This window comes from Homoserinimonas sp. A447 (assembly GCF_054489325.1).
Map to the genome: position 1 here is coordinate 3,100,986 of NZ_JBTMWW010000001.1, position 53,101 is coordinate 3,154,086.

Consider the following 53,101-nt stretch of genomic DNA (forward strand, 5'->3'; position numbering starts at 1 on the left):
ATCCGTCAGAATCCACGCACCGTGGCAGATCACGCCGACCGGCTTGTGCTGGCCGAAGACAGCCTTCACGAACGAGACGGATGCGTCGTCCATCCGCAGATGGTCCGAATTGATGACGCCGCCAGGCAACACCAAGGCGTCGAAGGCGGATGCGTCGGCATCGCCAGATATCACGTCCACCGACTGGCCATGACCATTCTTGCCCTCGATGGAACCGGACAGCGGCGAAACCAGAACGGCGGAGGCGCCGGCATCCGTCACCGCCTGCCACGGGCTCGTCAACTCGGAATCCTCGAAACCGTTGGTGGCGAGGAACGCGATCGTCTTACCGGTCAGGCTCGGCATGGGAACTCCTTTGCTTGAGATTCCACGGTACGGCGACGAGGTTGCCGGCCGAGCGAATCCCACGAAGCTTGCAGGGAGTAGTCAGGCCGCAAGAAGAATTTTCTTGACCCCGGCTCAAACCTGAGTATTGTCGTTGTCACCCGTTTGGGGGGTGCGGCGTCCATATCGCAAACCCTCAAGGAGTAATCGTGTTCAAGAAATCCCTCATAACGGTCGGCATCGCGGCCGGGCTCGTCTTTGTACCCACGGCCGCCTACGCCCTGGACTGCGTCAACGTCTCACGTCCGCCGGCCGCATGCGGCTCGGACTGTACCGACGGGCCCGTCTTCAAAGGCAACTGGGCCTGGCTGCCCAGCGTCTTCCCGGGAGCCCCGGAAGGATGGGTGTTCGTTCCTCCGGGAACCGTGCCGGATCTGCCGGGCGCGAACGGGAACTACCAGAGTGGGGAAGGCTACGCGTTGCTGGTGAATGCCATTTGCGACTCCCAGGGTTCCGTGCTGGTGAACCGGCAGACCGAGCACGGGATCCAACTCATGGAGGGTTGCGCCTAGAAGCCGCTGGTCTCCAGACATCGCTGACGCCGGGCATCCGCCCCTGTGGGAAAGCGGATGCCCGGCGACGGCGGCACGCAGCTTGTCGATCGCGTCGGGGATCAGGGGTAGGTGTCGAGAGTCGCCTCGGGGCGGTCAAAGTCGCCCTTGTGGTGGAGGCGACGGGCGCGCATACTTTCCCGCACGCAGACCGAGCAAAGGAGCTCCGTCATGGCCAACAGCCGCACCGTCCTTCAGGACGTCGGGTCGAGCGGCAAGACGCTCGCAATCTTCGGGGACGGGTTCGCCGCCGGTGCCGACCAGACCATCTACAACAATTACGTGCGCGACGAGGTCATGCGCGACGTCTTCCTCCGCGACGCCTTCAACGAAGACATCTCCGCGTGGAACATCGTGCGCGTCAACCTCGAATCGAACAATTCCGGCGTCAGCACGCGCAACTGGAACCTGATGGGCACCCCGAGCAATCTCGCTGACGACACCTTCACCGAGAACATCGTCGACACCGCCCTCGATATCATCTCGAGCGGCGAGTGGTGGCACAACTGGTTCGAGGATGGCGAAGACACGGCGTGCAACCTGCTGCTTGCCCGCGCCATCTGGGCGCCCCATGCTGACTTCGTGCTCATCGTCGTGAACTCGACGCGTTCCGGCGGGCTCCGTTCCGGAGACGTGCTCAAAGTCACCACCCAGGAGTCGGCCGCCGTCATCGCCCATGAGTTCGGCCACGGGTTCGCCAACCTGGCCGACGAGTACAGCGCCACCGGCAAGGGGGCGTACACGGGCTCGGAGCCGGGCCGGGTGAACGTGACGATCGAGACCAGGCGGTCCAAGATCAAGTGGCGTCAGTACATCGCGCCGGGCACCCCGGTGCCGACCGGCACGGGCGCAAATTCCGGGTACACGGCGGGCACCAAGCCGGCCGGTTGGGACGACCAGACGGATGCCGGCCTGTTCGAAGGAGCGAACACCTTCGAAACCGGAATCTACCGGCCAGCCGTCAACTGCCGGATGCGCCACAACGCCGACGAGTTCTGCCCGGTCTGCTACACCGAGATGAAGAAGCAGCATCACGATGAGACGGGTCGCACCTTCCGCACCACGGTGACCGGCCGGTTCACCGGCACCGGGCGCAGTGAGTTCTTCGGCATCGACCGTCGCGGGCTCAGCCTCTATCGGGCCGACGGACCTCGGTGGGAGCACGTGCGAAGCACGGCCGGCATCATCCCCGGAGGTTGGGGCATCCGGCCCGGGGATGTCTATATCGCCGGCGACTTCGACGGCGACGGCCGCGACGAACTGGTCGTCTACAACCCCACCTGGTGGACCATCCCGCTGCTCGGCCTGATCAAGGTGGCGGCCGATGGCAGCCTGCGGCTGATCCGCCGCTACGACGCCGATATCCCGGGCTGGGGCGGGTTCGCCCGCAATGACCGCTTCCTGGTCGGCGACTTCGACGGCGACGGCCGCGACGACCTGCTGGTGACGAACTTCACCGACTGGTCCATGCCCTACGTCGCCACCCTGATCTCCACCGGAACCGGGTTCACTCTCACCCGGCGTTACGACGGGGACATCCCCGGCTGGGGCGGCATGCGCCGCCGCGACCAGGTGCAGCTCGGGGACTTCTCCGGCAGCGGACGCAGCGACGTGCTCATCTGGAACGCGGAGGACTGGTCATCCATCTACCTCGGCCTGTGCCGGATGCAACGGGGTGGGCTGCGGTGCATCCGCATGTACACCGACGACCTGCCGGGCTGGGGCGGCTTCGCCAAGCACGACCAGATCTACATCGGCGACTTCAACGCGGACGGCCGCGACGACCTCTACCTGTTCAACGGACGGGACTGGTCCGAGGCCTACCTCGGGATGTTCCGCTCCACCGGCAGCGCCTTCGCGTATCAGCGCCGCTACGACGGCGACGTTCCCGGCTGGGGCGGCATGCGCGAGCACGACCGGTTCCTGCCGGTAGACCTCACCGGCGACGGGCGCATCGGACTGTTCGCCTGGAACATGGTCGACTGGGGCCCGAAATACGCCGGCCGGATGCGGTCCACCGGCACCGCGCTGGTCGCGGACTGGCGGGAAGACTGGGTGGGCGAATGGCACCTCGGCAGCCTCGACCGGTTCACCGCGGTACCGCCGGCGGCCCGGCGCATTGTGGTCACGGATATCGGCGACCGCGCCCCGGTGATCTCCCGCCGCCTCGCCACCGACCACATCCTGGTGCCCCGCGGCCCCGAGCGGGTGATCGCACACAACCGGGACTGGCTCGGCACCATCCGCACGGCCAGCCCGCTCACCCTCGACAGCATCTACTACCGCTGGGTGCACAACTACCGGCACGGCCGCAACTGGTGACCGTTGCGGTGGAGGGATAGACAATGGACGAGACCGAGCGCAGCAAGAAGCGCGTAGAAGAATTCGACGAGAAAGCCGCCACCGAGCATCCGGCCGCATCGAATGGGGTGGCTGCCGACTCGCTCAAGGGCCGGCCGCTCGAGCCGGAACTGAGCGGTCGGGCGAAGCCGTCAGTGGCGGATGCCACGAAGCAGGCCGCGCAGTCCGACCGTGAGGTCGGCAGGGGAGACCTGCCGCTGCCCCCGGAAGCGGATGCCGACCTCGAGTCGGTTGACGGCCGGAGCCTCGGGCTGCGCCTGCAGGTCATCGGCGACAAGATCACGGTGCTCGACTCTCTGGAGGTCGACGTGCTCACTGTGATCCCGGAGCGCGTGCGGGGGACCGACTTCCTCGCGGTGCAGAGCGGGGACGAGATTCTGGCGATGAAGCCGCTGATCGACCCGGGCATCGCCGTGGGCATCCCCGACCGGAACGACACCGAATTCCGCGGGCACCGGGAGATGGTGCTCGACACCTACGAGCTCACGGTGCTGCTGCCGCTCGACGCGATCGAGCGCCTCACCGCTCGCGACCTGCAGGGCTCTCCGGACCGCACCGACCAGCCGGAGAGCGCGGTGGAGATCGTCATGTACCGCTCCGCGGAGACGAGCGAGATGCAGCCGGGGCGGCAGGCCGCGATCCGGGGGCGCGATGACCTGGAGGTCGTCGCATCCTCCGGTCAGCTCACCCTGGACACCCTACGCGGAACCGGCTGGGCCGACGCCAGGCGCCGGCGGGACGACGTGAAGCCGCGGCCGAAGCAGGAGGATGTGGAGGAGTAGCGACTACTCGCTGATCTTCTCCCCGGCCGGGTTGAGCACCCACCAGACGTTGTTCATCGCCTGCCCGTTTACGTCCCCGGCAGCGGTGTCGCCGACGAAGTAGTAGAGCGGCCAGCCATTCAACGTGACCTGGGTGGAGCCGTCCACTCCGGTGATGGTGCCCACCTCGCCGGTGACGCCATCGACTGCGGGAGCATCAGCATCCGTGGTCACGGCCGGCCAGTTGGTCGCGCACTCGCCCTCGCACGTGCTGGTGTCGCCACCCTGGGTGTCGTTGTCGAACATGTAGACGGTCATGCCCTCGGCGTCGACGACGATCTCGCCAAGGTCGGAGTCCGCGGTCATCAGCTCGGCGTCACCGGTCTCCGGTGTGGTCGGCGCCTCCTCAGTGGTGCCGGTGTCAGCGGGCGGGGGAGTGGTGTCGCCTCCGCCGGTACAGCCGGTCAGCAGCACGGCCAGGGTGGCGACGGCCAGACCGGATGCGAAACGTGTCTTCATGGTGAACCTCCAGATATGTCGAAGTCAGGGGTGCAGAGAAAACACGAGATTGGGGCGCGAAAGGTTCAGGGGGCGATGCTGTGCCTTTGAATGACGTTCAATAAAGCTATGATATCTTTGGTTTTATGAAACCGAGGGTTCCGTTGCTGTCTCCGCTGTTGCGTTCAGACACGCAGGGCCGGATGCTGGCGGCTCTCTATTTGCACCCAGAACGTGAGCAAACTGCCACCGCTCTCGCGCGCGAGTCGGGGGTCAGCTTGCCCACGATCCTGCGCGACATCGATCGTCTTACTGTTGCGGGCTTCGTTTTGGAGCGGACCTCCGGCCGCAACCGATATCTGAGAGTGAACCAGTCGCATCCGATCTTCTCGGCCGTCGCTGAGGTGCTGCGATACTCCTATGGGCCGTTGGCAATACTCCCCGAGATTCTCGCGGCGGTACCCGGGGTGGAAGAGGCGTACCTTTTCGGGTCGTGGGCGGCGCGCTATCTCGGTGAGCCTGGCGGTGAACCGAACGACGTCGATGTCGTTGCCATAGGCAACCCTGATCGCATGAAGGTATTTGAAGCTGCTTCCACTGCAACCACCCGCATCGGCCGTGAAGTGAATATTCGTGCGATCAACCGTGCTGACTGGCAAGAAGCGCGAGACGTATTCGTGCGAACGGTGAAGGGCGGCCCCCTCGTAGAGGTGCCGCTCGGAGGTGCCGCTTCGTGATTTCTCGTTGGGAGCAAATGCAGAACAGCTACGACCTGTGGGTCGAGCGTCAGAAACCTCCTCCGCCTGTCTCCCGCCTCGTACCGATTGGGCACGACGCTCCCGACCACACCGCCGGGAAATTCGCCGAGTGGTTGACCCGCAACCCGGCGCCGGCTCGCACTTCCCTGTCTCCAGCCGAAATCGACCGACAGGTCGCGTCCGAGCGTGAAGGCTGGGAGTGATCCACCTCGATTCCTTAGAAGTCAGGCCTGTCGGCGGCATCCGCTAGCCTCCGAATAGCGCAACATCCCGCTCAAAGGAGGCTCGGTGTTCCTCAGCGACACGGGTGGCGGCACCGTCGTCTACACCAGCGCCAGCGACCTCACCGTCGCCTCCAAGTGCGAGTTCGCCTTCCTGCGGGGGCTGGATGCCCGGCTGAAGCGCATCGAGGCGGTCGCGCCGAAGCCCGACCCGATGCTGGAACGCGCCGGACGCCTCGGCGACGAGCACGAAGAACGCAAGCTCGAGCAGTACCGTGCCGAGGCGCAGGTAATGGAGATCGAGCGACCGGATGTTCGTGATTCCGCCGCGCTCGCGGCCGCCGCCGAGCAGACCCGCCGTGCCTTCGAAGGCGGTACCGAGGTCGTCTTCCAGGCCACCTTCCATGACCCGGGTTTGCCAGACACTGCCGGCCGGATCGCGTTCCTCGGGTTCGCCGACTTCATCGTACGCACCCCCGACGGCCGTTACCTGGTGCAAGACACCAAACTCGCCCGCAGCGCCCGCGTCACCGCCCTGCTGCAACTGGCCGCCTACGCCGAACAGCTGGAACGCATCGGCATCCCCACCGCCGACACCGTCGAACTGCTGCTCGGCGACGGCACCGTCAGCGAGCACCGCCTGCGCGACATCGCCCCCGTCTACCGCAACCGCCGCGACCGGCTGCACCGCATCATCCGAGAACGCCTCGACGGCAACCACTTCGTCGAATGGGGCGACCCGCGTTACGCGGTTTGCGGGCACTGCGACGTGTGCGAGGCCGAAATCGAGGCCAGCCGCGACGTACTTCTCGTCGCCGGGATGCGCGTCACCCAGCGCGCCAAACTTAGCTGTGCCGGCATCCGCACCATCGACCAGCTGGCATCATCCGCCGACCCAGTGGACGGCATCGGCGACGCCGCTCTCGCCGGCCTCCGCACCCAGGCGCAGCTGCAGCTCGAAGCCATCCCCGAGTCCCCGCCGCCCTACCTGGTGGCGGATGCCGCCGTGCTTGCCGCCATCCCCGAACCAGACCCGGGCGACCTGTTCTTCGACTTCGAGGGCGACCCGCTCCACACCGAGGGCGACGCCACCCGCTGGGGGATCGACTACCTGTTCGGCATGGTCGACCGCGACGAACAGTTCACCGCCTACTGGGCGCACACCTTCGCCGAGGAGAAGCAGGCCCTCCGCGACTTCCTCGACGACGTCGCCCGCAGGCGCGCGCTGAACCCGGGCCTGCACATCTACCACTACGCCTCCTACGAGCGCACCCACCTGTCCAGCCTCGCCGCGCGTCACGGCATCGGCGAAGACGAGGTCGACCAACTGCTGCGCGAACACGTGCTCGTCGACCTCTACCCGATCGTGCGCAAAGCGGTGCGCGTCGGCTCGCCGTCCTACTCGATCAAGAAACTGGAGCCGCTCTACATGGGCTCCGAAATTCGCGATCCGCTCGGTGTGACCAACGCCGCCGACTCGATCACCGAATATGCGGATGCCATGGCGCTCGGCGCATCCGGAGACCTCGCCGCCCAGCAACACAAGCTCGACGAGATCGCCGACTACAACCGCTACGACTGCGTCTCCACGCTGCGGCTGCGCGACTGGCTGCTCGGGCTCGCCCAGCAGAACGGCGTCGCCCCAACCGGTGCGTACGAGGCGGAGGATGTCGCCGAACTCGAGCCGTCACCGCTGCACGACGCGCTCACAGCGCTCGCCGGCGACCCGCTCGACCCGGAGCGCACGGCCGACCAGACGGCCGCCGCCTTCGCCGCCGCTGCACTCGAATACCACCGGCGCGAACGCAAGACGTTCTGGTGGGGGCACTTCTTCCGGCTAGTGCAGCCGGTGGAGGAGTGGGCGGAGACTCGCGACGTCTTCATCGTCGAGCGTGGCGTTGTCGAGACGGACTGGCACCGGTACACGTCGCGGCAACAGAAAGACCGGCGCTTCGTGCGGCTCTACGGAACCTGGGCGCCCGGCTCCACCGTCAAGGCGAGCCCAGACGCGATGCCGTATGCGCTTTACGACCAACCGGCCCCCTTCAGCGACCCGCGCGCCGACCCCGGCGCCCGCTCGGCGCATCCGGTCGAAGTGAAGGAAGTCACCGAGGACTCGGTGCTGATCGAGGAAACCCTTGCCGGTGACGTCTCCGCGCATCGTGCGTTCCCTATGGCGCTCACGCCCGCCCTGCCACCGCCCGCGGGGCAGCAGGTCCCCGCCATCGAGGAATGGGCGCAGGCAATCGTCGACTCCGCCCCGGTGTGGCCGACCGACCCGACGGTCGACATCCTGCGCCGCACCCCGCCGCGCACCCGGAGCGGCTCCCTCGCTCCCGCAACAGGGGAGGAGCTGCCGCCCGCGGTGGTCGCCAGCCTGCTCGACCTCGACCACTCCTACCTCGCCGTGCAGGGGCCACCCGGGACAGGGAAGACCTACCTCGGTGCCCGCGTCATCGCCGAACTGGTGACGAAGCACCGGTGGAAGATCGGCGTCGTGGCGCAGTCGCACGCGGTCGTCGAGAACCTGCTGTGCGAGATCGTGAAGTCCGGGCTGCCCCGGCACCTGGTCGGCAAAGTGCTCAAGGACGCGAACGCGGATGTCGCGTTCACGCCGCTGCCCAAGAACGGGCAACTCCTGTTCGCCCTCGAGAACGAGACCACCGGGTTCGTGGTCGGGGGCACCGCCTGGGACTTCTCCAACCCGGCCCGGGTTCCCCGCCGCTCACTCGACCTGCTCGTCATCGACGAGGCCGGGCAATTCTCGCTCGCCGCGACGATCGCCTCCGGTGTCGCCGCCCGTAACCTGCTGCTGCTCGGCGACCCACAACAACTGCCGCAGGTGAGTCAGGGGCTGCACCCTGAGCCGGTCGACGGGTCAGCCCTCGGCTGGATCAGCGACGGCCACGACGTGCTGCCGCCCGACCTCGGCTACTTCCTCCCGGCCAGCCGCCGAATGCATCCGGCCGTCACCAAGCCGGTCTCCGAACTCTCGTATGAGGGTGCGCTTCACGCGCATCCGGATGCTTCGGCACGGCATCTCGAGGGTGTCGCACCCGGGCTGCACATCGTCCCGGTGCGGCACGAGAGCAACTCGGTGGAGTCACCGGAAGAGGGCGACCGCGTCGTCGCACAGGTGCGCAGCGTGCTCGGACTCGCCTGGAGCGACCCCAGCGAGAGCCGTGACCGGGAGCCGCTGACCCAAGAGGGCGTGATCGTGGTGTCGCCGTACAACGCGCAGGTGGCACTGGTGCGGCAGGCGCTCGACGCGGCCGGCTACGAGGGGGTGCGGGTCGGAACGGTCGACAAGTTCCAGGGCCAGGAGGCGGTGATCGCGATCGTGACGCTGGCGGCATCCGCCCCCACCGAAGTGCCGCGCGGAATGTCGTTCCTCATCATGCGCAACCGCCTCAACGTGGCCATCTCCCGCGCCAAGTGGGCGGCGTACCTGCTCTACTCGCCCGACCTCGTCGACTACCTGCCGCCCACCCCCGACGGAGTCGCCGAGCTGAGTGCCTTCATCACGCTGGTGGAGCATCCGGCCCCCTGAGCACCCGCTCACCAGCCCGCCCCTTCCGGAGGTCACTCCGCACTGAGGCGCCTCGACACTGAGGCGACTCTGCCCTGAGGCGACTCCGCCTGGACCTTCCCCCTCTGTCGCTAACGACGGCCATTCGGTCCGCCACGCCGCCGCGGGTGCTGCGACACGCGGAGGATCGGTAGCGCATCCGTGGGAAGCGACAGTTGGCCGCCGGAAAGTGGCGAGTGTCGGCAGCCGCGCTAGCCTCTCAGCCATGACACTCAAATGGGAACAAGTTGTTGTCGACTGCCAGAATCCCGCAGTACTCGGTCGCTGGTGGGCTGAAGCTCTCGGCTGGGAGATCATCGACGAAGACGACGACGAGCTGGAGCTGAAGGACCCGAACGGATCCGGTCCGACCCTGCTTTTCATCGAGGTTCCGGAGAGCAAGACCCTCAAGAACCGCCTGCACCTGGACTTCGTACCGGACGATCAGGATGCTGAGGTTGCCCGCCTGGAAAAGTTGGGCGCCCGCCGCATCGACATCGGGCAGGGCGAACCGACCTGGGTGGTTATGGCCGACCCCGAAGACAACGAGTTCTGCGTGCTCTCCGCTCGCCCATAACTGCGGCTGTGGATAACTGAAGGCGGATGTCGGTGGCCGGCGCGACCGTCGAAGTATGACAACTGCGCGCCACACCATCAACGAAATCCTCCAGTCCTTCTTCGCCAGCCAGACCTCCGGCAAGAAGGGCCTCACCCTCCGCCGCATTCACGACGTCGAGGTGCAACTCCGCCGCTGCATTGAGTCGGAAGCGGAACGCATTCTGGTCACCTCCGACTTGGCGGTGCTCGCCGCCGAGCGCCAGTTCGACCCGGAGGGTGCCGTCGCCCGCGTCATGCACGCGGACGACCTGGTCTTCATCCTGTCGATCTTCGTGCAACTGGAGTGGCAGCCATCCGACCTGGTTCAGCGCCGCGTGCAACTGCGGATCACCGAACAGCTCGTCGGCAATCTGGTGCGCCGCCGACTCATCGACCGCTCGAGTTTCGCCTGCCCGATCCTCGACATCGAGCTTGGCGCCCAGCGGGGTCGAGCCGAGGTGCGGCGACAACAGCAGCAGGCCCGGGCGCCGTTCTAAGCGGCAGATTCGCAGCGGGTACCAAGCCGCGGCGGGGAGGATGACTCACATGAAGACGATCCTGAACGTGCTCTGGCTGGTGTTCTCCGGGTTCTGGCTGTTCCTCGGCTACATGCTCGCCGCCGCCATCATGTGCGTGCTGATTGTCACCATTCCGTGGGGGATCGCCGCGGCCCGCATCGGCGTCTACGCGCTGTGGCCGTTCGGCAAGACGGTCATCGACAAGCCCACCGCGGGCCTCGGGTCGCTCCTCGGCAACCTGATCTGGCTTGTCCTTGCCGGCTGGTGGCTTGCCGCCGAACACGTGATCAGCGGCGTTCTGCTCTGCCTCACCATCATCGGCATCCCGTTCGGCATCGCCAACTTCAAGATGGTGCCCGTCGCGCTGCTGCCGCTCGGCAAAGAGATCGTCGACAAGTAGCACGGCAGCATCGCTACGAGACGCGCGGCAGGATGTACGCCGTCACCGCGAAGAACACGCACGCCCCGATGATGGCCGCGAACAGGGCCAGCCACAGCGGCGAGGGGACGCCCGTCCTGCGGAACAGCAGGTAGGCATCCGACGTCTGCAACTGGGTCCGGCGACTGGTGTGCACCGCGATCACCCCGAACAACCCGCGCACCGACCCGACCAGGAGCGCGATGCCGAGTACCAGCAGGGCGTAACTCTGCACCTCCGCTGTCGCGTAGAACCACAGTGCCGCACTAGCAGCAGCTGACAAGAGCACCACCAGCACCCCGAACGCGTTTCGGATCACCAGCAGCGTCAGCAACAGCACCACCCCGCCGGCGAACAGCGCGATCGAGGTGTACCCGGTGAACACGCACCACAATTGCGCGGCACCCACCACCGCCGGGGCGGGGTAGCCCATCACCCCGCTGATGACGGTGCCGAGCACACCGCGCCCACTGCTCAGCGCATCACCCGAATGATTGCGACGGATGCGGATGCCGTGCACCACCCTTCCAGTCACGATCGCCGCGACAGCATGGCCGAGCTCATGCACCAGCGTGGTGAACAGTCCGAACCACTGCCAGGTGGCGCGGGGAACGCTGAGGGCGGCGGCCCCGGCGAGGATGGCGAGCATGACCGGCGCGGAGACATCAATCGGCTCAGCAGGGGCGAGGAGGGAGTTGAGGAAGTCGATGCGTCCAGTCTCGCAGGAGAAACGCCGAAAAAAGTTCTAGCCAAAGGCGGCATGAGGTGAGTAGTATTACTCGAGTTGCGCCGCATTCAGGCCGCGCCGGAAGTCAGAGAGGAGGGGGTACCCGTGATGAACACCATCGCAAACCGTGCCGCGATTGATATCGCGTTCTGCACCTCCCTCCGCCCACTCTTCACTTCCACCCCGCTCACCGCGTAACCGTTCATCGGAGCGCAGAGCGCTCAACCGATGAGGTTAACCGATGACTATTTCCACGTCCGGGCCAATGTGCCCGACCCTCCACTCGTCCGCCCGCACCGCCGGGCCAGCACCGAGGGATCGCCGACCGGCCTTCCGGGCATCCGCCCCCACCGGTCGCCGCACCCCCACCATCACCCACGACTTATCCCATGAAGGAGCAAGACAATGTCGGAGTACCTGACATACACACTGTGGAGGCAGCGCGAAGAGCGGATGCCCCGCGAACTGGAGCACCAACGCGTCGCCCACGAGCGGATGCTCGAGCAGGAGCAGCAGCTCCAGGAGCTCGTCGTCCCGACCGAACTCGAGGTGCGGCCCAGGCCAGACGAGTATGTGCTCGTTGACGAGTAACAACGCGAACCGCGAACCGGCAGTGACGAACCAGTCACTGCCGGTTCGTCTGTTAAGCCCGGGGACTTCAGGGCCGCTGCGACCCCTCCATCACCCGGCGCACCTCGACCGCAGCGCCGATGACCTCGGCGAGGGAGCCCGCAATCTCGTCGGCCCGCTCCGCGCTCGAGACCTTCACCACCCAGAACCTGGACAGCGGGAAGCCGCGGCCGGTGATCGAGCCGTGGTGGAACCGCCGCCGCCGATCGACCACGGTGGCGCCGCCGCCGTCCTCCAGGATCTCGGAGTAGACCAGTTCACCAGTGTGGGCCAGCTCGTTGTCGAGCTTCGCCGCGAACGCGGTGACGTCCTCAGCCCACTCCGGCGGGCGGGAGTGCAGGTCCTTCTCATCACCGAACACCATGATCATGAACTTCATCGTCACTCCTCGCGCGTTGCCGGCGGATGGTACTACCAACTGTCGCACCCGAGCCGCGGGATAGCTACGCCCCCGCCGGTCCCCATCCCAATTGAGGGACCTTTTCGGACATCCGCACGAAAAGGAGGAGGATTCGCAGCCCGGAACGCGATATCTCCTGCTATCGCGTTAGCGTCGCCCGGCGAGCCCGCACTCGTACGCCAGCACGACCGCCTGCACCCGGTCGCGCAGGCCCAGCTTGGAGAGGATGCGCGTGATGTGCGTCTTCACCGTCGCCTCACCGAGGAACAGCTTCGCGCTGATCTCGGCGTTCGACAGGCCACCCGCCAACGCACGGAAGACATCGAGCTCGCGTTCAGTCAGCCCGGCCAGCTCGCCAGGAACGCCGTCGCTGACCGGCGGCCGCTGCACGAAAGCCTCCACCAGTCGGCGGGTGATGGTCGACGCGAACAGCAGCTCGCCGCTGTGGCATTCGCGGATCGCCGATGCCAGCTCGGCCGGCGGTGTCGTCTTCAGCAGGAACCCGCTCGCCCCCGCGCGCAGTGCCCCGAACACGTACTCGTCCAGGTCGAACATGGTGAGCATCAGCACGCGTGCCTGCGGTCGGGATGCAGCGACCAGCCGCACGCCTTCGATGCCGTCACTACCGGGCATCTGCACATCCATCAACACCACATCGGCGGTTTCGGATGCTGCCAGCCGGGCTGCCGAGGCACCGTCGGATGCTTCGCCAACCACCTTCAGATCCGGCTCGGCTTGGAGAATCGCCCGAAGGCCGGCACGAATGAGGTCCTGGTCGTCCGCAATCACCACCCGGATCATGACATCCCCGACGGTACGCGCCGCATGACCGGCAGCCGCGCGAACACTCCGTAGCCACCACTGGGGAGTGGCGCCGCCGTGAAACCGCCGCCGACACCGCGGACTCGCTCGGCAAGACCGGCCAGACCGAAGCCGGTGCCCGTGTCCGCGGCATCCACCAACTCGGTCGGGCCGTCATTGGTGACAGCAACCTCGACCGCCCCGCCGACCACGCCGACCCGAACGCGCACCGTGCTGGCGTGCGCATGCCTGGCCACGTTGGTGAGCGCCTCCTGCACGATGCGATAAACCGTTTCGCCGAGGTCGGGGTCGACGGGGGCCGACTGCAGGGTGACCTGCAACCCGATGGCGCGCATCCGCTCGACCAACTCGTCAAGCGTTTCCGGTGCTGGTCTGGTGAGGCCGGGGCCGCCGATCGCGCCGGCATCGAGAATGTCGAACAGGACGTCCAGTTCGGACAGCGCCTGGGCGCCGGCGACCTCGACCGTGCGCAGCGCGCTGCGGGCAGCGTCAGGGTTTGAGGCCAGCAACGCCTGTGCAGCCGACGCCTGCAAGACCATGACGCCGACCGCGTGGCTGGTCACATCGTGAAGGTCGCGGGCCAGGCGCAGGCGCTCGGCCCGAACCGCGCGGTCGATGTGCGAGTCGAGGGCAGCCCTCAACGCGGACGCGCGAGCTTCGGCCAGGCGGCCCGCGCGGTCACGGGCACCCCACTCGTGGCCGGCGAACGCGGGAAGGGCCAGGAGCATGAAGGTGATGGGGACGTTAGCCGGGTCCAGTGCCCCGAGCCGGGCCAGGGCGGCACCGGTGAGCAGCGCCAGGCCTGCCCACGCCAGGGGGCTCCCGTCGATGGCCGCCGACCAGGCCAACAGCGCCAGGGTCAGCAGGGCTGCGAAGCCCACGCCGACGAGGAGCGGCGACCCGGCCACCAGCATGAGAGCGACGATGGCGGCCGCCGCCAGGCAGGCGATCGCCGGGCGGATGCGACGGATCAGCAGCGTCGTCGGCAGCGCGAGAAGCAGCAGCCAGCCGATCGGAGACAGCGGTTCGACAGCGATCTGGCCGTCGACGACGGAGAGTGCGAGCATGACCAGGGTGATGGCGGCATCCGTGAGCCAACGCCGGCGGCGGTTCGGTGCGGTTGTCGCTGCCGGCTCCGGCTCGGTGCGCAGCAGGCCGAGCAGCCAGCGCAATTCGGCGACGGCTGCCCTGCCCCGTTCGGCAATGCGCCGGACCACGACCGGATCAAGGTCGGCTGCGGCCGCCGAGGCGTCCCGTTTCATTTCCTCCACCGAGTGCCTGATCACGTCGAGGGTTTGGCCACCCAGCCGCGCCCGCTCGTCGGCGACCACCTCGGCCGTCAGGCACGCGGCATCGAGGTTCTCCAGCCTCAGCGCCGCAGCGCGGGCACGGCCGGCACTCGATGAGCGGTGTCGTACCACGCGTCCGAACGCGAACGTTCCCCCCATCACGAATACCGCGAACAGCAGGGTCGGCACGGCGAAATCCCAGGCGACGATCGCCGCCAGGTACAGGATGGCCGTCACGGAGCCGCGGATGACCCTCGCGTGACGGCCCAGCGTGTACAGGGCGACGAAGGCGGGTACCAGTCCGGCGGGGTTCTCCGCGGGAACGCCCAGGGCCACCGTTGCCAGGTGCAGGGTTGCCAGCAGGAGTGCTCCGGTCGCCGGCGCCTGCCGCAACCACAGCATCACCACACCGGCCACCGGTGCGATCGCCAGCGCCCACTCGGTCGCGGGCGCGAGGAAAGCGGCAACCCACAGACCGCCTGAGGCAGCAACAACCCATTCACTGAGCAATGGTCGGCTGAGACGCATGATCAGAGGCTAGCGGCGACGGATGCTGCAGCGCGTCCCCCAAAAGTCTGACGAGCATCCGCCTGCGGGGGACAACTGCACACGACTTCGGGACGACCATGCTGGTGCGCCCTGGCGGATGTCCGGCTCGCCGCTCCCGGCCACGCTGATGTCAGCCCGGCGGAACGACCGCCGCAACAGAAGGACACGTCATGAAACTGCTCCCCATCGCCGGCCTGGTCGGCGCAACAATCGTCTCCACCGTCGCCCTCACCGATGCCCTCTGGCAGGGGTTCGAGGGAACGCCGCCACCTTGGGCGGAAGTGGGCGGCCTGGTCTGGATGGAGCGAGGGGTCGACTTCGCCCACGCGATCCCGTACCTCATCCTCGCCGTGCTGCTGGTGCAGCTCGGCCCGCGCATCGATCGGGGCGGATTCTCGCGATGGGTGCGGCGGCTGCTGGCGTTCTCCTTCCTGCTCTTCGGCGGCGTGACCCTGTGGTCGGGTTTCTCGGGGGTCGGCGTGGAGGCACTCGGCGCGGTCGGCATCGTGTTCACCGTCGCATTCCTGTTCATGCTGGTGCTGCCGATCCTGCTCGGCTTTGCGCTGATCCGCCGTCCTGGGCTCCGGATGCCGGCCGCCTTCCTGATTGCGCCGGCCGTGTTGCTGCCGCTCGTGTTCGTGCTGTCCAACTTCACCGGGTTCGCGCATCCTGGCTTCGCGGAGACTGCCGTCAACTTCGGAGTCGCGCTGCTCGGATTCGCTGCCGCGTCGAGCTCCACGCCGGCGGAGGCTGAGCTGGAGCACACCGCCGCCGGCTAGCCGTTTTCGAGGACCAATCGCGCGATCAGCGTGGATTCGGGGAGAAAACGGCGAGCGGATGCTGCTTTCTCCTCGATTCCTGCGCCGAGCCGGGACCCGCCGCAGGGGTGCTTGAATTGGGGTATGACTGCCTCCGACCACATCCAGGACTTCGCCCGATTCGTCGAAGCGTCACCCTCCTCCTTCCATGCCGTCGCCGAGGCGGCCGGTCGCCTGGAGGAGGCCGGTTTCACCCAGCTGCATGAGGCGGATGATTGGAGCCGCCCCCAGCGCAAGGCGACCAAGGCTGCAGGACGGCACTACGTCATCCGCGACGGGTCGATCGTGGCCTGGATCCGGCCGGCCAACGCCACCGCGACCACGCCGTTCCGCATCCTCGGTGCGCACACCGACTCGCCAGGGTTCAAACTGAAGCCGAAGCCGACCATCGGCTCGGAGGGCTGGCTGCAGGCCGGCGTCGAGGTGTACGGTGGCCCACTGCTCAACTCCTGGCTCGACCGCGAACTGGAACTCGCCGGCCGCATCGCCTTCTCGGACGGCACCACCTCGCTGGTGCGCACCGGACCGTTCCTGCGCTTCCCGCAGCTGGCCATCCACCTCGATCGCGAGGTCAACGACAAGCTCACCCTCAAGCGCCAGGCACACATGAACCCGGTGTTCGGGCTCGGCGACCGGGCGGATGCCGACCTCCTCGGCCACCTGACCGGCCTCGCCGGGCGACGCAAGGCATCCGAGGTCGTGGGCTACGACATCTCCGTCGCCGACACTGCGCCCCCGACCGTGTTCGGTCTCGACGACGCCTTCTTCGCATCCGGCCGCCTCGACAACCTGTCGTCAGTGCACGCCGGCCTGACCGCGTTGCTGGGCCTCGGTGACCGGCACGCGCACATCCCGATGTTCGCCGCCTTCGACCACGAGGAGGTCGGCTCGGCCACCCGCTCAGGGGCGAGCGGGCCGTTCCTCGCCGACATCCTCACCCGAGTGAGCGCCAGCCTCGGAGCATCCGACACCGACCGGATGCGGGCCTTCGCCGACTCCTGGTGCCTCTCCGCCGATGCCGGGCATGCCGTGCACCCTAACTACCCGGAGCGCCACGACCCGGCCAATCGCCCGGTGCTCAACGGCGGACCGCTGCTGAAGATCAACGCCAATCAGCGGTATGCGACGGATGCGATGGGTGCGGCAGAGTGGGCCCGCGCCTGCGCGCAGGCGAAGGTCGGTTACCAGGAGTTCGTGTCGAACAACGATCTGCCGTGCGGGTCGACCATCGGACCGCTCACGGCGACCCGCCTGGGCATCCGCACCATCGATGTCGGGATCCCGCTGTTGTCGATGCACTCGGCGCGCGAACTCTGCGGTGTCAAGGACCCCGCCGCGTTCACCGCCGCGATCGAGGCATTCCTCGCCCCCGCCTAGCCGCTCCCGCACGCGACTCCATCAGCCGATGGCTTGAGCGGCCGCGGTGAATATGGCTTGGTTTCGATACGGCGCTGCGCGCCTACTCAACCCACGGAGAGATCAAGCGCGTCACGGCTGAGCATGGTGGCCCCGGCGACCGCCGCCGGCATGGCGAATACCGCCCCGAACGGCACGAGGAAGAGCAGGTAGGTGGCCACACCGAAACCGACGGTGCCCGCGCGGTTCGCCCCGAGCATCCGCCGCCGCTGGCGCAGCGTCAACCCTCGGGCGTCGAAGGCGAATCCGGAGAGTTCGACCGCGAGCAGCCAGCCGCCGAACAGGGCGCCCAACACGGGCGCCGCGACCTGGCCGACCACCGGGATGAACCCGCAGGCGAACAGGGTCACGCCGATCGCAGCGGTGGCCGCGAACATCCGGATGCCGTTGCCCACCCCGCGGCGGACGGATGCCCACACGGTCTCCGACGGTTCAGGCACCGGGCCGCCGCCGCGTTTCTCGACCTCACGCCAGATGCGCTCGTAGAAGGGGTCGCCGACCGCGAGGGTGAGGGCGGTGAAGGTGAAGAGGCCTGCGTAGACGACGATGACGGATGCCGCCAGCCCGGCCGCGACCCGCGTGGCGATGCGGAACGGTTCGTCCCAGCCCTCGGCAAACGGGGTCAACCAGGCCGCGATCGTGTCGATGTTCATGACGAACAGAACCGCCCCGGCCATGAAGACTGCGCCGACGATGAGGGCGGGGATCGCGCCGAGGAACATGAGCTTGGGGGAGGTGGCCCACATTCCGAGCCCCTTGGCGAGGTAGCGCGGGCCGGTGAAAAACCGCTTCACGGTGCCGGGAACTCGCGGTTGTTTCACGCGAACAGCCTAGGTCAGCGCGAGCCTGCGAGAGTGCTGTCAGCCCCTCCCCGCCGCCAATAGCGAGGGTTAACGTGGACCCGACCAATTGACGTTTCGACTAGGAGGTTGATCAATATGGCCGACATGGAGAACAAGGCAGAAGAAATGAAGGGCAAGGTCAAGGAGGGCGCCGGAAAGGTGACCGACAACGAATCGCTCGAAGCCGAAGGCAAGAGGGACCAGACCAAGGCCAACCTCAAACAGGCGGGCGAGAACGTGAAGGACGCCTTCACCGACTAGTGACCCTCCGCCAGGTGTGGCCCCGCCCGTGCTCACCGGGCGGGGCCCTCTATGTTCAGCTGTCGGCGGCCTGCGCCTCGCTCAGGGATTCTCCTGTCGGGTCGGCGGCCGTCGCATCCGCCAGTTCAGCGCCGCCGATCGGCTGATCGGCCCAGCGGGTGAGGGTCCAGCCCTCATCGAAGGAGCCCTCAACCACGACCACACCGGTGTTGTCGAGGTCGTTCTCCCCGGCAAAACTGGAAGCGACATTGGTCGCATTGCCGGCAACCCAGACGCGGATGGCGGCACCGTGACTGACCACCGCCGCCGAAGACGCGCCAGATTCGGCGATCTCCCGCAGGTCGGCGTTGTAACGCCCGAAGAAGTCGTGGCCGGTCGGGCCGCCCGGCATGGCGATGTCCAGCTCCCCGGAACCCCAGGCGAACACCGTCTCCAGGTAGCGGCGCACCGAATGGTGGTCGCTGCGCATCTCCAGCTCGCCGGCCTCGATCTCGTGCAGGCCCGACTTGACCTCGACGTCGAGGGTCCGGGCATCCGCCAGCGGAGCGGCAGTCAACTGGGTGCGCACCAGGGTCGACGCGAACAGGGCGTCGATCGGTTCGCCGCTCAGCGCATCCGGAACCCGCGCAGCCTGCTCGAGACCACGCTGGGTGAGGCCCGGGCCGGGGTGGGCGGTGTCGAGCTGGCCCAGCACATTGGCCGGGGTCTGGCCGTGGCGGATGAGGAAAAGGCGCATAACAGATTCAGCCTAGGCGAGTGTCACTGACAGTAGCCTCAGTCGTTCCAGCCGGGGCCTGCGGGGATTGAAAGTCCGCGCTGGAACGCCTCCGCGACCGAGCGTGCACGCAGGTCGGCGGCCTCGTTCAGGATGTGCCCGACGTGCCCGCGCACCCACTCGAAGGTGTAACGGCGTCCGGCGATCGCGTCGTCGAGTTCCTTCAGCAGCTCCAGGTTCATGACCGGCTTGCCGTCGCCCTTGCGCCAGCCTTTCGCCTTCCAGCCGGGCATCCACTTGGTCACGGAGTTGATCACGTACTGGCTGTCGCACAGCACGTGCAGGTCTTCGTCGAGGTGCGCGGTCGCCCGGAACAGTTCGAGCACCGCCTTCAATTCACCCTGGTTGTTGGTGGCGTGCTTCCAGCCTCCGGCCGCCCAGCATCCGTCGTTCACGTACCAGGCCCAGCCGGCGGGTCCAGGATTTCCGAGGGCGGACCCGTCTGCTGCGGCGATGATCATGGGCTCAATCGTATCGGCGCCTAATCCTCCGGGAGTGCGTGCTCGATCAGCTCGACGATCGCGGGGTCGTCCGGCAGCGTCTTGCTGCGGAAGCGGTGCATGTCCCCGTTCGGCAGGATGAGGAACTTCTCGAAATTCCACCTCACCCGGCCCTTGCGGCCGGCCTGGTCCTTCACCTGGTGCAACGCCGAGAACAGCGGATGCCTGGACCGCCCGTTCACCCGCGTGGTCTCGAACATCGGGAAGGTGACGCCCCAGGTGGCCGAACAGTACTGTTCGATGGCATCCGCCGACTTCAGCTCCTGCGCGAACTGGTTCGACGGGAACCCGAGCACGCTGAACCCGTGACTCGCGTAGGTGCGCTGCAGTTCTTCCAGCTGTTCGTACTGCGGCGCATATCCGCAGCGGGATGCGACGTTGACCACCAGCAGCACCTTGCCGTCATAATCGCTGAGGCGTTCCGGGGTGCCATCCAGACGGGTCAGCGGGAGGTCGGTCAGGGTGGTGGTGCGAAGTTCCATAGTCGAACCGTATGGCACCTCCTTCGGAAAACGGTGGGAACGAGGAATACGCTCGAAGGCATGAACGCTGCACCGAGTATGAAGCGAATCGGGTTCCTCTCTTTCGGCCACTACCAGGATGTGCCTGGCTCGGTCGTCAAGACCGCCCGCGACGCGCTCGTGCAGTCCATCGAGCTGGCGGTCGCCGCCGAAGAGCTGGGAGTGGATGGCGCGTTCGTGCGCGTGCACCACTTCGCGCCGCAGCTGGCGTCCCCGTTCCCGCTGCTGGCCGCGATCGCCGCGCGCACCAGCCGTATCGAAATGGGAACCGGCGTCATCGACATGCGGTACGAGAACCCGCTGTACATGGCGGAGGAGGCGGCCGCCGTCGACCTGATCAGCGACGGGCGCCTGCAGCTGGGCATCAGCCGCGGCTCACCAGAACCGGCCCTGAACGGGTATGAGGCGTTCGGCTACGTGCCGGGCGAGGGCAGCAGCGACGCGGATGACGCCCGCAACAAGGCAGCCATCTTCCGAGCGGCGATCGACGGAGCAGGGGTGGCGCGGGCGAACCCGAAGATGGTCGGCAGCGACGGGTTCCTGCCCATCGAGCCTCACTCGCCGGGGCTGCGCGAACGCATCTGGTGGGGAGCCGGCAGCCGCGCCACGGCGGTGTGGGCCGCCGAGCAGGGCATGAACCTGATGAGTTCGACTCTGCTCACGGAAGACACCGGGGTGCCGTTCGACCAATTGCAGGCCGAGCAGATCCGCATGTTCCGGGACGCCTGGGCGGATGCCGGGCACAGGCAAGAGCCTCGGGTCTCGGTCAGCCGCAGCATCATGCCTCTCGTCACCGAGGAGGACCGCCACTACTTCGGGCTGCGCGCCCAGGTCGAGGGCAAGGACCAGGTCGGCCACCTCGACGGCGGGCTGGCCCGGTTCGGCAAGAGCTACATCGGGGAGCCGGATGCGCTCGCCGAAGAACTGGCGAAGGACGTGGCCATTCAGGAGGCCGACACCCTGCTCGTCACGGTGCCGAACCAGCTGGGTGTCGAGTACAACGCCAAGCTGCTCGAGAGCATCGTGAAGCTGGTGGCGCCGGCGGTCGGCTGGCGCTGAGTCCGAGTGTCGGCGTGACGCGCACCCTTGTGTGGTGCGTGTACCGATCCGCACCGCCACACCAGCCGCGCCTATGGAACGCAGCTGCGCGCACGCATATGCGCGAGCGACCCACGGATCGGTGCGCGACGCCGAAGGAGACAGGCTCTCACGAGTCAGGGTTCGGGCGGCGGGGGACCTGCCTCATCCGGGAGCACGTCGACCGGCTCGGTGAACGGCACCGTCGAGACCGCCTCCGCCGTGCCGCGCACCGGCCCGGCCCTCCGCTGGCGCAGCGGGTCGCGTCTGAGGTCGGCGTACAGGGCGATGCAGAGTCCGATGATGATCAGGATGAACGGGGTCGCCGCCAGGATCGTGAAGGTCTGCAGCGCCCCCAACCCGCCGACGTAGAGCAGCACCGCGGCGACGGCACCGGTCAGCACGGCCCAGAGGATCACCAGTGGTTTCCACGGTTCTTTGCGCCCCCGGCTCGAGAGCGTCCCGAGGACGAGAGCACCGGCATCCGCCCCGCTGACGAAGAAGACCGCGGTGAGCGTCATGACCACCAGTGCCGCCCCGATGAAGAAGGGGTACTGCTGCAGCGCCGCGAAGAAGCCGGCAGCCTCGTCGCCGGTTCCGGCGATGTCGATGCCGCTCAGCTGAAGGTGCAGGCCGGCCCCGCCGAACACGACGAACCAGATGGTGCTCACCGAAGTGGGCACAAGGAGCACGCCGAGCACGAACTCCTTGATGGTGCGGCCGCGGGAGATGCGGGCGATGAAGGTGCCCACGAACGGGGTCCAGGAGATCCACCAGGCCCAGTAGAAGATGGTCCAGCTCGCCAGCCACTCCTCTCCTCCGAAGACCGCGGAGTGGAAGCTCATCGGAATGATGTTGGTGAGGTAGGAGCCGATCGACGACGGCAGCAGATCCAGGATGAAGACGGTCGGCCCGACGACGAAGACGAACAGCAGGAGCACGGCCGCGAGCACCATGTTCGTGTTGCTCAGCCACTTGATGCCGCGTGCCACCCCGCTGGCCGCCGAGAGCACCACCCCGACGGTGAGCACGCAGATGACGATGATCGCGACGGCGGTGTCTGGTTCATCCGCGAACTCACCGGTGCGGAGCAGGGCGATGCCGGCGGCGATCTGCAACGCGCCCAGCCCGAGGGAGGTCGCCGAGCCGAACTTGGTGCAGATGATCGCCAGGATGTCGATCGGTTTGCCCCAGCCCTTGTCCTCGATGCGTTCCTTGCCGAACAGTGACTGGAATGGCGCGCTCATCAGGTTGCCGCGCCCCATCCGGAACGTCGAATAGGCGAGCGTCAGCCCGACGACAGCGTAGATGGCCCAGGGATGCAGTCCCCAGTGGAAGAAGGTGTACGCCATCGCGGCACGCGCGGCTTCCGCACTCTCCGGCTCCGCGCCGACGAACGGGGGAGGGTCCGCCAGGTGGGTCACCGGTTCGTAGACGCCGAAGAACATCAGCCCGATTCCCATGCCGGCGCTGAACATCATCGCCACCCACGACATGGTCGAGAATTCGGTCTTCTCGCCCTCGCTGGAGAGCGGGATGTTGCCATACCGGCCGAAGGCGAGTACCAGGGCGAAGACGACGAACCCGGTCGCGCCGAGGATGAACAGCCAGCCGACGTTCTGGGTGACCCACCCGAGCGCGGTGGCGGCTGTCGCCTCGAAGGCGTCGGTGACCAGTATGCCGAGCAGGCAGATGACCAGGATGATGCCGGCAGAGACACCGAACACGACCTTGTCGATGCTCGCCCAGCCCCTGGCTGGTGGTGCGGATACCGAATCGCCGATGCGTGCCGCGTACTGATCGTCTGGAACGTGGGCCATGTCACTCCTCGAGCCGATGGTCGGTTTCCGGGACTGAATACAGCCACGCTACCCCCGGACGGGGGGTGCGCCTATAGTTGCCGCATGGTCGAAGAGGACGATGCGAACCTGAACGAACTCACCAAGAAGACCCATGATGGCGACTCCGGGCGCACCAGGCTCGGTGGCCACGGGGAATTGTCTAAGGCGGATGCGCGGGTCGCTGCCTATGCGGACTGTGACGAGGCCAACTCAGCGGTCAGTGTCGCCATCGCCGCGGGTGCCCTGCCGAATCACGTGACCACGATGCTCGCCAGCGTGCAGAACGACCTCTTCGACCTGGTGACCGACCTGTCGACGCCATTGGGTGCTCAAGCGGATGCGCGCATCCAGCCCGCGCACATCGAGCGGCTGGAGCGCGCGGTCGACCACTACGTTCAGGAGGCCTCCGACCTCAGCGGCATGATCCTGCCCGGCGGCACCCTCGCCGCGGCGCTTCTCTACCAGGCGCGCGCGGTGGTGCGGCGGGCGGAACGCTCGGTGTGGTCGGCCATCGAGGCGCATCCGGACCAGCTGAATGAGTTGGCCGCGCACTACCTGAACCGGTTGTCGCTGCTGCTCTTCGTGATCGCCCGCGGCGCCAACGTCGAGCACGGGGACGTGCTGTGGGTGCCGGAGGCGTCAGCCAGGGCGATGGCGGGGGAGCCGATCGAACTGCCGGTGGAGCAACCAGGCGAATTGCCGGTCAGCGGGTGAGCAGGTCCGCGCGCTCCGGGTGCTCGTCGAACCACTTTCCGACGTACCAGCACATCGGGACCACACGGTACGTGGTGTTCTGCTCCACGTCGTCGATCGCATAGGTGACCACTTCCCCGGCCAGCCCTTTTCCGCGGTGCGCGGGGCTCGTGTAGGTGTGGTGGAATGAGATCTGGTTGCCGTTGATGCGGTAATCGGCGGTCGCGAGCAGGTCCTTGCCGTCGCGCAGGGTGTAGCGTCCGGCATCCGTCTCGTGTGCAAGTTCCTTGGCCATGATGCCAGCCTAGGCTGCTTCCCCGTAGCCTGACTGGGTGCCCTCCTACCGCGTGACCATGACTGTCGGGATGCTGAAGCCGGGCGTCGCCCCCGACCGGGTGCTTCCGGTCGCGGCCGAGGCGGCGCGGGAGCTGACCACGGTCGAGGCCGCCGACCTGGGGATCGTGGCCGGAGCCCCGCGAATCACGATTCGGTTCACAGCGGATGACGCAGAGCTCGCCCGGCAACTCGGGGCGCACATTGCGGCGGCGACGGCCCATGCTGCCGAGGTGCTGGTGTGGAAGGTCACGGAGCGGGTGAAGGGCCGCTGGTACGTGGTGCGCGCTTCCTGACCGCCTCGCCCGTCAGCTACGGACCCAGCGGGCTGCGTTGCGTGTACGGGCGTGTCCGTAGCTGACGGGCGAGGCGTGCGGATGGCGCTAGAGGTCGTCGTCGTCCTCGTCGTCGATCACCAGGTCTTCGTCATCCAGCAGGTCGTCATCGTCGTCCTCGATCAGCAGGTCGTCGTCGTCATCATCGACCAGCTCGTCGGCGTCATCTACAACGTCCTCGTCGTCGACAGTGTCGGCGCCCACGTACTCCTCCTGGGTGTCGGCTCCGTCCATGTCGTAGACGTCGGCCATCGTCTCGTGGGTGCCCGACGGAAGGTTGGTGTTGCTCATGGTGGTTCCCCTTTTTGCACGGATTGATGCGGAGATACTACGACTGCAACCTGCGGATGTCACGCGTCGGCTGTCAGGCGCGGTGGCGGCCCCGGCGATTGCGGTCTGACGACCCCTCCTTGTCGCCGTTCGCCTCTGCGCCCGGCGCCTCGGCGTCCGAATCCGGCTCCAGGCGAACCTCCTCGTGGGTGACCGGAACGGTCACGTTGTGCTCCTCGGTGACCGTGTACTTGCGCAACCGGAGGCTCTCGCCGGTGGTGGGCGCAGCATCCGCGTCCTCAGTACGATCCTCGTGCTCATCATCGTCGCGCTCTTCATCATCGTCTGATGCTTCCGCGCCCATCCGGTAGTACCGGTAGAGGTCGTCCTCGGCCCGGGGAGTCAGCGCCTCGTCGGTGTCGATGCGCGGTGCCTCCTTCACCAGGTCCTTCTCGTAGGGCACGTGCAGCACCTCCCGGTCCCAGGTCGCCTCGTTCAGGGGAACGAAGGTCTCGTGCCGGCCGAACAGGCCGGTGTGGACGGTGACCCAATTGGGTGCACCGGTGGTCGGGTCGACGAAGACCTGGCCCACCGTTCCAATGCGGTCATCGTCCGGGCCGACGACGGGCGCGCCCATGATGCTGCCCAGGTTCTCGTTGCTGATCATCGCTGCACCCTCCTAGCGTCCGAGGCCGACGCGGTCGACCCTGCGGTGGAAGCGCATGCCTGCCATCCCGCCGAGGATCGCTCCGACCAGGCTCGCCACGGCCACCAGCACGGCGGTGATGATGCTCGCTGTGGTCAGGTCTCCCTCGTTGATCGGGATGCGGGGGAACCCGTTCACGTTCGCCAGGATGTTGAAGTCGGCGCCGCCGATGGCAGCCAGGATGGCCACGACGATCGCGATCACGACCGCCCAGACCCACACGGCGATCCCTTGCTTCGCGCCGTCGAACCTGGCCATTCTCCCGGCGACGTAGCCGCCGCAATAGTAGGCGACCAGCATGATGACGATCAGCGCGATTGCGCCGATCACGCCGACCGTCTCGGCATTGTCAGCGGCGGCTCCGGTGGCATCCTCGACATCGCCGGTGAGGCCCAGGCCGACGACAGCTCCAGCCGCTGCGACGACCGCCGTCAGCAACACTGCCATGCCCATGGCGGCCAGCCAGCCGAAGAATGCCGAACCGATCTTGACCCCGCCGAAACGCTCTTCCTCCCGCTCGGCGACGTCCTCGCGGAGCGAACTCGTCGGCTCTACCGGAACCGCTCCGCGTCGCTCGTCCCGTGTGCTGTAACCACTGTTGGCGTGGTCCTTGTCGTCCCGGCCGCGGTTCCGATTTCCGTGTGTACTCATCATCGACCCTTTCGTGTGGGTGGTGCTTCGCTGTACAACTGTTCGTGTGTACCGGTGTACGCCCGCGAGCGTGGCCACGCAAGGCGGCGAGGGTAGACTTCGAGACAACTTCAAGGAAGAGGTACGTCATGGTTCCCGAGATCAACTGGTGGGCAGTGATCGTCGCCACGCTGTCGACGATGGTGGTCGGATCCGTCTGGTACGCGCCAAGGGTTTTCGGAACCTGGTGGGAGAAGACGGCCCGCGTCGAGACCAAGTCGAACGCGGTTGTGGCGATCATCGTGACCATCATCGTGAGCTTCATCAGCGCCTGGGTACTGGCTGGCGCGGCCGCGATCGCGCAGCACTTCTACGGCGGAGCCTTCCTGGCGAACACCATAGTCACCGCGATCATCCTCTGGGCCGGCTTCACGGCTGCACGCTTCATCACGCACGATGCTTTTGAGAACCGACCGCGGATGCTCACCCTCCTGAACATCTCCCACGAGTTGGTCACCTACCTCGTGATGGCCCTCATCATCGGCCTGTTCGGGATCAGCGCCGCCTAGTCGCGGTCAACCGTTCCGCCACTCATCCGAGGTCAGGTGCGATCCGGCCTGAGGGCCCATCTGCAGCATGCCGCCGTCGACGACCCAGGATGCGCCGGTGACGTACGACGCCTGGGCTGACGCCAGGAACGCGATGACCGCTGCGACCTCGCGGGCGTCACCCGGGCGGCCGAGCGGCACGCCCGGGCGATGAATGCGGTGAGGGTCCGCGTCCTCCTGCCCGGTCATCGGGGTCGCGATCTCGCCGGGAGCGACCGAGTTGGCCGTCACACCGTGCTCGCCCAGCTCAAGGGCGATCGTCTTGATCAGGCCGCCGAGCCCGTGCTTGGCGGCGTCGTATGCCGCCGACCCGACTCGCGGCTGGTGTTCGTGCACGCTGGTCACCGCGATGATCCGCCCGCCGTTGCCGGCCGCGACCATCCGGCGGCAGGCGCGCTGGATGCAGAGGAACGCGCCATCCAGGTCTGTGGCCATGATCGTGCGCCACAGTTCGAAATCGGTGTCCAGCATGGGCGTGTTCGACCCGGTGCCGGAATTGTTCACGAATACGTCCAGGCCGCCCAACTGCTCAGCGAGGGTGTCGATGACGTCCGCACAGCCGGGCAGCTCGGTCAGGTCGAGACGCTCGACGATTGCGTTCTGGCCGAGGTTGCGCACCAGATCAGCGGTCTCGTACGCGCCGGCCTCGTCGGAGTGCCAGGTCACGCCGACATCCATGCCAGCTGCCGCCAATGCGACCGCGGTCGCACGACCGATACCCGAGTCCGACCCGGTGACAATTGCCCGCTTCGGGTGGTATTCCATGGTGCTCCGGCTCAGGGCAGTGGAGCAGGGCTGTCGGGGCGGAGGTCGGGGTCCGAGGAGTTCGGGTCCTCGGTGCTCTCGTTCATCCGTCCGGCGCCCGGCATCGCCTCGCCGATGTCATCGATACCGATTTCGGCATCGTCGCCATCCGGTCCGGTGCCCGGTTGGCCAGGCTCCGGCTCGTAGACGTTGGGATCGTCCGGGCCCTCTGCCGGATCCTGGGATCGTTCGCGCTCGTTCATGCGGCCACCATAGGCATCCGCTCACCGACCTGGAACCCTCACACAGCGAAGCTTCAGGTGTCCCGCAGGTCGGTTCCCCAGGTCGCTATCTTCGTTTCCTGTTGACGTGTTCATGCCGGCGACGATAGGCACCGGTGTGCCTTCGCGGTACTGGTGCTCAGCGAGCGTCCAGCCACGGAACCCGCCGGCAACCGCATACGCTCTAACCATGGCGAATCGACGGGACCTGCAGGCGGGTGCCACGAGGGCCGAGATCGTGGCCGCCGCCAGAGAGTTGTTCCTCACCCGGGGCTACGTGCGCACCTCGTTGACCGCTGTGGCTGAACTCGCTGGAGTCGCAGTGCAGACCATCTACAACTCGATCGGCAACAAGGCCGCCCTGCTGGCGGCCGTGCTCGACCAGGTGACGGCGGGTCCTGACGCCCCGCGGAGCGTTTCCGAGTTCATGCAGGCGCGGGCGGATGCCACGGGCGGCCTCACCGGCCTCAGCCGCCTGCTCGCCGACTGGATCGCGGAGGTGAATGAACGCAGCAATGAGATCCTCACCCTCATCCACCAGACAGCCGCCGTCTACCCGGAGGTTGCTGCGCTGGAACGGGAGCGCGGGGAACGCCGGCTCAGCAACTACGGAAAAGTTGCCGCGGTGGCGCGCAGCCGCGGCGGGCTGACGTCGGGGTCGAGCGACGCGCAGGTGGCTGCCGCGATCTGGGCGCTCGGGCATCCGCAGTCCTACCGATCGCTGGTGGTCGACGGCGACTGGAGCGCCGAGGCCTATCGCCGGTGGCTGGCGAACAGCCTCCGCAGCGTGCTTGCCTAGTCAGCTGGTGCGAGCGGCGAGGTACTCGTTCATGGCGGCTGTCAGTTCCCGGTCCACGGGCATCGGCACGCCGTCCAGCGCGACGACGGGCGCAGCGAGCCGGGTGCTGGAAACCAGCCAGAGGGCATCCGCCTGCCGCAGCGTCTCGGCGGGAGCGAGCGCGAATTCGGTCGGCATCCCACGGGTTGCCGCGAAGGTGAAGATGCTGCCCTGGGTGGTGCCATCGAGGATGGCCAGGCCGGTGCCCGGGGTCACGAGCGTGTCGCCGCGTCGCAGTAGCACCGACGATGACGGCCCCTCCAACACGTAACCGTCCGAGCTGATGAAGATCACGTCGTCGGCGCCGCGTCGTGCCGCCTCCCGCAACACCGAACGGTTCACGGCATAGGAGAGCGTCTTGGCATCCGCGAGCAGCCACGGCGACGTGGTGGCTACGTCGTGCCGGTAGCCGCGGTCGAGGGTGACCACACGGATGCCGCGGGCTCGTGCATGCGAAAAGTCTGGTGCCGCGGTACCGTACACCCAGCCGGTTGGCCGCCCGTCGCCCTCCACCCCGCGGGTGTAGACGGTCTTGACCGCAGCCTCGGGCAGGTCGGCGAGGGCGTCGGCGACCGCCATAATCGCCTGGCGCCACGCATCCGGGTCCGGTGCCGGAAGGTCCAGCGCCATCGCCGAGCGGGCGAAGCGGGCCAGGTGGGGTTCCAGGGCCTGAGGAGTACCGGATGCGACACTGACGGTCTCGAAGACGCCGTCGCCGCGGGTCGCGCCCAGGTCGAGAACGCTCAGGTGAAGGCCGTTCGGGTCCGCTAGCGCGAAGGGCGGCTGTCCCGGCTGGTGGGGTGGCGCATCCGCTGACGGCTGGTTGAGTATGGCGAGGGCCTGCATAGGGCAATTCTCGCGTACTCGACTGCGTACTCGGCGACGAATGAATCAGCCCGGGATCGCCCCGTAGAGTGCGGTGGTCACCGCATGGGCGACGATGAGCGCGATCGGCGGCGCGATGTACAGGCAGAGGTAGGTGGTCAGCGGACCCGACCCGCGGCGGCCGGTGCACTGCCGCACCCTCACGCTACGCACGATCAGGTAGACGAGCGGGCTCAGCACGATCCACCAGGGCGACGCGGTCTGGTCGTGGCCGAGCAGGCGAAGTCGGGCGCGGTCCTGGAACCCCAGGATGAAGGTGAAGACGAAGAACGCGAAAGTGAGGGGGAGCGCGGCGAACAGCAGCCAGTCCCGCAGGCTGAGCAGGAGCCCCATCGCGGCGGCCTCCGTGGGGACGAGAGCGAACAGTTCGGCGTCGAACCCGAGCAGGCCGGGGAAGAGGTAGAGGCTTCCGACCATGCTGACCAGCTGCACCACCGGCATGAACACGATCAGCCAGACCGGAGAGGTGCGACCGTGCATCGGCTGGTACTTCACGGCGCGTTGCGAGTACGAGACCGGCGGCGAGTCGCCGAAGATGGGCAGGGCGTCCGGGGGAGCGGATGTCGTCTCCACGTCTTCCCAGCGGGCCAGGGAGGCTGCCCAGTCGTCGTCGGCACCGGTCGGATCGTCAGCAGGCGTGGAGGTGGCTGGCTCGGACGAGGCGCTGGTTTCGGGCACCGGAAGCGGCGGCTCCAACGCCACCGGAGGGAGTGCGGGTGCTGGCTCGGGTGTCTCGGCCACCGGTTCCGGTGTGGTCGCCTGCACGGCAACGTCTGCCTCGACCTCTGGGTCTTGCCACACCGGAGGAGGCAGCGCCGAAACGGGTTCGGGTGAGAACTCGGGGGCCTGCGTGAACGCAGGCAGGCCACCACTGAGGGGAGCTTCGCGGGGGTGCGATTCCATGGGGCCGTCCTCCGTTAGTGCAGCAGGGTGCTCTTCGTCCGACGCTGTGTTCGTCGCGGAAGCCAGTTCGCGCAGGGTGCGACGTGACGGGTACGGCGAAACCGGTGTTGGCGCTGCGGCGTCCCGATACGAGGATGCCGGTTCGAAGGTCGATCGCGCGGCGACCGGTACGTAGTCTTCCTCCACTGCGGCGGAGGAGTCGTAAACCTGGGCGCCGACAGCCACCGGCACCGGCGCATCCGCCGCTTTCTCCGGCTGGGGCTCCGGCTGAGGTTCCGGCTGAGTTTCCAGTTGGGCCTCCGGTTGCGGGTCCAGGTTCGCGCTCCAGGACGTGCCGTCCCACCAGCGCTGCGAAGTAGACCCCCACGGGTCTGGATACCAGCCCGCCGGCACTGCTGGACTCAGTGCGTCGGTCATACTTCTCTGTCCCCTAACCGAGACCTCGCGTTCCCCCTCGTGTGAGTCTAGGGCAGCAGATATGAGCTTTCATGCCCCCGTGTTGGGGGCGCAGACGATCGGTCAATCGGCCGATCGATGCGCGCGGCGACCCTTGCGGGTCCGACGCTTGGTGACCGAGGGAGCGCGATGTACGACCCCGGCGAGCCAGCGCCCCAGGCGCTCAGGGGTGGAACTCACGGGCGTTGCCGGGGAAGCATCCGGCACCTCGGTGTCTTCGACCCGGCGCAGCTTGCGAGCGGCCTTGGCCGGTTTCTTCTTGCCGCTCGGCGCGTCAATGGGCGGTTCGAGCGTGAGCTCGTCCACGGAGGTTGGCCGCTGGAAGTCGGCGGTGTACTGGGTCCATTCCTGGCCGTCCCACCAACGGCGTCGGTTGCCGCCTTCCGGATCCGGATACCACCCGGCCGGCAGGCGGGTGGTTGCGGTGACTCCCATGTCCTTCTATCTCCTCGCGCACTCGTACCACAATCATCGCCGATCATGCCGGTGAATGCTGGGAGCGAACATACACAAAGGCAGCACAGTTTTGGTGGAAGGCACTCATGACCGCGGCTCGAATCCTGCCGATAGTGGCAAGGTGGAGTTATGACCGTAGTCATCAAGCGGGTGTACGACGACCCTGGCCAGCGCGACGGTTACCGGGTGCTGGTCGATCGCATCTGGCCGCGGGGCCTGAGCAAGGATTCCGCCCACCTCGACGAGTGGGTGAAGGACGTCGCGCCGACGGATGAGCTGCGTTCCTGGTTCGGCCATGATCCAGACCGCTTCGACGAGTTCGCGAAACGCTATCGAGAAGAACTCGCAGCCAACCCCGCTCTCGAAAGCCTGCGTGAGATCATCCGTTCACACCGCAAGGTGACGCTGCTCTATGGCGCGCGCGACACGGAGCACAATCAGGCTGTTGTGCTGCGCGACCACCTGGCGCGGTAGCCCTACTTCAGCTCCTTGCAGCGGAGCCGTGCCAAGGCGCGATGCTCGATCTGGCGCACCCGCTCCCTGGACACTCCCAGGGCCGAACCGACCTGCGTGAAGGTCATCGGCGCGTCCTCACGCAGCCCGAAGCGCATCTGGATGATCTCGGCTTCCCGCGGCGGAAGGTCCGCCACCTTCTTGCGCAACAGTTCGGTGCGCAGGAGTGCCCCGATGATGTCGACGACGGGGGCGTCCTCGTCGTCTTCGATCAGTTCGCCCAGTTCGGTGCCGCCGTCGTCGCCGACAAGCGTATGGAGGGACACCGGCTCCCGGTCGGCATCCAGGAACTTGTGGATGTCTTCAACGCTGAAGTTCGTCTCGATGGCGAGTTCTTCCGGAGTGGGAACCCGTCCCAACTCCAACTCGAGCTGATGTGAAGTTCGGCGCACACTGGCGACCTTCTCCGCCGTATGAACCGGCACACGGATGAGTCTGGCTTCCGACACAGACCGCGCCACCGCCTGCTTGATCCACCACATGGCGTAGGTGGAGAACTTGAATCCCTGGCGGTAGTCGAACTTCTTGACGGCGCGGTCGAGGCCGAGGTTGCCGTCCTGGATGAGATCCATGAACTGGGTGCCTTTCCCGCCGTATCGTTTCGCGACGGTGACAACCAGCTTGAGGTTCGAGCGGAAGAATCGGAGGTAGGCGGCCTCTCCGTCGTGGACGAGGGTTCGCAGTTCGCGCGCCAACTCGGTGCCCGGCTTCACCTCGCCGGAGTCGAGTTTCTCCTGAGCGAGGACCCCGACTTCGATGCAGATGGCCAGCTCGATTTCTTCTTCTGCAGTGAGGATCGGGATTGACCCGATCTTCTGCAGGTAGTCCCGTACAGCGTCGTCGCTGGCGCCGGGGATTGGCCTCCGCGCGGTATCCGGTTGGGCGCTGGCGGTTACCTTCTGCGATTTGGCGGTTACCGTCTTGGAGGTAACGCGGGGTTCGATACGTTCTGCAAGGCTCACTGTCCGACCTCCCGTTGGTAGTATCTAAGAGCGAGCGTTCTCTCTACCACCCATTAGGGGGTAGACCGGGGATTCTGTCAAGTAGGAGAAAAGGGGTTGACATGGCGGATGCGACGAGGCCAAGCGCCAAGAAGCGCATCCTGATGACGGCCTACGACCTCTTTTCCCAGCGGGGCGTTCGCGATGTCAGCGTGGATGAGATCATCCGCGTATCGGGTGTGGCGATCGCCACTTTCTACCGGCATTACTCCTCCAAGAACGAGTTGGCGGCAGACTTCCTGACGCTTCGGGCGGAGGTGTGGAGCACGGATGCGGTGGTAGCCGAATCGAGGCGGAGGGCAGGAGATCCGCGCACCAGGCTGCTCGCGATCTTCGACATTTTCGACGAGTGGTTCCGGCGGGACGACTTCGAGGGCGACTCCTTCGTCAACGTGCTGATCGAGATGGGCCCGGAGCATCCGCTCGGCAAGGCGAGCATCGAGCACCTGGGCGATGTGCGCAAGTCGGTGCAGCAGATGGCGGAGGATGCCTCGCTGCGGGACCCGGTCAACTTCGGCCACACCTTCCAGATCCTGATGAAGGGCGCCATCATCGCGGCCATGATGGGGGACGCCGACGCCGCCCGTCGAACCAAGAGCGTCGCCGAGATGTTGATCGCCACGCACGAGAAGTAGCTCATCCGCCTAAGGCCCTGTTCGCAGAAGATAGGGCAACCGCCCGATCCGCCGGGTCCTCCTTAGAAATCACGATGGAGACATCGATCAAGGAGAGCAGATGTCGGACTACATGCAGTACACCCAGTGGCGGCAGCGCGAGGAGAGCATGCCGCGCGAGTTGGAGCGGGCCCGGGTCATGGCCGAGCGAGGGGCTGAGCGGGTGGCCGAGGAGCGCACGAACCGCCGAGCCGCCCGTGCCGAGCGCACTACGCGCCGCACAGCGTGGCGCGCGGGCCAACTGGTGGCCGCGCTCCGCGCAATTCGGCGCGGAGCGAGCCGGTCGCCGCAAGCAACCGGAAGAGAAGCGGTGGCGGAGCCGGAGCGTGAGCCGGCCTACCACCAATGATCAACTCGTCCGCAGCAGCGGAGCCTGGAAACGGTTCCATCGCCGTCGGAGGACCGTGGCACGATGGAAGGGTGAGATCGCCCGTGGCAAGCCCGACAATGATCGGGCGAGACCGCGAACTGCGGCAGTTGCTCGCTGTGCTCGCTGAAGCACTCGAGGGTGTTCCGCGTGCCGTCGTGGTAGCCGGCGAGGCCGGAATCGGCAAGACACGGCTGCTCGCCGAATTCCAGGTACAGGCGAGTGCGTCCGCCCGCATTCTCGTCGGGCAGTGCGTTGACCTCGGTGCGGCCGGCGTTCCCTACGCTCCGATCATCTCGGTGTTGCGTTCCCTGGTGCAGCAGGCGGGAGCGGATGCCGTGCTCGCCGCTGCGGGACCGGGCCGGGAGGCGCTCACCCTGCTGCTCCCCGAGCTGACCGTCCGCCCAGCCGATCGGGCCGCCGCCGGGCTGGAGCGGTTGCACGAGATGGTTGCTGTGATCCTGGAGACCTTTGCTCGCGACCAGCCGATCGTGGTGGTGATCGAAGACCTGCACTGGGTTGACAGTGCCAGCCTCACGGCGCTGCAATTCCTGCTGAACGCTGTCACCGCTGGGCGCATCATGCTGTTGCTCAGCTATCGCAGCGACGACGTCAGCCGCGGGCATCCGCTGCGGGCGTTCCTCTCGAACGCGGAGCGTGCGCGGGTTCTGACGCGCATCCAATTGGGTCGTTTGGGCTTTGCCGAGGTGGAGGCGCAGGCGCGCGGGATTCTCGGCACGCAGCCAGACCCGGACACCCTCGCTGGGGTGTTCGAGCGCAGCGAGGGGGTGCCGTTCTTTGTCGAAGAGCTGGTCGACCGGGACTGCGTCGGGCTGCCCGACACCCTGCGCGACCTGCTGCTGGCGCGCTATGACCGGTTGAGCGACGCCGCGCAATACCTGCTCCGGATGCTGTCGGCCGGCGGGATGAGAGTGTCGCACCGACTGCTCGCAGCAGTCTTCGAGCAGCCGACGCCGGGGCGAACCCCGAGTGACCTGGATGCCGCCGCGCGGGAAGCGGTATCGGCAAACGTCCTGGAGACGGAGGAGGACAGCTACACCTTCCGGCACGCCCTGGTGCGCGAGGCGATCGAGGCCGACTTGCTACCGGGCGAGCGCGCCAGGTTCCACACCGGGTTTGCTGAAGCGCTGGAGGCGGCCGGTGATTGCTCCTCGTCAGAAGTGGCCCAGCACTGGTTTGCCGCGGGCAATCCGGCCAGGGCATTCCCTTCTGCGCTGACGGCGATGACTGATGCCAAGCACGCCTATGCCTACGCGACAGCGGCACAGCTGGGGGAGCGTGCACTCTCCCTCTGGGACCAGGTTCCGGATGCCGAGGAGGTGGCCGGCCGCACCCGGGTCGACCTGCTCGCCAAGACCGCGTCCGCGCTCCGCAATGCAGGCGACGGCGAACGCGCACTGGCCATGGTGGACGTCGCCATTGACGAGTATGACTCTGACGGTGTCACCCTGGCGCGACTGCTGCGGGACAAGGCCAACTATCTCGGGCAGATCGCGCAGGCAGGTTCCGTGCCCCTGCTCGAGCGCGCGCTGGAACTTGTTCCGCCGGGTGTCAACGAGCGGCTTCGCGTCAGCCTGCTGAACGCGCTGGCCGGGCGGTTGATGCTTGAGGGCGACCTGGGGCGGGCGCTGGACGCCGCCACCCAGGCCGCCGAACTGGCGGCGACCCTCGACGTGCCGGCCCAGGCATCCGTCGCCGCCAACGTGGCCGGCCTCTGCAAGGCCCATCTCGGCCGCGTCGAGGAGGGACTCGCCCAATTGGACAGTGCGCGCCCGCTCGCCCAGGGCGACCCGGGCGCGATGCTGCGGTACCGAGTGAACGCGTCAGACCTGCGCTTTCACCTCGGACAGTACGAACGGGCGCTGGCGATCGCCGAGAAGGGCATGCAGCGTGCCCGCGAACTCGGTGTGGAACGGGTGTCCGGGGTGATCCTCGCAGCCAATGCCATCGAACCACTCATCGCATTGGGTCGCTGGGACCGCGCAGAACAGCTCACCGACCGGATGCTCGCCTTGGCGCCGTCCGCGGGATTCAAGCTGTTCCTGCAGCAATCGAAGTTGTCGATGCTGTTGCGGCGGGGGCACGTCGAAGCGGCTTACGCGCAATACCGGGAGTGGCGGCAGGCGCTGATCAGGGGTGGCCAGGCTGAGACGCAGAACCGCTTCGGAAACGCGCGCGTCCTCGCGGAACTCCTGCTCGAGTGCGGTGACCTGGATGGCGCACTGGAACAAGTCGCGTTCCTGCTGGACACCAGGCACCGCCCGCTGCCGGCCTACGGGGTGCCGTTGCTGGCAGTCGCCGCCCGGGTGCTGGCTGCCTGCCGAGATTCGGGCGCCGCCCTGCCGCCCGAATTCGCCACTGGCGAGTCGCGGCTACGTGCGCTTATGGAGTCGATGCGATCCTGGCCGACCTGGCCGGTCTGGAACAGCCAGTTCGAGGCTGAACTGGCGACCGAACACCAGGTCGAGGCCTGGGCGCTCGCGGCGGAGCGCGCACCCGACGGCACGGCCTGGTTGGTGCCGTACTCGCTGTTCCGTCTGGGCCAGGCGCAGACGACGGCTGGGAACAGGACGGCCGGCCAGGACTCCCTGCGTGCGGCGGTCGCTGCGGCCAGGGAGCTGGGAGCCGGCCTCATCGTCGACCGGGCTACCGCGTTCGCGGAACGTGCGGGGCTGGTCCTCGCAGACCAGCAGCCGGTGCGGGCATCCGCCGGGCTTCAGCTGACGGCCAGGGAACGCCAGGTACTCGAACTGGTCGAAGAGGGCCTCAGCAACCGGCAGATCGGCGAGCGGCTGTTCATCAGCTCCAAGACGGCGTCGGTGCACGTGTCGGCCATCTTGCGGAAACTCGGCGCCGCCACGCGCACCGAGGCGGCCGTGCTGGCGTCTCGGGCGCTGGTGCCGTAGTAGTCCTTCCCCGCGCCGGCCCGCATCTGGTTGCCACCAATCGTGGGATCCCGGGAACTGACGGATGCTGCGCCGCGAGCATGGGGCGATGAGAACTCCCAGCTACCACGACGCCAAGACCGGGCCGCTCACCTCGCAGGTGCTGATCGAGGAACGCGTGCGCGCGCTCATCGGCCGGGCCTGCCGCCACCAATTGTGGTTTCTGTTCCTCGACGACAACCAGGTTCAGCTGCCGTTGATGATCCCGCTCGACGACCTGCCGAGTGTGCCCGACGGCTCGGTTCACGACCTCGCTCGGGCAATGGGCCAGGCGATGGAGGCCGCGGGCGCCGGATCGATCATCGTCGTCATCGAGCGCTACGCGTCATCGGCGTTGACGCCGGCGGATGTCGCCTGGGCTCGGGGCATCCATGATGCGTTCGACCTGGAGCAGCTCGAACTGCGCGGTGTGCTGCTCAGCCACAATCGGGGTGTCCGCTGGATCGCACAGGACGATTACCGGTTCTCTCCCACAGCCTCGTGACCCAGCGCCGACTGAGGCCTCTCAGAGCTGCTCGTCGTGGCGCTCTCCATCGTCGTCCTCCTCGTCCTCCGCTTCGATCCGTTCGTCGGGGTCGATCGTTGGAGGGGGCATCTTCTCGGGCTCGTCAGAGAGGTCTTCTTCGCGTTCGTCATCGAGGTTCGGCTCGTACTCGCGGGAGCTGACGGTATCCATGCTTCGACGGTACGCCGACGGCGCCAACAGTCAAGCCTTGACAGCTCCTCCTAGCGAGATGAGATCTGGTCGAATCGACTGGTTGCCAACGGAACGAAGATCAGCAGCACCACGACGATGCCGATCAACACCGTGAGCACGGGGTTCTGCTGGCTCCAGACATCTGACTGCACCGCTTGAGGCGGCACATTGCCGAACAGTTCACGCGCTGCCTGCACCAGTGCCGAAACCGGATTGTATTCGGCGAACACCCGCAGCGGGGTAGGGAGCGTTTCGCTCGGCACGAACGCATTGGAGATGAAGGTGAGGGGGAACAACACCAGGAACGAGACGTTGTTGATGACCTCGGGGCTGCGCACCAGCATGCCCAGATAGGCCATCACCCAGGACAGGGCATAGGCGAACAGCAGAAGCAGCGCAACGCCGGCGATCGCTTCGAAGAGGCTGGAACGGATGCGCCACCCGACGATGAACCCGGTCGTCATCATCACGATCATGGAGATCGCATTGATGAGCAGGTCGCCGTTGGTACGCCCGATCAGCACCGCCGATGGACTCATCGGCAGGGTGCGGAAACGGTCGATGATGCCGTCTTTCAGGTCCTGGGCCATCGCCGAACCGGAATACGTCGAGCCGAAAACCACCGTCTGGGCGAAGATCCCGGCCATGATGAATTCCTTGTAGCTGCTGCCGGGGATGTCGATCACACCGGCGTAGATATAGGTGAACAGCAGAACGAACATGATCGGCTGAAGCGTGGTGAACACCAGGATGTCCGGCACCCGCTTGATCTTGATCAGGTTGCGTCTGGTGGTGATCCAGCCGTCACTGAACCAATGAGAAGCGCGCGAGTTCATTTCTTCGCACCTTCCGCCGCAGCCTCTTCCGGTTCCTCGGTCGCCGCGTGCCCGGTCAGCTTCATGAACACGTCGTCGAGGGTCGGCCTGCGCATTCCTGCGTCATACAGACGGATGCCACGGGAGCCGAGTTCGGCGAGGATCCCCTGCAATGCGTCGGGGGCGTCCTCGGCGCTGACCGCGAGCGCTCGCCCTTCTGCTTCCACGCTGGGTTCGGAGCTGCCGAACCTGGCGAGTACCTGTCGCGCCACCGCGCTGTCGTCAGCCGACACGAGGTTGATTTCCACGCGCTGCCCTCCGATGGAGGCCTTCAGCTCGTCCGCCGTGCCGCGGGCGATGACCTTGCCTTCGTCGATCACCGAGATGCTGTCGGCCAGCCGGTCGGCTTCCTCCAGATACTGGGTGGTCAGCAACACCGTGGTGCCTTCACCGACCAGCGTGGTGATGATGTCCCACATGCCGAGCCTGCTGCGCGGGTCAAGTCCGGTTGTCGGCTCGTCGAGGAACAACACTTTGGGGCGGGTGACCAGTGCACCGGCGAGGTCGATGCGTCGCCGCATACCGCCGGAGAACCCCTTGACCGGCCTGTTCATGGCCTCGGTCAGGTCGAAGATGTCGCCCAGCTCCCGCGCCCTGGCACGCGACGCCTTGGCGCCCAGGTGGTAGAGCCTGCCGACCATGTCGAGGTTCTCGAAGCCGGTCAGATTCTCGTCGACGGCGGCGTATTGCCCGGAAACGCCGATGATGGGGCGAATCCGGTCCGGGTGCTGCAGCACGTCGATTCCGTCGATGACCGCGGTGCCGGCATCCGGTTTGACCAGCGTGGTGAGAACCTTGACCGTGGTGGTCTTGCCGGCCCCGTTGGGCCCGAGCAGGGCAGTCACAGTGCCCTGCGGGACGGCGAGGTCGAGCCCGTCGAGGGCGTGCACGGGATCTGCCCCCTTGGGCGTGTAGATCTTGGTCAGTCCGGTCGCTTCGACGAATGCCACTCAGTGACGGTAACCGGTGCCACTGACATTGTCTACGGCCTTGTCCTGATCGGCGGCAAGCGGGGAATCGCTGACCTACAGCGTCCCAGCCGTGAGTACCGCGACGCTCGATACCACGGCAAGGACTCCGAGGAGAACTGACATCCGGATGATTCGACGACGGCGTTGCAGCGGGCCATCCGCCGGTTCAGGTTCGGCCTGGACGGCGACCGGCACGGCGGGGATCTCGAACTCTTCCACCGGCTCCTGCCACTCTCCGACGGACACAGCCGTCGGAGGGGCGATCGGTGGCAGGTGTTTGGGGAAGTCGTCAACCTCGGTGTCGGCTCCTCGGCGCGCGCGGAGCTCCCGGCGGGTGAGCATGGTTTGCTCGATCTCCGGGTCGAGGTCTGGGCTGACGGCCTCGTCGCCGGGCGCGTCTTCGGTGGCACGCTCCGCAGGCGTCTCCGTGATTTCCGCCGATTTTTCGGCGGGTGCGGTCGTCGCCAGCAGGTCGACTTCGCCGGAGTGCGTCGGCTCGTACGGCATCGGAGCGACCTCGTCGGTCCAGGTGGTGCCGTTCCACAGGCGCAGGTTGGTTCCCGTCGATGGGTCGACGTACCAGCCTTCGGGTGCGGAACTCACGATAATCCTTCGGGTGGATCGATCAATTGTGTTGCGGGTGAGCGGCTCGCCTGGGTAGGTGGGAGCTTCTCATAGACAAGCCTGCGCCCAATATATCGTTCGCGCATCATCCCAGAACGGGGGTACTGCATCCGTCCCCCAAGGTACGGACAGCCCAGAGAGCGGACAGCACAGACAATGGACAACACAGTGGGTGCGTCGCAGTTTCGCGACGCACCCACCGTTTGTTGCTGTTGTTGTTGTTGCGAAGGTCAGCCGACCAACTCCGACTCCTTCTTGATCGTCGCCGGAGCATCCGTCCCACGCCACTTGCCGAGCGCGTTCATCAGGTGGTAGATCACGACAGCCGCGACCGTACCGAGGATGATGCCCTCGAACTTCACCTCGCCGAACGCGAGGGTGTAGTTGGCGATGCCCATGACGAGGGCGACACCAGCGGTCATCTGGTTCTTCGGACGAGAGAAGTCGACCTTGTTCTCTACCCAGATGCGGATGCCGATGACACCGATCAGGCCGTACAGCGCCGTGGTCACTCCGCCGATGACCCCCGGCGGGATGGTGTTGATGATGGCGCCGACCTTGGGGGAGAGGCCCAGCAGGATCGCCGTGATGCCGGCAACCCAGTAGGCCGCTGTCGAGAAGATGCGGGTCGCGGCCATCACGCCGATGTTCTCGCCGTAGGTGGTGGTGGGGGAGCCTCCGCCGAAGCCGGCGATCACCGTTGCGAAACCATCCGCGAACAGCGCGCGCCCGGTAAGCGGGTCGAGGTCGCGTTCGATCAGCTGGCCGACACCCTTGATGTGACCCACGTTCTCGGCAACGAGCGCCAGCACGACCGGCAGGAACATCAGATAGATGGGCAGGTACGCCATGTCGAAGACCGGGGTGATGAACTCCGGCAGTCCGATCCAGGCCGCCTCCTCGATCTTGGAGAAGTCGACCTCGCCGGCGACCACTGCCGCGATGTAGCCGACCACGACGCCGACCAGGATCGACAGCCTGCCGATGAATCCCTTGAACACGACGGCGCAGAGGATGACCGCGAACAACGTGATCAGGGCGACCCAGGGGGAGGCCTCGAAGTTGGTCTTCGCCACCGGGGCCAGCGCGAACCCGATCAGGGCGACGATCGCCCCGCTGACCACTGCGGGCAGCAGCACGTTGATCCAGCCGGTTCCCGAGACGTGCACGATGATGCCGACGATGGCAAGCACCGCGCCTGTGACGATGATGCCGCCGAGCGCGACGCCCTGGCCGCCGGATGCTGTCGCAGCCAGGATCGGGGCGATGAACGCGAACGACGACCCGACGTAGCTGGGGAGCTTGTTCTGCGTGATGATCAGGAACAGCAGTGTTCCGATACCGGAGAAGAGCAGCGTCGTTGCTGGCGGGAATCCGGTGATGATCGGGACGAGGAAGGTGGCGCCGAACATGGCGACGACGTGCTGTCCACCGAATCCGATGGTGCGCCACCAGGTGAGGCGTTCCTCGGGGAGGATGATCGCATCGGACGAGACATCTTTGCCGTCACCATGCAGTTTCCAGGGCAATGCCATAGTGCACTCCATTCATTGAGGTTGCCCGAACACTACTGGTGGTCGAGCGGTTAGCGATAGCGCGACATTCCGCACGCGTGGCGACTGGTGCCTGAGTATGTGCTGGCAATACAGTGAACCCGTGACCAAGACTGCCACCCCCGCGCCCACATTCCGCACCCGAGTCGACACGTTCTTCTCGATCACCAAGAGGGGGTCGAACTACAGCCGGGAAATCCGCGGTGGCATTGTCACCTTCGTGGCCATGGCGTACATCGTCATCCTGAACCCGATCATCCTCAGCGGAAGTCCGGATGTCGATGGCAACTCCCTGGGGTTCACCCAGGTCGCAGCCGTGACCGCGCTGACCTCGGGCGTCATGACCATCCTGTTCGGGCTCATCTCGCGGCTGCCGTTCGCGTTCGCGGCCGGCCTTGGAATCAACTCGTTCCTCGCGGTGAGCGTCGTCGGGCAGGTCAGCTGGCCGGAGGCGATGGGGCTCGTCGTCATCAACGGCCTCATCATCGTGCTGCTGTCAGCGACCAACATGCGCCGCCTGATCTTCGACGCCGTACCGATCCAGCTCAAGATCGCGATCACCGTCGGCATCGGCCTGTTCATCGCGTTCATCGGCCTGGTGAACGCCGGGTTCGTCACCTCGACCGGTTTCGGCTCCCCGCCCGTCGGTCTCGGAGTCGACGGCTCGGTTGCCACCATTCCGACCCTGCTGTTCGTCTTCACGCTACTGCTCACCGGTGTTCTGGTCGCCCGCAAGGTTCGCGGTGCACTGCTCATCGGCATCCTGGTCAGCACCGTCATCGCGGTAATCGTCGAGACCTTCGCGAAGCTGGGCAGCGGCGTCGAGAACGCCGGCGGCTGGAGCCTCACCATTCCGGTGCTGCCTGAGCAGTGGGTGAGCCTGCCGGACCTCAGCCTGATCGGCGCTGTCAGCTTCGGAAGCTTCGAACGCATCGGTGCCCTCGCCGCGATCATGCTGGTGTTCACGCTCGTCTTCACCAACTTCTTCGACGCCATGGGCACCATGACCGGGCTCTCCAAGGAGGCCGGACTGGCGGATGACAAGGGAAACTTCCCGAACATCAAGTCGGCACTCATCGTCGAAGGCGTAGGCGCCGTCGCCGGTGGCCTGACCTCCGGGTCGTCCAACACGGTCTTCATCGAGTCCGGAGCCGGCATCGGCGAGGGCGCGCGTACCGGCCTGGCCAACCTGGTCACCGGTGTGCTGTTCCTGCTCGCCATGTTCCTCACCCCGCTCACCACCATCGTTCCGAGCGAGGTGGCTGCCGCGGTGCTGGTCATTGTCGGCGCGATGATGATGTCGCAGATCAAGGACATCGTCTGGACCGACTTCGCTGTTGCGCTGCCCGTGTTCCTCACCGTGCTGGTGATGCCGCTGACCTACTCGATCGCGAACGGCATCGGCGCGGGCTTCATCGCCTGGGTCGTACTGCAGGCGCTGTCGGGCAAGGCGAAGACGGTGTCGCCGCTGCTCTGGATCACCGCGGTCGGCTTCGCCATCTACTTCGCCCGTGGCCCGGTCGAGGCCCTGATCGGCGGGTAACCCTTTACTCGGGTCGATTGGTCCGTTCTGTGGGTTGCGTAGTCCGCGAAGCGGGCGTATCGAAACCGGGCCTCGCGCGACGATGACGGTGTTTCTCTTCGATGACGCTGTTATAAACAGGCTCATCGACGACAAGTGCCGTCATCGTTGGTAGCGCGTGGCGCTCAGCGCACGTCGTAGCGGGCGAGGGCGTCCGCGTCGCGGGAGTAAGTTACCGAGCTGCGCGCGGTGTCCAGCGCCAGCACCGGGTCGGCCTCCGCCTCGGCGAGGGTGAGCAGGCGCTCCGCCTCGGCCAGCCGGGTGCGGGCCTCCGCTCCCACCCGACCACGCCGTGCGGCGACGAAGTCGCGGGTGACGGACAGCTGACTCCTGGCCGCGACCAGCGCGCCGGCAAGAGCCGCCTTCGCGCCGTCGAGCCGCTGCCGCTGATTGCGTGCCCCGGCCAGGCTGAAGTCGAGGGTCGCCCCGACCTCCCGAAGTTCGTCGAGGGCGCGGATGGGGTCGTCCTCAGGCAACGCAGAAAGGATGCCGGCCACCTTCTCGATCGCTGCGCCGACGGCCGCCCCGGTCGCCGGGTCTGGCGGATCGTCCCGCACCGCCTTCGCCTCCTCCAGGCTGGCGCGCGTTGACGCGGCCAGGCTGCCCACGGCATCCGTCGCCTTCTTCAACTCGCCGGCCAGCGAGTCGATCGCGTCAAGCAGCTGCATGGCTTGGTGCGCGCTGTCGGTTGCTGCGCGAACGGCGTCGACCGCGGCAGTCGTCGAGGTGGTTCCGAGGGCGGCGGATGCGGTGTCGGCAGACTCCTGCGCGGCGGCGAGCGCATCATCCGCCCGCTGAAGGTTGTCCGCCACCGGGGCGACGGCGCTCGCCGAATAGGTCTTGCGCAGCTGCGCGAGCCGGTCGGAGCCGGCCTGGCGCCGTTCGATCAACGATGCGATGAGCGCGCGTGCCGACTCCAGGTTGGCCGGAGCATTCTTCTCCAGCCCGCGAAGGTCGTCGAAGCGCGCCTGCTCGGCGGTGAGCGCGGCCAGCGCCGTCTCGCACAGGTGCAGGATGCGCGCCGTCCAGTCGCGCTGTTGTGCAGCGGTGTCCGGGTGGGCGTCGTCGAGGCGCTGCTGCAGGGTGAATGCCTCGGTCAGGCTGGAGCGGGCGGATGCCAGCACCCTGGCGTAATCGCCGGTGGCCTCCACCCCGAACTGGGCGATGGCGAAGGCGAGCTCCTCCTCGCCGGTGGTGACCGCGTCGTCGAGCCGCACCAGCTGGATGTTCGCGCGCTGCTTCACCGGTCGGGGCCCGGGCTGCTGCGGGGTGCGGGCGTGCCGCCGGCGCAGCAGCCAGAAGCCGACGCCCACCGCGACGACGAAGATCACGGTGAGCGTGATTGCCACCGTCCAGGCGGCCCGAATCAGACCATCCGCGTCACCCATGGGCCACAGTTTAGGGGCGTATTCTGTGCGAAACTCCCCCCAGCATCCACGGAAAGCGCGCGGGGGCACCTTAAGGTTGCGGTGTGTGGCATGCCGACAGAAAACTGGATGATGACGACTACGGGTCTGACTCGATCAGCGAACCGGCGCGCGCGGAGCGCCAGGTGACCGCCCCCCACGCCCTCAGCCTCGGCGACCCGAGGTACTCCGCCGCGAACGTGGCCGAGCCGACCTGGGCCGGATGGCGCGACCAGCTGCGCGAGGTTGGCGGCCCGTCACCGCTGCTGCACTTCATCGACGCGCCGCGCACGCGCATCGAGCTCAGCACCACGCATCCGGGCGGCCTTGCCCAGTTCATCACCGGCAAGTCGACGCTGCTGTCCAACCTGATCCGCGACGACCTGGCCCTGCGCAGCGCGAAGCTGGCCGCAGCCCAGCTCGCCACCAAGAGCCTCGAGCTTGCCACCGCCCGTGCCCTGGACGCCGTGCACCTCGGCATCGGTGTCGCCGAATGGCAGTACGAGGGCGAGGACTTCCGGGCACCGGTCCTCCTGCGCCCACTGGCGATCCGGCGCTACGGCAAGGACTTCGAACTCCGTCTTCGCGGTCTCCCGTTCCTGAACCCGGAACTCGCGCACGCCCTGACCGAGCAGTTCGGCATCACCCTCGATGCGGATGCGTTTGTCGCGCTGGCGGAGGAAGACGGCTCGTTCAAGCCGAACAAGGTCATCGACCGGCTGCGCGGGCTCACCTCGCACCTCGAGTGGTTCAACGTGCAGCCGCGCCTGGTCGGCTCCTCCTTCGTGGACGTCTCGAGAAGGATGCAGGTTGACGCCGCCGAGCTGGAGCATCCGGTTCTCGATGCCCTGGCCGGCAACCCGGCGGCCAAGTGGGCGGTCGGGGAGAGTTACGCGCCGGTGGAGCCGCAGCATCCGGATGACCGCGCCCCCGAAACCGACACCCTCCTCCTGGATGCGGACGCCGAGCAGGAGAACGTGATCGCGCAGATCGCGGCAGGCAACTCCGTCGTGGTCAAGACGCTGCCGGGTACTGGTGGAACCCAGACCATCGTGAATGCCCTCGGATGCCTGGTGAACCAGAATAAGCGCGTCCTGGTGGTCAGCCCACGCCGTTCGACGCTCGCCGGCATCGGCCAGCGTCTCGGCGAGATCGGCCTGCCCGGTTTCGCGGTGTCGCCGTCCACGCTCAGGCGAGACCTCATCCGCTCGATCGGTCGCAACGAGAAGGCGCGTCCGGCGTCGCTCACCGATGTCGACGACGCCATGGTGCGCCTGCGCAAGGTGCTCCTCGACTACCGGGCAGCCATCGCCCGCCGGGATCCGGTCATCGGTATCTCGGTGCTGGACTGCCTCACCGAGCTGTCGCGGCTGGCCCTCCTCCCGAACCCGCCGTCGACCACGGCGCGGCTCTCCCGCACCAGCGTGGAACGGCTGGCTGAGAACCGCGATCGGGCTGCCGAGGCCATGGTGCAGGCCGCAACCCTCGGCGAATTCAAGTACGGCCCGGGCGATTCTCCCTGGTACGGCGCGGACTTCCCGAGCAGCCAGGCCGCTGAGAGCGCCCACCTGCTGGCACGGCGCCTGCACGAAGAAGACGTGCCGCGACTGCTGGTCCGAGCGAACGAACTCATCGACGGCACCCACATGCGGCCGTACCAGAGCATCGACGAGCTGGGTGCCTACCTGCGCCTGCTGACCGACATCCGCGACACCCTCGACAAGTTCCTGCCGGTCGTCTACGACCGTTCCCTGGGCGAGTTGATTGCGGCGACCTCGTCTCGCCGCGAGTCGTCGCAGATGTCCGGCGCGAACCGCCGTCGCCTGAAGAAGCTGGCCAAGGAGTACCTGCGCCCCGGCGTGCACGTGAGCGACATGAACGAGTCGCTGGTGCGCATCCAGCAGCAGCGACTGCTCTGGCAGCGGTTCGCCCCGGCCGGGATCACGCCGCAGGTGCCCGTCGGCATCGCTTCGGTGCAGGTGCTGCACCAGCAGATCACGCAAGACCTGCAGTCGCTGGATGCGCCGCTCGGCCTGACCGGCGATCGCCGGCTGGCGAACCAGTCCATCACCGAGCTGACCGGCTGGCTGGCCGGGCTGGCCGTCGAGTCGGATGCCCTGGCGAACCTCCAGGAGCGCACGCAGCTGCGTGCGACACTGAACGACCTGCAGATCGAGCCGCTGATCGAAGACCTCTCGTCGCGCCACGTTGCGCAGGACCAGGTCGCCGCCGAACTCGAGCTCGCCTGGTGGCAGTCCGCTCTCGAATCCCTGCTGGAGGCCGACCGGGCGCTGCTCGGAGCGAACACCACCGTGCTCGACCGGCTGGAGGCCGACTTCCGGCTGGTCGACGAGGCCCATGCGGCCGGCAGCTCCCAACTGCTCGCCTGGCAGCTGGCCGAGAACTGGAAGATCGGGCTGGTCGACTGGCCGGACGAGGCCAGCCAGCTTAAGCGTGCACTGCGCCGCGCCGACGTCACGTCGCACCAGCTGCATGCCGCGGCACCGCACCTGTCCAGGACGCTCGCGCCGGTGTGGCTGGCCTCGCCGTACGAGGTCGACCTGATCTCGGACGCAATGCACTTCGACACCGTCATCATCGTGGATGCCGGCGCGGTCACCCTCGCCGAGACGGTGGGCGCCATCCGCCGCGCCAGGCAGACGGTCGCGTTCGGTGACCCGGTCACCCAGACCCCCGCCGCGTTCAGTACCCGCATCGAAGAGGAACCGACAGAGCTGCACCCCGATTCCGAGGAGCTGGATGCCCTGCACGCCGACTCCGCGCTGGCACGCCTCGGCACCCTGTTGCCGACGCTTGCACTTACGCGCAGCTACCGCGCCGGCGGCGAGGACCTCGCCGAGTTGGTGAATCGCCGCTTCTACGCCGGCAAGATCGAGTCCTTCCCGTGGGCGGGCAGCTTCCTCGGGCACGGCAGCCTTCGCCTCGACTACGTGGAGGGCGGCAGCGGCATGCCGGACGCCGACTCCGGTGCGGTCGAGAGTGTCGATGCCGAAGTCGATCGCGTCGTCGAATTGGTGATGGAGCACGCAGCCAGGCGACCGGCCGAATCCCTCATGGTCATCACCGCGAGCGAGAAGCACGCCGTGCGCCTGGAGCGTGCCGTGCTGGGGGCGCTGGCCGGCCGGGCCGAGTTGAGCGAGTTCGTGCTGAGCGACCGGTCAGAGCCGTTCATGATCACCACCATCGAGCACGCCGTGGCGCAGAGCCGCGACCGGGTGATCTTCTCCATCGGGTACGGACGCACCCCGCACGGTCGCGTGCTGTCCGACTTCGGCGCCCTCGGCAAACCGGGCGGCGAGCGGCTGCTGGCCGTTGCGATGACCCGCGCCCGCCGCGGCATGGTCATCGTCACCTGCTTCGAGCCGGACGACATCGATGAGAGCCGGATGCAGTACGGCGCCATCGCGCTCGCCGAAGTGCTGGCGGATGCCACGGCCAGGCACGCGCACGAGAATCTGCCGGACGACAGCGAACCGATGCTGGTCGACCTGGCCAAGCGACTCGAGGCCCGCGGGCTCCGGGTGGCGCTCGGCCACCGCGGCAAGCTCGGGCTGGTCACCTCCCACGGCGGCATGTGCCTCACCATCGAGACCGATTCGGTGCTGCTGTCGTCCAGCCTGCGCGAGTCGCTGCGGCTGAGGCCCGAGCTGCTGCGCCGTCTCGGCTGGCATTACCTTCGGGTGCACGCCTTCGAGCTGTTCAGTAACCCCGACACGGTCGCGGACCGTATTGTCGGGATGCTCGGCGCGACCCCCGGCCCGGTCACCGAGCCGATCCCGGTCATCACCCAGGCTTCCTGAGGTGGATACGCGAAACCAGCCCGACAGCGAGCCGACCCCCGACGGCGAAGCGGATGCTCGGAAGCCGCGCCGTCGCATCCGTCGCCGTGTGAGAACGGAACCGGCCCCCGGAACGGATCCGCATCCCGCCCCGGAGCCGCGCCGCCACGCCTCCGGCGAGAACGACGACCAGCTCAAGCGTGACGTGCCGCCCCACTGGGGCTGACACGCCTCACTAAAGTTACTGGGCCGCGTGGGTGCCGCGCTCGCCTGGACCGCTCTCGGTCTTCGCGAGGAGGTCGCGGATCTCCGCCAGCAGGTCCAGTTCGGTCGGCGGAACTTCCTCCTCCGAGGCCCCGGCTGCCCTCTTCTCCTCGGCGCGGCGCTTCAGGTAGTTCATCGGCATGACCAGCGCGAAGTAGACGGCCGCCGCCACCAGCAGGAACTGGATGATGGCGGCGATGACCGCCCCGAAGTACAGCTTTGCCTCGCCACCGGCCAGGGTCGGGACCGTCACGATCAAGGTGTCCTTGAGGTTGTCGGCACTGAACAGCGCCCCGATGAGCGGGTTGATCAATTGTTCGACGAGCGCGTTGACCACGGCGGTGAATGCGAGGCCAACGACGAATGCGACCGCGAGATCGATCACGTTGCCGCGCATGATGAATTCTTTGAATCCCTTGAGCATGAGCTGTACTCCCTTACGTCTTGTTACGAACTGGAAGTGCTGGTCGTGCTCGGTGCCGCGGCGGGCGCCGGTGTGCTCGGGGAGGAGTCGGTCGACTTCTTCGCTGGAGCAGAAGCCGGCGCCTTCTCCGCTTTCGCACCCGATTCCGACCGCGAATCCGTGCGGTAAAAACCAGACCCGTTAAAGCTAACGCCGATGTTGCTGAAAACCTTGCGCAACGTGGGTTTTCCACACGATGGACACACCGTCAGGGTCTCGTCGGTGAACGACTGGTACTGCTCGAAGTCGTGTCCGCAGGAGGTGCAAGCGTAAGAGTAGGTGGGCAAGTGGAACCTCTGCGTATTCAGAAAATCCTAGAAGGCGACGACCCCGCTGGGGGTCACGACACCGTTGACCGGCTTGTCGTGCAACTCCGTCGGCACGGCCTCTAAGAATTCGTTGTCGAAGACAACAGCATAAACCGGCGGGGACTGCTCCATTGACCCGATGGTCCGGTCGATGTAGCCGCGACCCCACCCCATCCGCATGCCTGACCGGTCGACGGATGCCGCCGGCACGATGATGAGGTCGACATCATTGATCGCGATCGGCCCCAGAAGTTCGCCGACCGGTTCGGGCCACCCGAACGGTCCCTCCGTCTCGTGCTCTCCGTCGGCGACCACCCAGTCGAGCAGGCCGTCATCCCGCGAAATCGGCAGGAGCACTCGCACGCCCTGCTCGAGCGCCCAGTTGATGTACTCCCGGATGTTCGGCTCGTCTGTGTTCGGAAGGTAGGCCGAAACCGAGCGTGCCCCCAAACGTGTGGTGAGGTCGATCAGGTGCTGGGTGAAGGCGGCGGTGGCCCCTTCGCGCTCGAGCGTTGTCAGGTTTCGACGTCGCTCGCGCAGTTCTGCGCGGAGGGCGCGCTTCGCGTTGCTCGGGTCAGCGGTCATGCAGCCATCCTAGGGAAAAGGTAACCTGTGCCCTATGTCACCAACCATCACGAAAGCCGTCATCCCCGCCGCCGGCCTGGGTACGCGCTTCCTGCCTGCGACGAAGGCGATGCCGAAGGAGATGCTGCCGGTCGTCGACAAGCCGGCCATCCAGTACGTCGTCGAAGAGGCAGTGGCGGCCGGGCTGAGGGACATCCTGATGATCACCGGCCGCAACAAGGGCGCCCTCGAGAACCACTTCGACCGGGTGGGCGAACTTGAGGACGTGCTCCGGCGGAAGGGGGACATCGAACGCCTGGAGAAGGTGAACGAGTCGACCGATCTCGCCGACGTGCACTACGTGCGCCAGGGCGACCCGCTGGGTCTCGGCCACGCGGTGTTGCGGGCTCGCCAGCATGTCGGCAACGTGCCGTTCGCCGTCCTGCTGGGTGACGACATCATCGACTCCCGTGACGTGTTGCTGACCCGCATGATCGAGGAGCAGGGCAAGCGCAACGCCAGTATCGTCGCGCTGCTCGAGGTGGATCCATCATCCGCCCACCTCTACGGCGTCGCGACCGTTGAGGCGACGGATGACGATGACGTGGTGCGCATCACCGGCCTGGTCGAGAAGCCGGCGCAGGGGACTGCCCCGTCCAACCTCGCCGTGATCGGACGCTACGTACTGCGCCCGGAGGTGTTCGACATCCTCGAGAACACAGCACCGGGCAAGGGCAACGAGATCCAGCTGACGGATGCGCTGCTCACGATGGCAGAGACCCCGGATGCCACCGGCGGCGTCTACGGGGTCGTTTTCCGTGGCCGGCGCTACGACACCGGCGACCGGGTCGACTACATCAAGGCGATCATCCAACTCGCGCTGGATCGCGAGGACCTGGGCAGCGAGCTGCGCCCCTGGATCAAAGACTTCGTCCGGACCCTGGACTGAACCATGGTCGCCAGCGTGCCCACGCTCACCGAGGGCGAGACCACCATCCGCCCCATCCGGGTGCGCGACGCCAAGCAGTTGGAGCGGGAGCTCATGGAGAACCGCTCCTGGCTCCGGCAGTGGGAGGCGACCAGCCCGAATGGGCCGAGCGAGTTCGACACCCGGTACAGCATCCGCAGCCTTCAGGGGAATGCGCGGAGTGGTCACGGCCTGCCGTTCGCCATCGAGTACCAGGGCACGTTCGCCGGGCAGTTGAACGTTTCCGGCATCACCTACGGCTCGCTCGCGTCGGCGAGCATCGGGTACTGGGTGTCCGAGCGGTTCGCGGGCAAGGGGCTCACGCCCACTGCGGTGGCGCTCGCCACCGATTACTGCTTCTTCGAAATGGGGCTGCACCGGATGGAGATCTGCATCCGCCCCGAGAATGGGCCGTCACTGCGGGTGGTCGAGAAGCTCGGCTTCCGTTATGAGGGTCTGCGCCGCCGGTTCATCCACATCGACGGTGACTGGCGCGACCACTACTGTTTCGCGCTGATCGTGGAGGAGGTTCCGACCGGAATCCTGCGTCGGTGGCTCGACGGGCAGGTGCCCGCCACGAACGCCGTCATCCCGGACTCCGATCGTGCGGCAGCCGCCAGGCCGATGACCACCCCGCGCCAGCTCAGAGCGCCATGAACGGGATCATGGTGGTCAGAACCACCGACAGGATGAAGATGGTCGTGGCGACCACGGTCAGCACCAACTGGGAGCGCACCCCGCGCACCAAGGCTGCGATGCCGAGCAGGAACAGGCTGAGGGGCTGCTGAAGTTTATTGGCGGCCGGCGCGCCGCGAGGATGCCTTCGCATACCCCAGAAGTAGGGCCCCGGACCGCGTGGCATCCGTCAGACACACCTCCGTGAATGGGGAGCGTGTGGCCTCCGCACTCGTACCGTTGGTGCATGGGAATAGAGGGGCTCAGCTCGAGCGTGGTGATCGTGCTCGCCGCCGTGCTCTGGCTCGTCTACCTCGTCCCCACCTGGTTGCGTCGCCGAGAGTACCTCTCCACCGAGCGCAACGCGGTACGCCTGCAGCAGACGCTGCGCATCATGGCGGAGACCGCTGAAGTTCCGGACCAGGTGCGCATCGAGGCCACAACACGAAACGTGGCAGCACAGGAGAAGATCTTGCAGCGCGAAATGCAACGCACCCAGGCGATCGCCCGGGCGCAGGATGCCGCCGCCGCTCGCGCGGCCGCCCGCCAGCTCGCTGAGACGGGGCCGGCCATTGCGGCATCCGTCGCCCCCACTTCGCTCGCCTCCCGCCGGTTGAGACGCTCCCGGGCGATGACGACAGTGGCATTGCTCGCCGCCCTTATCGCGATCGGGTTCGGCATCGGCCAGGCCGTGGTCGGTGGCGGTGCCGTGTTGCTCGTCGCCGGGGCCGTCGTCGCGATCGGCGCGGTGGCGCTGCTGGTGCAGATCAACCAGGTGAGCCACGCCCGCGCCCAGCTCGCCCAGACCTTGCAGCCGTCACGCGCCGCGGAAGTGTTCGAGGCGGAGCGGCCGGTGGCGCGGCAGCAACCGGTGCGCACCAGCTGGACGCCGATGCCGATGCCGAAGCCGCTCTACCTGTCGCGGTCGGAGGTCGCGCCCGCAGCACGGGACGCTGCGCAGGCAGACAGTGCCGCCCAGTTACAGGAAGCAGCAGCTCGGGCGGAACGCGCGCTGCGTGCGGCCCAGGAGCAGGCCACGCCGATCTCCCGACCAGAGCCGGCTGCCGCACCGGCGAATCGTTTCGCTCGCATGGGCATCGTCGAGGTCGACGAGTCGAGCACCCCGGACCTGGACGAGGTCTTGCGCCGCCGTCGCGCCGTCTAGCTCGGACCCACCCGCTCGCTGCGCGGCCCTTTCAGTGAAGCGCTGCCGCATCCGTTGCCACGTTCCACGGAAAACCCCGCGCAGCTCCGCCCGCCGCGGGCGCCCCGCCTGTGGTTTCGAACGGATGACCGTGGCCGACTGAGGTGATAACCTAGCTACCGCAGTACGGGCCTATGGCGCAGTTGGTAGCGCGCCTCGTTCGCATCGAGGAGGTCAGGAGTTCGAATCTCCTTAGGTCCACCAACGAGGTACGGCCCCGCACGGAGTGTGGGGCCGTACCTCGTTAAATGTGCGCGGGACTTCATTGAGACATGAGGCTCTATCGTCGGGAAACCTGAGTGGGGCGCATCGCTGCACGTACCCGATAGCCTGAGAGCTCACGTGGCGCGGATGCAGGGGAAACAGCCAGTCCTCTCATCTTCTGC

The 53,101-nt window shown here is 66.9% G+C and carries 59 protein-coding genes, 1 tRNA gene and 1 pseudogene (1 of these 61 running past the window's edge); 30 read left to right on the forward strand and 31 right to left on the reverse strand.

Going from position 1 to position 53,101, the window contains the following annotated elements:
* Nucleotides 1–345, reverse strand: the 5' portion of a protein-coding gene (locus ACX3O0_RS15355; RefSeq protein WP_459108313.1) for a type 1 glutamine amidotransferase domain-containing protein. 204 nt of this gene lie to the left of the window's left edge; the window shows 345 of its 549 coding nt (coding positions 1–345); the start codon lies at nucleotides 343–345; its stop codon lies beyond the left edge, outside the window.
* 188 nt (nucleotides 346–533) lie between these two features.
* Here ACX3O0_RS15355 and ACX3O0_RS15360 point away from each other — a divergent pair, with 188 nt between their 5' ends.
* The 3 genes from ACX3O0_RS15360 (at nucleotide 534) to ACX3O0_RS15370 (ending at nucleotide 4,078) form a co-directional block, all read left to right on the forward strand.
* Complete coding sequence (locus tag ACX3O0_RS15360) at nucleotides 534–896, forward strand: hypothetical protein (RefSeq protein ID WP_459108314.1); 363 nt, start codon at nucleotides 534–536, stop codon at nucleotides 894–896.
* A gap of 210 nt (nucleotides 897–1,106) precedes the next feature.
* Nucleotides 1,107–3,257: a M64 family metallopeptidase gene (locus tag ACX3O0_RS15365; protein WP_459108315.1), complete on the forward strand. Its 2,151-nt coding sequence runs from the start codon at nucleotides 1,107–1,109 to the stop codon at nucleotides 3,255–3,257.
* 23 nt (nucleotides 3,258–3,280) lie between these two features.
* On the forward strand, nucleotides 3,281–4,078 hold the full coding sequence (locus tag ACX3O0_RS15370; RefSeq protein WP_459108316.1) for a hypothetical protein: 798 nt from the start codon (nucleotides 3,281–3,283) through the stop codon (nucleotides 4,076–4,078).
* A gap of 3 nt (nucleotides 4,079–4,081) precedes the next feature.
* Here ACX3O0_RS15370 and ACX3O0_RS15375 read toward each other — a convergent pair whose 3' ends face one another.
* Nucleotides 4,082–4,576 (reverse strand): COG4315 family predicted lipoprotein, encoded by a 495-nt coding sequence (locus tag ACX3O0_RS15375; RefSeq protein ID WP_459108317.1) that lies wholly within the window; start codon nucleotides 4,574–4,576, stop codon nucleotides 4,082–4,084.
* 125 nt (nucleotides 4,577–4,701) lie between these two features.
* On the opposite strand from ACX3O0_RS15375, the gene ACX3O0_RS15380 reads away from it, so the two are divergent.
* From ACX3O0_RS15380 to ACX3O0_RS15400, 5 genes are all read left to right on the forward strand, one after another.
* On the forward strand, nucleotides 4,702–5,292 hold the full coding sequence (locus ACX3O0_RS15380; protein ID WP_459108318.1) for a hypothetical protein: 591 nt from the start codon (nucleotides 4,702–4,704) through the stop codon (nucleotides 5,290–5,292).
* A gap of 309 nt (nucleotides 5,293–5,601) precedes the next feature.
* Nucleotides 5,602–9,084 carry a TM0106 family RecB-like putative nuclease gene (locus tag ACX3O0_RS15385; protein ID WP_459108319.1) on the forward strand — a complete coding sequence of 1,161 codons (3,483 nt, stop codon included), beginning with the start codon at nucleotides 5,602–5,604 and terminating at the stop codon, nucleotides 9,082–9,084.
* Between the two features lie 244 nt (nucleotides 9,085–9,328).
* On the forward strand, nucleotides 9,329–9,679 hold the full coding sequence (locus ACX3O0_RS15390; RefSeq protein ID WP_459092689.1) for a VOC family protein: 351 nt from the start codon (nucleotides 9,329–9,331) through the stop codon (nucleotides 9,677–9,679).
* Between the two features lie 55 nt (nucleotides 9,680–9,734).
* The gene (locus ACX3O0_RS15395; protein WP_459108320.1) at nucleotides 9,735–10,196 is read left to right on the forward strand and encodes a hypothetical protein; all 462 of its coding nucleotides are present in this window, start codon (nucleotides 9,735–9,737) and stop codon (nucleotides 10,194–10,196) included.
* A gap of 49 nt (nucleotides 10,197–10,245) precedes the next feature.
* Complete coding sequence (locus ACX3O0_RS15400; RefSeq protein WP_459108321.1) at nucleotides 10,246–10,617, forward strand: YccF domain-containing protein; 372 nt, start codon at nucleotides 10,246–10,248, stop codon at nucleotides 10,615–10,617.
* A gap of 13 nt (nucleotides 10,618–10,630) precedes the next feature.
* Here ACX3O0_RS15400 and ACX3O0_RS15405 read toward each other — a convergent pair whose 3' ends face one another.
* A complete protein-coding gene (locus tag ACX3O0_RS15405) occupies nucleotides 10,631–11,284 on the reverse strand; it encodes a M50 family metallopeptidase (RefSeq protein ID WP_459108322.1) in 654 nt (217 codons plus the stop codon).
* A gap of 483 nt (nucleotides 11,285–11,767) precedes the next feature.
* On the opposite strand from ACX3O0_RS15405, the gene ACX3O0_RS15410 reads away from it, so the two are divergent.
* Nucleotides 11,768–11,953, forward strand: a complete 186-nt coding sequence (locus tag ACX3O0_RS15410) for a hypothetical protein (RefSeq protein WP_459108323.1) — start codon at nucleotides 11,768–11,770, stop codon at nucleotides 11,951–11,953.
* 67 nt (nucleotides 11,954–12,020) lie between these two features.
* Here ACX3O0_RS15410 and ACX3O0_RS15415 read toward each other — a convergent pair whose 3' ends face one another.
* The 3 genes from ACX3O0_RS15415 to ACX3O0_RS15425 all read right to left on the reverse strand — a co-directional run bounded on the left by ACX3O0_RS15415 (nucleotide 12,021) and on the right by ACX3O0_RS15425 (nucleotide 15,031).
* Entirely contained in the window at nucleotides 12,021–12,371 is a 351-nt protein-coding gene (locus ACX3O0_RS15415) for a YciI family protein (protein WP_459108324.1), read from the reverse strand.
* Between the two features lie 168 nt (nucleotides 12,372–12,539).
* Nucleotides 12,540–13,193 carry a response regulator gene (locus tag ACX3O0_RS15420; RefSeq protein WP_459092701.1) on the reverse strand — a complete coding sequence of 218 codons (654 nt, stop codon included), beginning with the start codon at nucleotides 13,191–13,193 and terminating at the stop codon, nucleotides 12,540–12,542.
* Entirely contained in the window at nucleotides 13,190–15,031 is a 1,842-nt protein-coding gene (locus ACX3O0_RS15425) for a sensor histidine kinase (RefSeq protein WP_459108325.1), read from the reverse strand. The genes ACX3O0_RS15420 and ACX3O0_RS15425 overlap by 4 nt, the downstream gene beginning before the upstream one ends.
* 191 nt (nucleotides 15,032–15,222) lie before the next feature.
* On the opposite strand from ACX3O0_RS15425, the gene ACX3O0_RS15430 reads away from it, so the two are divergent.
* Together ACX3O0_RS15430 and ACX3O0_RS15435 are read left to right on the forward strand one after the other, a co-directional pair.
* On the forward strand, nucleotides 15,223–15,831 hold the full coding sequence (locus ACX3O0_RS15430) for a hypothetical protein (RefSeq protein ID WP_459108326.1): 609 nt from the start codon (nucleotides 15,223–15,225) through the stop codon (nucleotides 15,829–15,831).
* Nucleotides 15,832–15,954: 123 nt separating this feature from the next.
* A complete protein-coding gene (locus ACX3O0_RS15435) occupies nucleotides 15,955–17,247 on the forward strand; it encodes a M18 family aminopeptidase (protein WP_459108327.1) in 1,293 nt (430 codons plus the stop codon).
* 86 nt (nucleotides 17,248–17,333) lie between these two features.
* Here the strand turns inward: ACX3O0_RS15435 and ACX3O0_RS15440 are convergent, their stop codons facing one another.
* Entirely contained in the window at nucleotides 17,334–18,107 is a 774-nt protein-coding gene (locus ACX3O0_RS15440) for an EI24 domain-containing protein (protein WP_459108328.1), read from the reverse strand.
* Between the two features lie 117 nt (nucleotides 18,108–18,224).
* On the opposite strand from ACX3O0_RS15440, the gene ACX3O0_RS15445 reads away from it, so the two are divergent.
* A complete protein-coding gene (locus ACX3O0_RS15445; RefSeq protein WP_459108329.1) occupies nucleotides 18,225–18,389 on the forward strand; it encodes a CsbD family protein in 165 nt (54 codons plus the stop codon).
* 55 nt (nucleotides 18,390–18,444) lie between these two features.
* Here the strand turns inward: ACX3O0_RS15445 and ACX3O0_RS15450 are convergent, their stop codons facing one another.
* Genes ACX3O0_RS15450 through ACX3O0_RS15460 form a run of 3 tightly spaced genes read right to left on the reverse strand, consistent with a single transcriptional unit; the run spans nucleotide 18,445 to nucleotide 20,146 of the window.
* The gene (locus tag ACX3O0_RS15450; protein WP_459108330.1) at nucleotides 18,445–19,125 is read right to left on the reverse strand and encodes a histidine phosphatase family protein; all 681 of its coding nucleotides are present in this window, start codon (nucleotides 19,123–19,125) and stop codon (nucleotides 18,445–18,447) included.
* Between the two features lie 38 nt (nucleotides 19,126–19,163).
* On the reverse strand, nucleotides 19,164–19,625 hold the full coding sequence (locus tag ACX3O0_RS15455; RefSeq protein ID WP_459108331.1) for an RNase H family protein: 462 nt from the start codon (nucleotides 19,623–19,625) through the stop codon (nucleotides 19,164–19,166).
* 20 nt (nucleotides 19,626–19,645) lie between these two features.
* Complete coding sequence (locus ACX3O0_RS15460; protein ID WP_459108332.1) at nucleotides 19,646–20,146, reverse strand: glutathione peroxidase; 501 nt, start codon at nucleotides 20,144–20,146, stop codon at nucleotides 19,646–19,648.
* A gap of 78 nt (nucleotides 20,147–20,224) precedes the next feature.
* Between ACX3O0_RS15460 and ACX3O0_RS15465 the strand changes: the two genes are divergently transcribed.
* On the forward strand, nucleotides 20,225–21,244 hold the full coding sequence (locus tag ACX3O0_RS15465) for an LLM class flavin-dependent oxidoreductase (RefSeq protein ID WP_459108492.1): 1,020 nt from the start codon (nucleotides 20,225–20,227) through the stop codon (nucleotides 21,242–21,244).
* 155 nt (nucleotides 21,245–21,399) lie between these two features.
* On the opposite strand, the gene ACX3O0_RS15470 is transcribed toward ACX3O0_RS15465, so the two are convergent.
* Nucleotides 21,400–23,082: a BCCT family transporter gene (locus tag ACX3O0_RS15470; RefSeq protein ID WP_459108333.1), complete on the reverse strand. Its 1,683-nt coding sequence runs from the start codon at nucleotides 23,080–23,082 to the stop codon at nucleotides 21,400–21,402.
* 84 nt (nucleotides 23,083–23,166) lie between these two features.
* On the opposite strand from ACX3O0_RS15470, the gene ACX3O0_RS15475 reads away from it, so the two are divergent.
* Complete coding sequence (locus ACX3O0_RS15475) at nucleotides 23,167–23,817, forward strand: cob(I)yrinic acid a,c-diamide adenosyltransferase (RefSeq protein WP_459108334.1); 651 nt, start codon at nucleotides 23,167–23,169, stop codon at nucleotides 23,815–23,817.
* Here the strand turns inward: ACX3O0_RS15475 and ACX3O0_RS15480 are convergent.
* Nucleotides 23,807–24,091 (reverse strand): GNAT family N-acetyltransferase, encoded by a 285-nt coding sequence (locus ACX3O0_RS15480; RefSeq protein ID WP_459108335.1) that lies wholly within the window; start codon nucleotides 24,089–24,091, stop codon nucleotides 23,807–23,809. The genes ACX3O0_RS15475 and ACX3O0_RS15480 overlap by 11 nt on opposite strands.
* A gap of 37 nt (nucleotides 24,092–24,128) precedes the next feature.
* Between ACX3O0_RS15480 and ACX3O0_RS15485 the strand changes: the two genes are divergently transcribed.
* Nucleotides 24,129–24,425, forward strand: a complete 297-nt coding sequence (locus ACX3O0_RS15485) for a hypothetical protein (RefSeq protein WP_459108336.1) — start codon at nucleotides 24,129–24,131, stop codon at nucleotides 24,423–24,425.
* Nucleotides 24,426–24,512: 87 nt separating this feature from the next.
* On the opposite strand, the gene ACX3O0_RS15490 is transcribed toward ACX3O0_RS15485, so the two are convergent.
* The 3 genes from ACX3O0_RS15490 to ACX3O0_RS15500 all read right to left on the reverse strand — a co-directional run bounded on the left by ACX3O0_RS15490 (nucleotide 24,513) and on the right by ACX3O0_RS15500 (nucleotide 26,091).
* Nucleotides 24,513–24,755 (reverse strand): hypothetical protein, encoded by a 243-nt coding sequence (locus tag ACX3O0_RS15490; RefSeq protein WP_459092729.1) that lies wholly within the window; start codon nucleotides 24,753–24,755, stop codon nucleotides 24,513–24,515.
* A gap of 73 nt (nucleotides 24,756–24,828) precedes the next feature.
* Nucleotides 24,829–25,401 carry a DUF2382 domain-containing protein gene (locus tag ACX3O0_RS15495; protein ID WP_459108337.1) on the reverse strand — a complete coding sequence of 191 codons (573 nt, stop codon included), beginning with the start codon at nucleotides 25,399–25,401 and terminating at the stop codon, nucleotides 24,829–24,831.
* 12 nt (nucleotides 25,402–25,413) lie between these two features.
* Nucleotides 25,414–26,091: a hypothetical protein gene (locus ACX3O0_RS15500; protein WP_459092733.1), complete on the reverse strand. Its 678-nt coding sequence runs from the start codon at nucleotides 26,089–26,091 to the stop codon at nucleotides 25,414–25,416.
* A 128-nt stretch (nucleotides 26,092–26,219) separates the two neighbouring features.
* On the opposite strand from ACX3O0_RS15500, the gene ACX3O0_RS15505 reads away from it, so the two are divergent.
* On the forward strand, nucleotides 26,220–26,639 hold the full coding sequence (locus ACX3O0_RS15505) for a DUF1761 domain-containing protein (RefSeq protein ID WP_459092735.1): 420 nt from the start codon (nucleotides 26,220–26,222) through the stop codon (nucleotides 26,637–26,639).
* Nucleotides 26,640–26,645: 6 nt separating this feature from the next.
* Here ACX3O0_RS15505 and ACX3O0_RS15510 read toward each other — a convergent pair whose 3' ends face one another.
* Both ACX3O0_RS15510 and ACX3O0_RS15515 read right to left on the reverse strand, forming a co-directional pair.
* Nucleotides 26,646–27,443, reverse strand: coding sequence for an SDR family oxidoreductase (locus ACX3O0_RS15510; protein WP_459092737.1), 798 nt, complete (start codon nucleotides 27,441–27,443; stop codon nucleotides 26,646–26,648).
* An 11-nt stretch (nucleotides 27,444–27,454) separates the two neighbouring features.
* Nucleotides 27,455–27,685, reverse strand: a complete 231-nt coding sequence (locus tag ACX3O0_RS15515; protein WP_459108338.1) for a hypothetical protein — start codon at nucleotides 27,683–27,685, stop codon at nucleotides 27,455–27,457.
* A gap of 208 nt (nucleotides 27,686–27,893) precedes the next feature.
* Between ACX3O0_RS15515 and ACX3O0_RS15520 the strand changes: the two genes are divergently transcribed.
* On the forward strand, nucleotides 27,894–28,502 hold the full coding sequence (locus ACX3O0_RS15520) for a TetR/AcrR family transcriptional regulator (protein ID WP_459108339.1): 609 nt from the start codon (nucleotides 27,894–27,896) through the stop codon (nucleotides 28,500–28,502).
* Here the strand turns inward: ACX3O0_RS15520 and ACX3O0_RS15525 are convergent, their stop codons facing one another.
* The 3 genes from ACX3O0_RS15525 to ACX3O0_RS15535 form a co-directional block, all read right to left on the reverse strand.
* Nucleotides 28,503–29,387 (reverse strand): aminodeoxychorismate lyase, encoded by an 885-nt coding sequence (locus tag ACX3O0_RS15525; RefSeq protein WP_459108340.1) that lies wholly within the window; start codon nucleotides 29,385–29,387, stop codon nucleotides 28,503–28,505.
* Nucleotides 29,388–29,432: 45 nt separating this feature from the next.
* A complete protein-coding gene (locus ACX3O0_RS15530) occupies nucleotides 29,433–30,746 on the reverse strand; it encodes a DUF2510 domain-containing protein (RefSeq protein ID WP_459108341.1) in 1,314 nt (437 codons plus the stop codon).
* Nucleotides 30,747–30,848: 102 nt separating this feature from the next.
* Nucleotides 30,849–31,220 (reverse strand): DUF2510 domain-containing protein, encoded by a 372-nt coding sequence (locus ACX3O0_RS15535; RefSeq protein ID WP_459092749.1) that lies wholly within the window; start codon nucleotides 31,218–31,220, stop codon nucleotides 30,849–30,851.
* A 150-nt stretch (nucleotides 31,221–31,370) separates the two neighbouring features.
* On the opposite strand from ACX3O0_RS15535, the gene ACX3O0_RS15540 reads away from it, so the two are divergent.
* Nucleotides 31,371–31,715: a DUF488 domain-containing protein gene (locus ACX3O0_RS15540; protein WP_459108342.1), complete on the forward strand. Its 345-nt coding sequence runs from the start codon at nucleotides 31,371–31,373 to the stop codon at nucleotides 31,713–31,715.
* A gap of 2 nt (nucleotides 31,716–31,717) precedes the next feature.
* Here the strand turns inward: ACX3O0_RS15540 and ACX3O0_RS15545 are convergent, their stop codons facing one another.
* Nucleotides 31,718–32,716, reverse strand: a complete 999-nt coding sequence (locus ACX3O0_RS15545; protein WP_459108343.1) for a sigma-70 family RNA polymerase sigma factor — start codon at nucleotides 32,714–32,716, stop codon at nucleotides 31,718–31,720.
* 101 nt (nucleotides 32,717–32,817) lie between these two features.
* Here ACX3O0_RS15545 and ACX3O0_RS15550 point away from each other — a divergent pair, with 101 nt between their 5' ends.
* The 4 genes from ACX3O0_RS15550 (at nucleotide 32,818) to ACX3O0_RS15565 (ending at nucleotide 37,246) form a co-directional block, all read left to right on the forward strand.
* A complete protein-coding gene (locus tag ACX3O0_RS15550; RefSeq protein WP_459108344.1) occupies nucleotides 32,818–33,390 on the forward strand; it encodes a TetR/AcrR family transcriptional regulator in 573 nt (190 codons plus the stop codon).
* A gap of 100 nt (nucleotides 33,391–33,490) precedes the next feature.
* Nucleotides 33,491–33,778 carry a hypothetical protein gene (locus ACX3O0_RS15555; protein ID WP_459108345.1) on the forward strand — a complete coding sequence of 96 codons (288 nt, stop codon included), beginning with the start codon at nucleotides 33,491–33,493 and terminating at the stop codon, nucleotides 33,776–33,778.
* An 83-nt stretch (nucleotides 33,779–33,861) separates the two neighbouring features.
* A complete protein-coding gene (locus ACX3O0_RS15560) occupies nucleotides 33,862–36,723 on the forward strand; it encodes a helix-turn-helix transcriptional regulator (RefSeq protein WP_459108346.1) in 2,862 nt (953 codons plus the stop codon).
* A gap of 88 nt (nucleotides 36,724–36,811) precedes the next feature.
* Nucleotides 36,812–37,246, forward strand: coding sequence for a hypothetical protein (locus ACX3O0_RS15565; RefSeq protein WP_459108347.1), 435 nt, complete (start codon nucleotides 36,812–36,814; stop codon nucleotides 37,244–37,246).
* Nucleotides 37,247–37,267: 21 nt separating this feature from the next.
* Here the strand turns inward: ACX3O0_RS15565 and ACX3O0_RS15570 are convergent, their stop codons facing one another.
* From ACX3O0_RS15570 to ACX3O0_RS15590, 5 genes are all read right to left on the reverse strand, one after another.
* Nucleotides 37,268–37,438 (reverse strand): hypothetical protein, encoded by a 171-nt coding sequence (locus ACX3O0_RS15570; RefSeq protein ID WP_459092762.1) that lies wholly within the window; start codon nucleotides 37,436–37,438, stop codon nucleotides 37,268–37,270.
* Nucleotides 37,439–37,488: 50 nt separating this feature from the next.
* Nucleotides 37,489–38,295, reverse strand: a complete 807-nt coding sequence (locus tag ACX3O0_RS15575; RefSeq protein WP_459108348.1) for an ABC transporter permease — start codon at nucleotides 38,293–38,295, stop codon at nucleotides 37,489–37,491.
* Nucleotides 38,292–39,284 (reverse strand): ATP-binding cassette domain-containing protein, encoded by a 993-nt coding sequence (locus ACX3O0_RS15580; RefSeq protein ID WP_459108349.1) that lies wholly within the window; start codon nucleotides 39,282–39,284, stop codon nucleotides 38,292–38,294. Before ACX3O0_RS15580 ends, ACX3O0_RS15575 begins: the two co-directional genes overlap by 4 nt.
* 75 nt (nucleotides 39,285–39,359) lie before the next feature.
* Nucleotides 39,360–39,908: a DUF2510 domain-containing protein gene (locus ACX3O0_RS15585; RefSeq protein WP_459092768.1), complete on the reverse strand. Its 549-nt coding sequence runs from the start codon at nucleotides 39,906–39,908 to the stop codon at nucleotides 39,360–39,362.
* Nucleotides 39,909–40,159: 251 nt separating this feature from the next.
* A complete protein-coding gene (locus tag ACX3O0_RS15590) occupies nucleotides 40,160–41,464 on the reverse strand; it encodes a uracil-xanthine permease family protein (protein ID WP_459092770.1) in 1,305 nt (434 codons plus the stop codon).
* 97 nt (nucleotides 41,465–41,561) lie between these two features.
* Between ACX3O0_RS15590 and ACX3O0_RS15595 the strand changes: the two genes are divergently transcribed.
* Nucleotides 41,562–43,025, forward strand: a complete 1,464-nt coding sequence (locus tag ACX3O0_RS15595; RefSeq protein ID WP_459092772.1) for an NCS2 family permease — start codon at nucleotides 41,562–41,564, stop codon at nucleotides 43,023–43,025.
* 164 nt (nucleotides 43,026–43,189) lie between these two features.
* Here ACX3O0_RS15595 and ACX3O0_RS15600 read toward each other — a convergent pair whose 3' ends face one another.
* Complete coding sequence (locus ACX3O0_RS15600; RefSeq protein ID WP_459092774.1) at nucleotides 43,190–44,452, reverse strand: hypothetical protein; 1,263 nt, start codon at nucleotides 44,450–44,452, stop codon at nucleotides 43,190–43,192.
* An 83-nt stretch (nucleotides 44,453–44,535) separates the two neighbouring features.
* Here ACX3O0_RS15600 and ACX3O0_RS15605 point away from each other — a divergent pair, with 83 nt between their 5' ends.
* Together ACX3O0_RS15605 and ACX3O0_RS15610 are read left to right on the forward strand one after the other, a co-directional pair.
* Nucleotides 44,536–48,291, forward strand: a complete 3,756-nt coding sequence (locus tag ACX3O0_RS15605) for a DEAD/DEAH box helicase (protein WP_459108350.1) — start codon at nucleotides 44,536–44,538, stop codon at nucleotides 48,289–48,291.
* Nucleotide 48,292: 1 nt separating this feature from the next.
* On the forward strand, nucleotides 48,293–48,496 hold the full coding sequence (locus tag ACX3O0_RS15610) for a hypothetical protein (protein WP_459092778.1): 204 nt from the start codon (nucleotides 48,293–48,295) through the stop codon (nucleotides 48,494–48,496).
* 15 nt (nucleotides 48,497–48,511) lie between these two features.
* On the opposite strand, the gene mscL is transcribed toward ACX3O0_RS15610, so the two are convergent.
* A complete protein-coding gene (gene mscL / locus ACX3O0_RS15615; RefSeq protein WP_459108351.1) occupies nucleotides 48,512–48,958 on the reverse strand; it encodes a large conductance mechanosensitive channel protein MscL in 447 nt (148 codons plus the stop codon).
* 36 nt (nucleotides 48,959–48,994) lie between these two features.
* Between mscL and ACX3O0_RS15620 the strand changes: the two genes are divergently transcribed.
* Nucleotides 48,995–49,126: a hypothetical protein gene (locus ACX3O0_RS15620; protein ID WP_459092888.1), complete on the forward strand. Its 132-nt coding sequence runs from the start codon at nucleotides 48,995–48,997 to the stop codon at nucleotides 49,124–49,126.
* A gap of 62 nt (nucleotides 49,127–49,188) precedes the next feature.
* On the opposite strand, the pseudogene ACX3O0_RS15625 reads toward ACX3O0_RS15620, so the two are convergent.
* Together ACX3O0_RS15625 and ACX3O0_RS15630 are read right to left on the reverse strand one after the other, a co-directional pair.
* Nucleotides 49,189–49,284, reverse strand: a pseudogene (locus ACX3O0_RS15625) (FmdB family zinc ribbon protein); the annotation flags it as partial.
* A 27-nt stretch (nucleotides 49,285–49,311) separates the two neighbouring features.
* The gene (locus ACX3O0_RS15630) at nucleotides 49,312–49,890 is read right to left on the reverse strand and encodes a 5-formyltetrahydrofolate cyclo-ligase (RefSeq protein ID WP_459092782.1); all 579 of its coding nucleotides are present in this window, start codon (nucleotides 49,888–49,890) and stop codon (nucleotides 49,312–49,314) included.
* 34 nt (nucleotides 49,891–49,924) lie between these two features.
* Here ACX3O0_RS15630 and galU point away from each other — a divergent pair, with 34 nt between their 5' ends.
* Together galU and ACX3O0_RS15640 are read left to right on the forward strand one after the other, a co-directional pair.
* On the forward strand, nucleotides 49,925–50,818 hold the full coding sequence (gene galU / locus ACX3O0_RS15635) for a UTP--glucose-1-phosphate uridylyltransferase GalU (RefSeq protein WP_459092784.1): 894 nt from the start codon (nucleotides 49,925–49,927) through the stop codon (nucleotides 50,816–50,818).
* A gap of 3 nt (nucleotides 50,819–50,821) precedes the next feature.
* Nucleotides 50,822–51,493 (forward strand): GNAT family N-acetyltransferase, encoded by a 672-nt coding sequence (locus ACX3O0_RS15640; protein WP_459092786.1) that lies wholly within the window; start codon nucleotides 50,822–50,824, stop codon nucleotides 51,491–51,493.
* On the opposite strand, the gene ACX3O0_RS15645 is transcribed toward ACX3O0_RS15640, so the two are convergent.
* Entirely contained in the window at nucleotides 51,480–51,698 is a 219-nt protein-coding gene (locus ACX3O0_RS15645; protein WP_459108352.1) for a hypothetical protein, read from the reverse strand. The genes ACX3O0_RS15640 and ACX3O0_RS15645 overlap by 14 nt on opposite strands.
* A gap of 60 nt (nucleotides 51,699–51,758) precedes the next feature.
* Here ACX3O0_RS15645 and ACX3O0_RS15650 point away from each other — a divergent pair, with 60 nt between their 5' ends.
* Nucleotides 51,759–52,676 carry a phage holin family protein gene (locus ACX3O0_RS15650; protein WP_459092790.1) on the forward strand — a complete coding sequence of 306 codons (918 nt, stop codon included), beginning with the start codon at nucleotides 51,759–51,761 and terminating at the stop codon, nucleotides 52,674–52,676.
* Between the two features lie 167 nt (nucleotides 52,677–52,843).
* Nucleotides 52,844–52,919 (forward strand) — tRNA-Ala (locus ACX3O0_RS15655).
* Nucleotides 52,920–53,101 lie beyond the last annotated feature (182 nt).

What these genes read in the sequence shown, in the direction of transcription:
- ACX3O0_RS15365 (WP_459108315.1), top strand. Translation starts at nt 1,107, where the DNA reads ATGGCCAACAGCCGCACCGTCCTTCAGGACGTCGGGTCGAGCGGCAAG.
- ACX3O0_RS15370 (WP_459108316.1), top strand. Translation starts at nt 3,281, where the DNA reads ATGGACGAGACCGAGCGCAGCAAGAAGCGCGTAGAAGAATTCGACGAG.
- ACX3O0_RS15375 (WP_459108317.1), bottom strand. Translation starts at nt 4,576, where the DNA reads ATGAAGACACGTTTCGCATCCGGTCTGGCCGTCGCCACCCTGGCCGTG.
- ACX3O0_RS15380 (WP_459108318.1), top strand. Translation starts at nt 4,702, where the DNA reads ATGAAACCGAGGGTTCCGTTGCTGTCTCCGCTGTTGCGTTCAGACACG.
- ACX3O0_RS15390 (WP_459092689.1), top strand. Translation starts at nt 9,329, where the DNA reads ATGACACTCAAATGGGAACAAGTTGTTGTCGACTGCCAGAATCCCGCA.
- ACX3O0_RS15395 (WP_459108320.1), top strand. Translation starts at nt 9,735, where the DNA reads ATGACAACTGCGCGCCACACCATCAACGAAATCCTCCAGTCCTTCTTC.
- ACX3O0_RS15400 (WP_459108321.1), top strand. Translation starts at nt 10,246, where the DNA reads ATGAAGACGATCCTGAACGTGCTCTGGCTGGTGTTCTCCGGGTTCTGG.
- ACX3O0_RS15405 (WP_459108322.1), bottom strand. Translation starts at nt 11,284, where the DNA reads ATGCTCGCCATCCTCGCCGGGGCCGCCGCCCTCAGCGTTCCCCGCGCC.
- ACX3O0_RS15410 (WP_459108323.1), top strand. Translation starts at nt 11,768, where the DNA reads ATGTCGGAGTACCTGACATACACACTGTGGAGGCAGCGCGAAGAGCGG.
- ACX3O0_RS15415 (WP_459108324.1), bottom strand. Translation starts at nt 12,371, where the DNA reads ATGAAGTTCATGATCATGGTGTTCGGTGATGAGAAGGACCTGCACTCC.
- ACX3O0_RS15420 (WP_459092701.1), bottom strand. Translation starts at nt 13,193, where the DNA reads ATGATCCGGGTGGTGATTGCGGACGACCAGGACCTCATTCGTGCCGGC.
- ACX3O0_RS15425 (WP_459108325.1), bottom strand. Translation starts at nt 15,031, where the DNA reads ATGCGTCTCAGCCGACCATTGCTCAGTGAATGGGTTGTTGCTGCCTCA.
- ACX3O0_RS15430 (WP_459108326.1), top strand. Translation starts at nt 15,223, where the DNA reads ATGAAACTGCTCCCCATCGCCGGCCTGGTCGGCGCAACAATCGTCTCC.
- ACX3O0_RS15435 (WP_459108327.1), top strand. Translation starts at nt 15,955, where the DNA reads ATGACTGCCTCCGACCACATCCAGGACTTCGCCCGATTCGTCGAAGCG.
- ACX3O0_RS15445 (WP_459108329.1), top strand. Translation starts at nt 18,225, where the DNA reads ATGGCCGACATGGAGAACAAGGCAGAAGAAATGAAGGGCAAGGTCAAG.
- ACX3O0_RS15450 (WP_459108330.1), bottom strand. Translation starts at nt 19,125, where the DNA reads ATGCGCCTTTTCCTCATCCGCCACGGCCAGACCCCGGCCAATGTGCTG.
- ACX3O0_RS15455 (WP_459108331.1), bottom strand. Translation starts at nt 19,625, where the DNA reads ATGATCATCGCCGCAGCAGACGGGTCCGCCCTCGGAAATCCTGGACCC.
- ACX3O0_RS15460 (WP_459108332.1), bottom strand. Translation starts at nt 20,146, where the DNA reads ATGGAACTTCGCACCACCACCCTGACCGACCTCCCGCTGACCCGTCTG.
- ACX3O0_RS15465 (WP_459108492.1), top strand. Translation starts at nt 20,225, where the DNA reads ATGAAGCGAATCGGGTTCCTCTCTTTCGGCCACTACCAGGATGTGCCT.
- ACX3O0_RS15470 (WP_459108333.1), bottom strand. Translation starts at nt 23,082, where the DNA reads ATGGCCCACGTTCCAGACGATCAGTACGCGGCACGCATCGGCGATTCG.
- ACX3O0_RS15475 (WP_459108334.1), top strand. Translation starts at nt 23,167, where the DNA reads ATGGTCGAAGAGGACGATGCGAACCTGAACGAACTCACCAAGAAGACC.
- ACX3O0_RS15480 (WP_459108335.1), bottom strand. Translation starts at nt 24,091, where the DNA reads ATGGCCAAGGAACTTGCACACGAGACGGATGCCGGACGCTACACCCTG.
- ACX3O0_RS15490 (WP_459092729.1), bottom strand. Translation starts at nt 24,755, where the DNA reads ATGAGCAACACCAACCTTCCGTCGGGCACCCACGAGACGATGGCCGAC.
- ACX3O0_RS15495 (WP_459108337.1), bottom strand. Translation starts at nt 25,401, where the DNA reads ATGATCAGCAACGAGAACCTGGGCAGCATCATGGGCGCGCCCGTCGTC.
- ACX3O0_RS15500 (WP_459092733.1), bottom strand. Translation starts at nt 26,091, where the DNA reads ATGAGTACACACGGAAATCGGAACCGCGGCCGGGACGACAAGGACCAC.
- ACX3O0_RS15505 (WP_459092735.1), top strand. Translation starts at nt 26,220, where the DNA reads ATGGTTCCCGAGATCAACTGGTGGGCAGTGATCGTCGCCACGCTGTCG.
- ACX3O0_RS15510 (WP_459092737.1), bottom strand. Translation starts at nt 27,443, where the DNA reads ATGGAATACCACCCGAAGCGGGCAATTGTCACCGGGTCGGACTCGGGT.
- ACX3O0_RS15515 (WP_459108338.1), bottom strand. Translation starts at nt 27,685, where the DNA reads ATGAACGAGCGCGAACGATCCCAGGATCCGGCAGAGGGCCCGGACGAT.
- ACX3O0_RS15520 (WP_459108339.1), top strand. Translation starts at nt 27,894, where the DNA reads ATGGCGAATCGACGGGACCTGCAGGCGGGTGCCACGAGGGCCGAGATC.
- ACX3O0_RS15525 (WP_459108340.1), bottom strand. Translation starts at nt 29,387, where the DNA reads ATGCAGGCCCTCGCCATACTCAACCAGCCGTCAGCGGATGCGCCACCC.
- ACX3O0_RS15530 (WP_459108341.1), bottom strand. Translation starts at nt 30,746, where the DNA reads ATGACCGACGCACTGAGTCCAGCAGTGCCGGCGGGCTGGTATCCAGAC.
- ACX3O0_RS15535 (WP_459092749.1), bottom strand. Translation starts at nt 31,220, where the DNA reads ATGGGAGTCACCGCAACCACCCGCCTGCCGGCCGGGTGGTATCCGGAT.
- ACX3O0_RS15540 (WP_459108342.1), top strand. Translation starts at nt 31,371, where the DNA reads ATGACCGTAGTCATCAAGCGGGTGTACGACGACCCTGGCCAGCGCGAC.
- ACX3O0_RS15550 (WP_459108344.1), top strand. Translation starts at nt 32,818, where the DNA reads ATGGCGGATGCGACGAGGCCAAGCGCCAAGAAGCGCATCCTGATGACG.
- ACX3O0_RS15555 (WP_459108345.1), top strand. Translation starts at nt 33,491, where the DNA reads ATGTCGGACTACATGCAGTACACCCAGTGGCGGCAGCGCGAGGAGAGC.
- ACX3O0_RS15565 (WP_459108347.1), top strand. Translation starts at nt 36,812, where the DNA reads ATGAGAACTCCCAGCTACCACGACGCCAAGACCGGGCCGCTCACCTCG.
- ACX3O0_RS15570 (WP_459092762.1), bottom strand. Translation starts at nt 37,438, where the DNA reads ATGGATACCGTCAGCTCCCGCGAGTACGAGCCGAACCTCGATGACGAA.
- ACX3O0_RS15575 (WP_459108348.1), bottom strand. Translation starts at nt 38,295, where the DNA reads ATGAACTCGCGCGCTTCTCATTGGTTCAGTGACGGCTGGATCACCACC.
- ACX3O0_RS15590 (WP_459092770.1), bottom strand. Translation starts at nt 41,464, where the DNA reads ATGGCATTGCCCTGGAAACTGCATGGTGACGGCAAAGATGTCTCGTCC.
- ACX3O0_RS15595 (WP_459092772.1), top strand. Translation starts at nt 41,562, where the DNA reads ATGTGCTGGCAATACAGTGAACCCGTGACCAAGACTGCCACCCCCGCG.
- ACX3O0_RS15600 (WP_459092774.1), bottom strand. Translation starts at nt 44,452, where the DNA reads ATGGGTGACGCGGATGGTCTGATTCGGGCCGCCTGGACGGTGGCAATC.
- mscL (WP_459108351.1), bottom strand. Translation starts at nt 48,958, where the DNA reads ATGCTCAAGGGATTCAAAGAATTCATCATGCGCGGCAACGTGATCGAT.
- ACX3O0_RS15630 (WP_459092782.1), bottom strand. Translation starts at nt 49,890, where the DNA reads ATGACCGCTGACCCGAGCAACGCGAAGCGCGCCCTCCGCGCAGAACTG.
- galU (WP_459092784.1), top strand. Translation starts at nt 49,925, where the DNA reads ATGTCACCAACCATCACGAAAGCCGTCATCCCCGCCGCCGGCCTGGGT.
- ACX3O0_RS15640 (WP_459092786.1), top strand. Translation starts at nt 50,822, where the DNA reads ATGGTCGCCAGCGTGCCCACGCTCACCGAGGGCGAGACCACCATCCGC.
- ACX3O0_RS15645 (WP_459108352.1), bottom strand. Translation starts at nt 51,698, where the DNA reads ATGCCACGCGGTCCGGGGCCCTACTTCTGGGGTATGCGAAGGCATCCT.
- ACX3O0_RS15650 (WP_459092790.1), top strand. Translation starts at nt 51,759, where the DNA reads ATGGGAATAGAGGGGCTCAGCTCGAGCGTGGTGATCGTGCTCGCCGCC.